This is a genomic window from Ferrovibrio sp., from assembly GCF_046297895.1.
Classification (GTDB): Bacteria; Pseudomonadota; Alphaproteobacteria; order Ferrovibrionales; family Ferrovibrionaceae; genus Ferrovibrio.
In genome coordinates, this window is sequence record NZ_JBKBHC010000002.1 from 219,523 (window position 1) to 274,342 (window position 54,820).

59 protein-coding genes and 1 tRNA gene (2 of these 60 running past the window's edge) are annotated in these 54,820 nt (G+C 66.4%); 38 read left to right on the forward strand and 22 right to left on the reverse strand.

Annotated features, from left to right (window positions below; all coding sequences use genetic code 11):
- The 7 genes from ACK4FK_RS03600 to ACK4FK_RS03630 form a co-directional block, all read left to right on the forward strand.
- On the forward strand, positions 1-267 hold the 3' end of the coding sequence (locus ACK4FK_RS03600) for a carboxylate-amine ligase (protein ID WP_409741215.1). The gene continues 861 nt to the left of window position 1, outside the view; only the last 267 of its 1,128 coding nucleotides appear in the window; its start codon lies beyond the left edge, outside the window; it ends in the stop codon at positions 265-267.
- Positions 268-298: 31 nt separating this feature from the next.
- Positions 299-580 (forward strand): RNA-binding S4 domain-containing protein, encoded by a 282-nt coding sequence (locus ACK4FK_RS03605; RefSeq protein ID WP_409741218.1) that lies wholly within the window; start codon positions 299-301, stop codon positions 578-580.
- A 167-nt stretch (positions 581-747) separates the two neighbouring features.
- Positions 748-1,089 (forward strand): ferredoxin FdxA, encoded by a 342-nt coding sequence (fdxA, locus tag ACK4FK_RS03610; RefSeq protein ID WP_409741221.1) that lies wholly within the window; start codon positions 748-750, stop codon positions 1,087-1,089.
- 343 nt (positions 1,090-1,432) lie between these two features.
- Positions 1,433-2,410: a CarD family transcriptional regulator gene (locus tag ACK4FK_RS03615; protein ID WP_409741224.1), complete on the forward strand. Its 978-nt coding sequence runs from the start codon at positions 1,433-1,435 to the stop codon at positions 2,408-2,410.
- 137 nt (positions 2,411-2,547) lie between these two features.
- Entirely contained in the window at positions 2,548-3,423 is an 876-nt protein-coding gene (locus ACK4FK_RS03620) for a hypothetical protein (protein WP_409741227.1), read from the forward strand.
- A gap of 67 nt (positions 3,424-3,490) precedes the next feature.
- Complete coding sequence (locus ACK4FK_RS03625; RefSeq protein ID WP_409741230.1) at positions 3,491-4,102, forward strand: PAS domain-containing protein; 612 nt, start codon at positions 3,491-3,493, stop codon at positions 4,100-4,102.
- A gap of 73 nt (positions 4,103-4,175) precedes the next feature.
- Positions 4,176-5,081, forward strand: coding sequence for an RNA polymerase factor sigma-32 (locus tag ACK4FK_RS03630; RefSeq protein ID WP_409741232.1), 906 nt, complete (start codon positions 4,176-4,178; stop codon positions 5,079-5,081).
- Between the two features lie 10 nt (positions 5,082-5,091).
- On the opposite strand, the gene ACK4FK_RS03635 is transcribed toward ACK4FK_RS03630, so the two are convergent.
- On the reverse strand, positions 5,092-6,564 hold the full coding sequence (locus ACK4FK_RS03635) for a M48 family metalloprotease (RefSeq protein WP_409741234.1): 1,473 nt from the start codon (positions 6,562-6,564) through the stop codon (positions 5,092-5,094).
- A gap of 5 nt (positions 6,565-6,569) precedes the next feature.
- Positions 6,570-7,379: a crotonase/enoyl-CoA hydratase family protein gene (locus ACK4FK_RS03640; protein ID WP_409741237.1), complete on the reverse strand. Its 810-nt coding sequence runs from the start codon at positions 7,377-7,379 to the stop codon at positions 6,570-6,572.
- 128 nt (positions 7,380-7,507) lie between these two features.
- Here ACK4FK_RS03640 and ACK4FK_RS03645 point away from each other — a divergent pair, with 128 nt between their 5' ends.
- The 3 genes from ACK4FK_RS03645 (at position 7,508) to ACK4FK_RS03655 (ending at position 10,678) form a co-directional block, all read left to right on the forward strand.
- Entirely contained in the window at positions 7,508-8,161 is a 654-nt protein-coding gene (locus ACK4FK_RS03645; RefSeq protein WP_409741239.1) for a ribonuclease HII, read from the forward strand.
- Positions 8,162-8,417: 256 nt separating this feature from the next.
- Positions 8,418-9,446 (forward strand): site-specific DNA-methyltransferase, encoded by a 1,029-nt coding sequence (locus tag ACK4FK_RS03650; RefSeq protein ID WP_409741924.1) that lies wholly within the window; start codon positions 8,418-8,420, stop codon positions 9,444-9,446.
- Positions 9,447-9,565: 119 nt separating this feature from the next.
- A complete protein-coding gene (locus ACK4FK_RS03655; protein WP_409741241.1) occupies positions 9,566-10,678 on the forward strand; it encodes a PAS domain-containing protein in 1,113 nt (370 codons plus the stop codon).
- On the opposite strand, the gene ACK4FK_RS03660 is transcribed toward ACK4FK_RS03655, so the two are convergent.
- The 3 genes from ACK4FK_RS03660 to ACK4FK_RS03670 form a co-directional block, all read right to left on the reverse strand.
- The gene (locus tag ACK4FK_RS03660) at positions 10,665-11,108 is read right to left on the reverse strand and encodes a DUF3237 domain-containing protein (protein WP_409741244.1); all 444 of its coding nucleotides are present in this window, start codon (positions 11,106-11,108) and stop codon (positions 10,665-10,667) included. The genes ACK4FK_RS03655 and ACK4FK_RS03660 overlap by 14 nt on opposite strands.
- 33 nt (positions 11,109-11,141) lie before the next feature.
- On the reverse strand, positions 11,142-11,840 hold the full coding sequence (locus ACK4FK_RS03665; protein ID WP_409741246.1) for a hypothetical protein: 699 nt from the start codon (positions 11,838-11,840) through the stop codon (positions 11,142-11,144).
- A 208-nt stretch (positions 11,841-12,048) separates the two neighbouring features.
- Positions 12,049-12,537: an RT0821/Lpp0805 family surface protein gene (locus tag ACK4FK_RS03670; RefSeq protein ID WP_409741249.1), complete on the reverse strand. Its 489-nt coding sequence runs from the start codon at positions 12,535-12,537 to the stop codon at positions 12,049-12,051.
- Between the two features lie 139 nt (positions 12,538-12,676).
- Between ACK4FK_RS03670 and pdxH the strand changes: the two genes are divergently transcribed.
- From pdxH to ACK4FK_RS03690, 4 genes are all read left to right on the forward strand, one after another.
- Positions 12,677-13,288 (forward strand): pyridoxamine 5'-phosphate oxidase, encoded by a 612-nt coding sequence (pdxH, locus tag ACK4FK_RS03675; RefSeq protein ID WP_409741927.1) that lies wholly within the window; start codon positions 12,677-12,679, stop codon positions 13,286-13,288.
- Complete coding sequence (locus tag ACK4FK_RS03680; protein WP_409741252.1) at positions 13,288-14,241, forward strand: cation diffusion facilitator family transporter; 954 nt, start codon at positions 13,288-13,290, stop codon at positions 14,239-14,241. Before pdxH ends, ACK4FK_RS03680 begins: the two co-directional genes overlap by 1 nt.
- 84 nt (positions 14,242-14,325) lie before the next feature.
- Positions 14,326-15,762 (forward strand): sodium:proton antiporter, encoded by a 1,437-nt coding sequence (locus tag ACK4FK_RS03685; RefSeq protein ID WP_409741255.1) that lies wholly within the window; start codon positions 14,326-14,328, stop codon positions 15,760-15,762.
- A 103-nt stretch (positions 15,763-15,865) separates the two neighbouring features.
- Positions 15,866-17,296, forward strand: coding sequence for a sodium:proton antiporter (locus tag ACK4FK_RS03690; RefSeq protein WP_409741258.1), 1,431 nt, complete (start codon positions 15,866-15,868; stop codon positions 17,294-17,296).
- Positions 17,297-17,413: 117 nt separating this feature from the next.
- Here ACK4FK_RS03690 and ACK4FK_RS03695 read toward each other — a convergent pair whose 3' ends face one another.
- Complete coding sequence (locus ACK4FK_RS03695; RefSeq protein ID WP_409741261.1) at positions 17,414-17,665, reverse strand: hypothetical protein; 252 nt, start codon at positions 17,663-17,665, stop codon at positions 17,414-17,416.
- Here ACK4FK_RS03695 and rsfS point away from each other — a divergent pair.
- The 8 genes from rsfS (at position 17,637) to ACK4FK_RS03735 (ending at position 25,529) form a co-directional block, all read left to right on the forward strand.
- The gene (rsfS, locus tag ACK4FK_RS03700) at positions 17,637-18,086 is read left to right on the forward strand and encodes a ribosome silencing factor (protein ID WP_409741264.1); all 450 of its coding nucleotides are present in this window, start codon (positions 17,637-17,639) and stop codon (positions 18,084-18,086) included. The two genes, ACK4FK_RS03695 and rsfS, sit on opposite strands and share 29 nt — an antisense overlap.
- Before the next feature lie 68 nt (positions 18,087-18,154).
- Positions 18,155-18,625, forward strand: a complete 471-nt coding sequence (locus ACK4FK_RS03705) for a 23S rRNA (pseudouridine(1915)-N(3))-methyltransferase RlmH (protein ID WP_409741267.1) — start codon at positions 18,155-18,157, stop codon at positions 18,623-18,625.
- A gap of 123 nt (positions 18,626-18,748) precedes the next feature.
- Positions 18,749-20,335 carry a 2,3-bisphosphoglycerate-independent phosphoglycerate mutase gene (gene gpmI, locus ACK4FK_RS03710; RefSeq protein WP_409741271.1) on the forward strand — a complete coding sequence of 529 codons (1,587 nt, stop codon included), beginning with the start codon at positions 18,749-18,751 and terminating at the stop codon, positions 20,333-20,335.
- The gene (locus tag ACK4FK_RS03715) at positions 20,328-21,530 is read left to right on the forward strand and encodes a murein hydrolase activator EnvC family protein (RefSeq protein WP_409741273.1); all 1,203 of its coding nucleotides are present in this window, start codon (positions 20,328-20,330) and stop codon (positions 21,528-21,530) included. The genes gpmI and ACK4FK_RS03715 overlap by 8 nt, the downstream gene beginning before the upstream one ends.
- Positions 21,530-22,837 carry a S41 family peptidase gene (locus ACK4FK_RS03720; RefSeq protein WP_409741276.1) on the forward strand — a complete coding sequence of 436 codons (1,308 nt, stop codon included), beginning with the start codon at positions 21,530-21,532 and terminating at the stop codon, positions 22,835-22,837. Before ACK4FK_RS03715 ends, ACK4FK_RS03720 begins: the two co-directional genes overlap by 1 nt.
- A 36-nt stretch (positions 22,838-22,873) precedes the next feature.
- On the forward strand, positions 22,874-24,229 hold the full coding sequence (locus ACK4FK_RS03725) for a divergent polysaccharide deacetylase family protein (RefSeq protein ID WP_409741279.1): 1,356 nt from the start codon (positions 22,874-22,876) through the stop codon (positions 24,227-24,229).
- A 6-nt stretch (positions 24,230-24,235) separates the two neighbouring features.
- On the forward strand, positions 24,236-24,721 hold the full coding sequence (locus ACK4FK_RS03730; RefSeq protein ID WP_409741283.1) for an RNA pyrophosphohydrolase: 486 nt from the start codon (positions 24,236-24,238) through the stop codon (positions 24,719-24,721).
- A gap of 10 nt (positions 24,722-24,731) precedes the next feature.
- Entirely contained in the window at positions 24,732-25,529 is a 798-nt protein-coding gene (locus ACK4FK_RS03735; protein ID WP_409741286.1) for an alpha/beta hydrolase, read from the forward strand.
- A 7-nt stretch (positions 25,530-25,536) separates the two neighbouring features.
- Here the strand turns inward: ACK4FK_RS03735 and ACK4FK_RS03740 are convergent, their stop codons facing one another.
- Both ACK4FK_RS03740 and ACK4FK_RS03745 read right to left on the reverse strand, forming a co-directional pair.
- The gene (locus tag ACK4FK_RS03740) at positions 25,537-26,019 is read right to left on the reverse strand and encodes a PAS domain-containing protein (protein WP_409741289.1); all 483 of its coding nucleotides are present in this window, start codon (positions 26,017-26,019) and stop codon (positions 25,537-25,539) included.
- A 97-nt stretch (positions 26,020-26,116) separates the two neighbouring features.
- The gene (locus ACK4FK_RS03745; protein ID WP_409741292.1) at positions 26,117-26,938 is read right to left on the reverse strand and encodes a ferritin-like domain-containing protein; all 822 of its coding nucleotides are present in this window, start codon (positions 26,936-26,938) and stop codon (positions 26,117-26,119) included.
- A 122-nt stretch (positions 26,939-27,060) separates the two neighbouring features.
- Here ACK4FK_RS03745 and arsC point away from each other — a divergent pair, with 122 nt between their 5' ends.
- A complete protein-coding gene (arsC, locus tag ACK4FK_RS03750; protein WP_409741295.1) occupies positions 27,061-27,402 on the forward strand; it encodes an arsenate reductase (glutaredoxin) in 342 nt (113 codons plus the stop codon).
- Between the two features lie 4 nt (positions 27,403-27,406).
- Here the strand turns inward: arsC and ACK4FK_RS03755 are convergent, their stop codons facing one another.
- On the reverse strand, positions 27,407-28,177 hold the full coding sequence (locus ACK4FK_RS03755; RefSeq protein ID WP_409741298.1) for a hypothetical protein: 771 nt from the start codon (positions 28,175-28,177) through the stop codon (positions 27,407-27,409).
- Between the two features lie 123 nt (positions 28,178-28,300).
- Between ACK4FK_RS03755 and ACK4FK_RS03760 the strand changes: the two genes are divergently transcribed.
- Positions 28,301-29,212, forward strand: a complete 912-nt coding sequence (locus tag ACK4FK_RS03760) for a DMT family transporter (RefSeq protein WP_409741301.1) — start codon at positions 28,301-28,303, stop codon at positions 29,210-29,212.
- On the opposite strand, the gene fdhF is transcribed toward ACK4FK_RS03760, so the two are convergent.
- From fdhF to aroA, 3 genes are read right to left on the reverse strand one after another with little or no spacing between them, the layout of a single operon-like run.
- Positions 29,196-31,946, reverse strand: coding sequence for a formate dehydrogenase subunit alpha (gene fdhF, locus ACK4FK_RS03765; RefSeq protein WP_409741304.1), 2,751 nt, complete (start codon positions 31,944-31,946; stop codon positions 29,196-29,198). The two genes, ACK4FK_RS03760 and fdhF, sit on opposite strands and share 17 nt — an antisense overlap.
- Positions 31,943-33,622 carry an NADH-ubiquinone oxidoreductase-F iron-sulfur binding region domain-containing protein gene (locus tag ACK4FK_RS03770; RefSeq protein WP_409741307.1) on the reverse strand — a complete coding sequence of 560 codons (1,680 nt, stop codon included), beginning with the start codon at positions 33,620-33,622 and terminating at the stop codon, positions 31,943-31,945. Before ACK4FK_RS03770 ends, fdhF begins: the two co-directional genes overlap by 4 nt.
- A 55-nt stretch (positions 33,623-33,677) precedes the next feature.
- Positions 33,678-35,033, reverse strand: a complete 1,356-nt coding sequence (gene aroA, locus ACK4FK_RS03775; RefSeq protein WP_409741310.1) for a 3-phosphoshikimate 1-carboxyvinyltransferase — start codon at positions 35,031-35,033, stop codon at positions 33,678-33,680.
- A 184-nt stretch (positions 35,034-35,217) separates the two neighbouring features.
- On the opposite strand from aroA, the gene ACK4FK_RS03780 reads away from it, so the two are divergent.
- A complete protein-coding gene (locus ACK4FK_RS03780; protein WP_409741313.1) occupies positions 35,218-35,544 on the forward strand; it encodes a TIGR02300 family protein in 327 nt (108 codons plus the stop codon).
- Between the two features lie 119 nt (positions 35,545-35,663).
- Positions 35,664-35,739 (forward strand) — tRNA-Ala (locus tag ACK4FK_RS03785).
- Positions 35,740-35,836: 97 nt separating this feature from the next.
- Here the strand turns inward: ACK4FK_RS03785 and ACK4FK_RS03790 are convergent.
- Positions 35,837-36,037, reverse strand: a complete 201-nt coding sequence (locus tag ACK4FK_RS03790; protein WP_409741316.1) for a hypothetical protein — start codon at positions 36,035-36,037, stop codon at positions 35,837-35,839.
- A gap of 143 nt (positions 36,038-36,180) precedes the next feature.
- On the opposite strand from ACK4FK_RS03790, the gene ACK4FK_RS03795 reads away from it, so the two are divergent.
- The 6 genes from ACK4FK_RS03795 to ACK4FK_RS03820 all read left to right on the forward strand — a co-directional run bounded on the left by ACK4FK_RS03795 (position 36,181) and on the right by ACK4FK_RS03820 (position 41,056).
- On the forward strand, positions 36,181-36,669 hold the full coding sequence (locus tag ACK4FK_RS03795; protein ID WP_409741319.1) for a PAS domain-containing protein: 489 nt from the start codon (positions 36,181-36,183) through the stop codon (positions 36,667-36,669).
- A 70-nt stretch (positions 36,670-36,739) separates the two neighbouring features.
- Positions 36,740-37,720, forward strand: a complete 981-nt coding sequence (locus ACK4FK_RS03800) for a peptidoglycan bridge formation glycyltransferase FemA/FemB family protein (protein ID WP_409741321.1) — start codon at positions 36,740-36,742, stop codon at positions 37,718-37,720.
- Between the two features lie 302 nt (positions 37,721-38,022).
- Positions 38,023-38,460 carry an adenosylmethionine decarboxylase gene (gene speD / locus ACK4FK_RS03805; protein WP_409741324.1) on the forward strand — a complete coding sequence of 146 codons (438 nt, stop codon included), beginning with the start codon at positions 38,023-38,025 and terminating at the stop codon, positions 38,458-38,460.
- On the forward strand, positions 38,457-39,350 hold the full coding sequence (gene speE, locus ACK4FK_RS03810) for a polyamine aminopropyltransferase (protein ID WP_409741327.1): 894 nt from the start codon (positions 38,457-38,459) through the stop codon (positions 39,348-39,350). Before speD ends, speE begins: the two co-directional genes overlap by 4 nt.
- A gap of 154 nt (positions 39,351-39,504) precedes the next feature.
- On the forward strand, positions 39,505-40,017 hold the full coding sequence (locus ACK4FK_RS03815) for a hypothetical protein (RefSeq protein WP_409741330.1): 513 nt from the start codon (positions 39,505-39,507) through the stop codon (positions 40,015-40,017).
- Positions 40,018-40,150: 133 nt separating this feature from the next.
- Entirely contained in the window at positions 40,151-41,056 is a 906-nt protein-coding gene (locus ACK4FK_RS03820) for a DMT family transporter (protein WP_409741333.1), read from the forward strand.
- Here the strand turns inward: ACK4FK_RS03820 and ACK4FK_RS03825 are convergent.
- On the reverse strand, positions 41,027-42,256 hold the full coding sequence (locus ACK4FK_RS03825) for an MFS transporter (protein ID WP_409741337.1): 1,230 nt from the start codon (positions 42,254-42,256) through the stop codon (positions 41,027-41,029). The two genes, ACK4FK_RS03820 and ACK4FK_RS03825, sit on opposite strands and share 30 nt — an antisense overlap.
- 90 nt (positions 42,257-42,346) lie before the next feature.
- Between ACK4FK_RS03825 and ACK4FK_RS03830 the strand changes: the two genes are divergently transcribed.
- Positions 42,347-43,120 (forward strand): AraC family transcriptional regulator, encoded by a 774-nt coding sequence (locus ACK4FK_RS03830; RefSeq protein WP_409741340.1) that lies wholly within the window; start codon positions 42,347-42,349, stop codon positions 43,118-43,120.
- Here the strand turns inward: ACK4FK_RS03830 and ACK4FK_RS03835 are convergent.
- From ACK4FK_RS03835 to rmuC, 4 genes are read right to left on the reverse strand one after another with little or no spacing between them, the layout of a single operon-like run.
- A complete protein-coding gene (locus ACK4FK_RS03835; protein ID WP_409741342.1) occupies positions 43,117-43,608 on the reverse strand; it encodes an N-acetyltransferase family protein in 492 nt (163 codons plus the stop codon). The two genes, ACK4FK_RS03830 and ACK4FK_RS03835, sit on opposite strands and share 4 nt — an antisense overlap.
- A gap of 1 nt (position 43,609) precedes the next feature.
- Entirely contained in the window at positions 43,610-44,029 is a 420-nt protein-coding gene (locus ACK4FK_RS03840) for a cupin domain-containing protein (RefSeq protein WP_409741344.1), read from the reverse strand.
- Positions 44,026-44,667, reverse strand: coding sequence for an exopolysaccharide biosynthesis protein (locus ACK4FK_RS03845; protein ID WP_409741347.1), 642 nt, complete (start codon positions 44,665-44,667; stop codon positions 44,026-44,028). Before ACK4FK_RS03845 ends, ACK4FK_RS03840 begins: the two co-directional genes overlap by 4 nt.
- Positions 44,664-46,001: a DNA recombination protein RmuC gene (rmuC, locus tag ACK4FK_RS03850; protein ID WP_409741351.1), complete on the reverse strand. Its 1,338-nt coding sequence runs from the start codon at positions 45,999-46,001 to the stop codon at positions 44,664-44,666. Before rmuC ends, ACK4FK_RS03845 begins: the two co-directional genes overlap by 4 nt.
- Positions 46,002-46,091: 90 nt before the next feature.
- On the opposite strand from rmuC, the gene def reads away from it, so the two are divergent.
- Genes def through truA form a run of 3 tightly spaced genes read left to right on the forward strand, consistent with a single transcriptional unit; the run spans position 46,092 to position 48,293 of the window.
- The gene (gene def, locus ACK4FK_RS03855; protein WP_409741354.1) at positions 46,092-46,610 is read left to right on the forward strand and encodes a peptide deformylase; all 519 of its coding nucleotides are present in this window, start codon (positions 46,092-46,094) and stop codon (positions 46,608-46,610) included.
- A 13-nt stretch (positions 46,611-46,623) separates the two neighbouring features.
- A complete protein-coding gene (gene fmt, locus ACK4FK_RS03860; protein ID WP_409741357.1) occupies positions 46,624-47,556 on the forward strand; it encodes a methionyl-tRNA formyltransferase in 933 nt (310 codons plus the stop codon).
- A complete protein-coding gene (gene truA / locus ACK4FK_RS03865; RefSeq protein WP_409741360.1) occupies positions 47,556-48,293 on the forward strand; it encodes a tRNA pseudouridine(38-40) synthase TruA in 738 nt (245 codons plus the stop codon). The genes fmt and truA overlap by 1 nt, the downstream gene beginning before the upstream one ends.
- Positions 48,294-48,316: 23 nt before the next feature.
- On the opposite strand, the gene ACK4FK_RS03870 is transcribed toward truA, so the two are convergent.
- From ACK4FK_RS03870 to dapE, 3 genes are all read right to left on the reverse strand, one after another.
- A complete protein-coding gene (locus tag ACK4FK_RS03870) occupies positions 48,317-48,913 on the reverse strand; it encodes a DUF6624 domain-containing protein (RefSeq protein ID WP_409741363.1) in 597 nt (198 codons plus the stop codon).
- Between the two features lie 123 nt (positions 48,914-49,036).
- Positions 49,037-49,612: a hypothetical protein gene (locus ACK4FK_RS03875; RefSeq protein ID WP_409741366.1), complete on the reverse strand. Its 576-nt coding sequence runs from the start codon at positions 49,610-49,612 to the stop codon at positions 49,037-49,039.
- Positions 49,613-49,614: 2 nt separating this feature from the next.
- Positions 49,615-50,850 (reverse strand): succinyl-diaminopimelate desuccinylase, encoded by a 1,236-nt coding sequence (dapE, locus tag ACK4FK_RS03880; protein ID WP_409741369.1) that lies wholly within the window; start codon positions 50,848-50,850, stop codon positions 49,615-49,617.
- Between the two features lie 190 nt (positions 50,851-51,040).
- On the opposite strand from dapE, the gene secA reads away from it, so the two are divergent.
- A complete protein-coding gene (secA, locus tag ACK4FK_RS03885; RefSeq protein WP_409741372.1) occupies positions 51,041-53,752 on the forward strand; it encodes a preprotein translocase subunit SecA in 2,712 nt (903 codons plus the stop codon).
- A gap of 74 nt (positions 53,753-53,826) precedes the next feature.
- Here the strand turns inward: secA and ACK4FK_RS03890 are convergent, their stop codons facing one another.
- Positions 53,827-54,231, reverse strand: coding sequence for a peptidoglycan-binding domain-containing protein (locus tag ACK4FK_RS03890; protein WP_409741375.1), 405 nt, complete (start codon positions 54,229-54,231; stop codon positions 53,827-53,829).
- 192 nt (positions 54,232-54,423) lie between these two features.
- Here ACK4FK_RS03890 and ACK4FK_RS03895 point away from each other — a divergent pair, with 192 nt between their 5' ends.
- Positions 54,424-54,820, forward strand: the 5' end (the start) of a protein-coding gene (locus ACK4FK_RS03895; RefSeq protein WP_409741378.1) for a DUF2891 domain-containing protein. 611 nt of this gene lie beyond the right edge of the window; 397 of the gene's 1,008 nt are visible here — the first part of the coding sequence; its start codon is at positions 54,424-54,426; its stop codon lies beyond the right edge, outside the window.

Here is a 54,820-nt window from a genome sequence, read left to right on the forward strand (position 1 = left end):
GCCGAGGGCCTGATCGATTTCAACGCCCGCCGCGTCGTGCCGTTCACCGAGATCATCGAGGCCATGCTGGACCTGATCGCCGAGGATGCCGAGGCCTTCGGCTGCCGCGCGGAGGTGGCGCATGCCCGCACGATCCTCCAGCGCGGCACCTCGGCGGCGCAGCAGATCGCGCTGTATCGCCGCCTGCGCGACACGGAAGGCGCCAGCCGCATCGAGGCGCTGCGCGCCGTGGTGGGCTGGCTGGCGCAGACGACGGCGGCCGTTTAAGCGCGGCTGCGCATCGCGATATACTGCGGCGATGAACGACGATGGCGATATCGAGCAGGGCGCGTTGCGGCTGGACAAGTGGCTGTGGCTGACCCGTTTCTGCAAGACGCGGGCGATCGGTCAGAAACTGGCCGGCAAGGGCCGCATCCGCATCAACGGCCGCGTGGTGGACAAGCCCCATGCCCTGGTGCGGGTGGGCGATGTGCTGACCCTGCCGCTGCCAGCCGGGGTGAAGGTGATCCGCGTGCTAAGCCTGCCGGCCCGCCGGGGACCGGCCGCGGAAGCGCAGGCGACCTACGACCTCGTGCCCTGAACGTGCCGCCCAGACTGCGCCAGAGTGGCGCGGGGCGCGGAATCCGCTTGATCCAGCACTGTATGTGTACGAATAATTGACCGGGATTTGCCCCTGTGCTACCCCACGCGCCGCTGCCGCCCCATATCAGGCAGTCAACCGAAGCCAGCTTTCCCAGGGTTCCGCCGATGACCTATGTCGTGAGCGAGCAGTGCATCAAGTGCAAGTACATGGATTGCGTCGAAGTCTGTCCGGTCGACTGCTTCTATGTCGGCGAGAACATGCTGGTGATCAATCCGGACGAATGCATCGATTGCGGCGTCTGCGAGCCGGAATGCCCGGCCGAGGCCATCCTGCCCGACACCGACAACCGGGCCGAGGCCTGGGTTGAAATGAACCGCGAATACGCCGCCAAGTGGCCCAACATCACCCGCAAGGGCGAGGCCCCGGCCGATGCCGACAAATGGAAGGGCGTGGCTGACAAGTTCAAGCAGCATTTCAGCCCCAATCCCGGCGAAGGCAGCAAGTAGCCGCCGCCCCGGCATCCGCCGGGACATGACCCCCAAAATTCCACCATGGCGTGCAGGCCGGCCGGTTTGCGCGTCCTCTTCGCTGCTGTCCACCCCGGCCGCGCTGTGGTATATTATGTAACGGAACAATAACCTCACCCGGCGATCATACCGGGTGGTGGGACCGGCTCCTGGACTGCGGAGAGTAATCTGCAGCTTTGGGTTGCGCCCGAGAGATTGGTTTCGACCAGCGCGGCTTCTGCACAGGGTCTATGGACCCTGACCGCCTCGTATTTGGCCGGGCCGGATGTCTCCGTCAGGGTGCGGCAGGCCGGGGTGGATTGACATTCAACGAGGGTGGCCAGTGACCAAAGCCGCGAAGAAAGCCCCTGCGGGCAAGAAAAACCCGGCCGGCAAGAAGCCGGCGGCCAAAACCGCCGCCAGGGCGGCGGCGGCAAAGAAGCCGGCCACGGTGAAGCAGCCGGTGAAGGCGAAAGCCCCGGCCAAGCCGGCGGCAAAACCCGCCGCCAAGCCCGCGCCCGTCAAGGCCAAGCCCGCCGCCAAGGCCGCGCCGGCCAAGCCGGCCCCCAAGGCGCCCGCGGCGAAGGCCCCGGCAGCGAAGCCGACGGCCAAGCCAGCCGCCAAGCCGGCCGCCGCCGCCGCGACGAAGAAAAAGGTCGAGGCCAAACCGGCCGCCAAAGCCCCCGCCGCGCCGGTCCGGCCGTCGAAGCCGATGGCCGTGTCGGCCCCGCCGTCGCGGCCGCTGCCGCAGCCGGTGAAGCCGGCCGCAGCCGAGCCCAAGCCGGTGCAGCAGCAGAAGCCGATCCAGCTCAAACCCGTGCCGGCCAAGGTGAAGGTGGATTTCGCCGCCGGCGACCACGTGGTCTATCCGACCCACGGCGTGGGCAAGATCCTGCGCATCGAGCGGCAGATGATCGCCGGCTTCGAGCTCGACCTGATGGTGGTGGAGTTCGAGCGCGACAAGATGACCGTGCGCGTGCCGCTGTCGAAGGTGAATTCGGTGGGCATCCGCAAGCTCAGCTCGCCGCAGAAGATGCGCACCGCGCTCGACACCCTGAAGGGCCGCGCCCGCATCAAGCGCGCCATGTGGAGCCGCCGCGCCCAGGAATATGAGGCCAAGATCAATTCCGGCGATCCGGTCTCGATCGCGGAAGTCGTGCGCGACCTGCACCGCAATGCCGGCCAGCCCGATCAAAGCTATTCCGAGCGCCAGATCTATGAATCCGCGCTGGACCGCCTGGTGCGCGAACTGGCGGCGGTGGAGCGGATCGACGAGGATTCTGCCACCAAGAAGCTGGAAAAAATCCTCAAAGTCGCATGATCCTTCCGGGCCTGGCCGCTGCGGCATGCATCGCTCCGGGCGCGAAAAAATAACGCGGCTTTTCGCTTCGCATTCTCCAGCGGGTCCGGTAGCATCGGTTGCCGGACCCGCTTTTCATTGGCCGATTCGTTAGGGACTTGTCCGCGCTGCATCCCGCTCCCGCTTCATCCGGCACCCAGGCTGCGTCTTCCCAGCCTGCGTCTTCCCAGGCTGCGTCTGCATCCGAAGCCTTCGCCATCCTGCGTAACAGCCGTCGCGTCTGGGCCGTGGCCGCGGTTCACGCCGAGGTCGACCGCCTGCGCGACGCCCATAACGAGCTGGCGGCCCGCCTGCTGCCCGGCGACCGCCTGGTCTATCTGGGCAACATGATCGGGCAGGGCCAGGCCACCATCGCAACCCTGGACGAACTGCTGGCCTTCCGCCGCGATTTCCTCTGCCTGCCTGGCGCCGAGCCCGAGGACATCGTCTATCTGCGTGGCGCGCAGGAAGAGATGTGGCGCAAGCTGCTGCAGATTCAGTTCGCGCCGGGGCCCGGCGAGGTCTTCGACTGGATGCTGCGCCATGGCCTGGACCCCGTGCTGCGCGGCTACGGCATGGAACCGGCCCAGGCGCGCGGCATCCTGCGCGAGGGCGCGCTGGGCATCAGCCGCTGGACCAATGCGCTGCGCGCCGCCATCCGCAAGCAGCCCGGCCATGACGACCTGTTCGGCTGTTTCCGACGTGCCGCCTACACCGCCGGCGGCGAGTTGCTGTTCGTGCATGCCGGCATCGATCCCTCGGCGCCGCTGGCCGCGCAATCCGATCATCTGTGGTGGGGTTCGCCGGCCTTCCGCGCCATGACCCAGCCCTATGGCGGCTTCCGCCGTGTCATCAGCGGCGGCAATCCGCGCGGCGAAGGCGCGCATCTGGATGCCTTCACCTGCTGCCTGGATGGCGGCGCCGGTTTCGGCGGACCACTCAATGTGGCCTGCTTTTCTCTCGACGGCGCCATCGTCGAGAGTTTTGCCATCTGACATCTACCCGCCTGCCCGCTCACTTCGTCCCTAGATGCAAACCCGGCATCTTGCTATGCCTTAGGGCATGGACGACCGCGCCACACTCGAAACCCTTGCCGAGGCCCTGCTGGCGGATCGGCGCGACGCGCTCGAAGCCTATTTCGCCGCGCGCGGCGCCCGGCTGGAATCGCTGGTATGGTCGCCGAGCAGCACGGTCTGCGCCTGCCCGCAGATCGCCTTTCTGATCAATTACTGGCAAAGCCTGCGCAACGGCGCCGCTCTGCCGGCCGCCGACAGCATCTCGCCTTTCGGCATGAAGCCGGCCCTGGGCCATATCGTGCTGATCGACATGATCGACGATGGCTGGGACGGGGTGTTCCGCCTCTATGGCACCAAGGTGGCCGAAACCTATGGCGCCGACATGACCGGCCGCCGCATTTCCGAGATCGACGGCGGCAATTACGTGTCGCTGTTTTTCCGTGCCCTCTATCGCACCGCCAGCCTGCGGCGGGAATCGCTCTACACCCACCATTTCCCGCCGCCGCATGTGGCCGTGGAATCCTGGCAACGTATCATGTTACCGCTTCAGGACGCCCAGGGCCGCGTGACGCGATTTCTATGCAGTAATGTTGCAGGACCATGGCGACCGCCGCATGCCAGGGCCGGCGCGCCCAGCCCCGCGTTCACGACAGCGTGACAGGCCGCACGCAGGCTTGAGGTGATCCGCAAGGTCAGTTGGGGCGTAGAATTGGCAGACCAGAGAGGCTGCCATGACCCCAGAGCGAACTGCTTCTGTGCGGATTGTATCTTCCTCATCTTCCTCCGAAGCCAGCGACCGCGCCTTCGTCCGCCGGGCCATGCGGCTGCCGCTGCTGTCGCCCGAGGAAGAAGCCGCGCTCGCCCAGGCCTGGCGCGAGACGCAGGACCAGACCGCCCTGCACAAGCTGGTGGCCCCGCATATGCGGCTGGTGATTTCCACCGCAGTGCGTTTCCGCCATTACGGCCTGCCGCTGAACGACCTGATCCAGGAAGGCAACCTTGGCCTGATGCAGGCCGCCGCGCGCTTCGAGCCCGAGCGCGGCGTGCGCTTCGCCACCTATGCCGCCTGGTGGATTCGCGCCGCGATCCAGGATTTCGTGCTGCGTAACTGGTCGATCGTGCGCACCGGCACGACGGCGGCGCATAAATCGCTGTTCTTCAACCTGCGCCGCCTGCGTGCCAAGATCGAGCGCGGCGGCCGCGATGCGCTGACCGTAGAAGGCCGGCGCCAGCTCGCCCGCCAGCTCAATGTCAGCGAGCATGACGTGCTGCACATGGAAAGCCGGCTGGCCGCCAGCGACCGTTCGCTGAACGCCGTGATCGGCGAGGATGGCGAAACCGACTGGCAGGACCTGCTGGTGGACGACCGCCCCAATCCCGAGGAAACCACCATCAGCCAGCGCGACACGCGGCTGCGCCGCCGCTGGCTGGGCGAGGCCGTTGACGCGCTGCCCGAGCGCGAGCGCATGATCGTGCAGGCGCGCTTTTACAGCGAAGGCAACGTGACGCTGGAACGGCTGGGCATCAAGCTCGGCATTTCCAAAGAACGCGTGCGGCAACTGGAGCACCAGGCCCTGAAACGCCTGCGCCGCCACCTGGGCGACGTGCCGGGATTGCAGGACGCGACCGGGCACTGACTCCGGACACTCACTCCACCAGCTTCACCCGCTCGCCGGGCTTCAGGGTTTCGTCCTCGCGCAGTCCGTTCAGCACGCGGAACTGCTCCAGCTTGAAGCGGCTGAAGGGCAGGGCCTCGGCGAATTTCTCCGCCGTGTCGCCCGGCTGCACCGTCACCACCTTCAGCCGCAGCGGCTTGATCGCCCTGGCCTCGGCCTCGGATAGGTGCTTCAGGGTATTGACGCTGCGGATCATGGCCGGCTCGATCTTGGAAAGGCCGCCGGCCGGCGCGATGATCACGAAGCGCAGGATGTCGTCGGTGGGGAACCCCACCGCAACGAAGCGCACGTCGGCCGAACCGCCGCTGCGCTGCTGGATGCGGGCCGAGCCGGTGGCCGCCGGCATGCCGTTCACGGTGATCGCCTCGGCATTGGAAAGCCGCAGGTTTGGCACCCACAGGCGCGTGAGATAATCCAGCGCGTTGCGCGAGGACTGCACCTTGCGCTTGTCGCGCTCCATGTCGAACTGCATCCGGCCGCCGGTGCCGCTGGCGATCACCGCGTCGCTGGAATTGGAGATGCGCCAGCCATCGGGCACCGAGAAGCTGAGGCGCAGGTCGGGATGCGTAAAGGTGCTGCCGCGCACCACGCCTTCCTTCGGATCGTCGCCATAGAGCATGCCGTTGATGCGGTCGAGATACTCGTCGCGGCGATAGACCGGGCTGGCGGGGAATTCATTGGCCGCCGCCATCGCCTCGCGCACGCGCTGCGGCCCGCCGGGATGGGTGGCGAACAGGTCGTTCAGACGGTCGCGCCCGGCCTGGCCGGCCATCCTGGTGGCCAGTTCGCTGTAGTCGCTCAAGCTTTGCAGGAAGGCGGCCTGGGCATCGGGCGCATAGCCGACGCGCGCCAGCAGCTTCACGCCGATGGTGTCGGCCTCCAGCTCGTTCTCGCGGCTGAAGCTGGCCAGATAGGCGCCGCCGGCGACGCTGCCGAACTGGCCGATCAGGTCGCCAGCCCCGGAGCCGAGAAAGATCGAACCCAGGATGGAGCCCAAGCCAACCGCGCCCTGGGTGATGATCGACTTGCCGTGGCGCTGCTCGGAATGCCGCGCGATGACGTGGCCGATTTCGTGCCCCAGCACGCCGGCCGCCTCGGCCTCGTTGTTGGCGATCGCCAGGGTGCCGCGCGTGATGTAGACAAAGCCGCCCGGCAGGGCGAAGGCATTCACCACCGGCGAATTCAGCAATGTGAAAGTGAAGTCGCTGGCCGGCTGGCCCGACTGGCCGGCGATGCGCCCGGCGATGCCGGCGACATAGGCGCCCAGCGCGGGATCGTCATAGGGCCCGCCGAATTCCTTCAGGATCTTCGGATGCTCCTGCGCGCCGAGTCTTTTCGCCTCCTCGGGCGACATGAAGATCTGCGCCTCGGCCCGTTGCGGCGCCGCCATGGGCAGCGCCAGGCCGCAGGCCACAAGGACGGCAGCGAGGAAACGGTGCAGCATCGCTTTCAGCGTCCTTTGAACACGGCGGCGCGCTTCTCCACAAAGCTGGCGACGCCCTCCTTCACATCCTCGCTGGCCATCAGGCGCTGCTGGGTGGGATGGAAATCGGCCACGGCGGCGGCCGGACCATCCGCCACGGCCAGGCGGGCATTGCGCAACGTGGCGCTGACCGCCAGCGGCGCCTGGGCGGCGATGCGATGCGCCATGCGCATGGCCTCGTTGAACTGGCCGCCGGGTTCGGTGACCTCCTGCACGAAGCCGAGGCGCAACGCCGTGGCGACGTCGAATTCGTCGCCGGTGAGCAGATAGCGCATGGCATTGCCCCAGCCCGCGCGCTCCACCATGCGGATGGTGGCGCCGCCGGTGGCCATGATACCGCGCTTCACCTCAAGCTGGCTGAAGCGGCAGTCGCTGGCAGCCACCACGATATCGGCGGCCAGCATCAGCTCGATGCCGATGGTGAAGGTGATGCCCTGCACGGCGGCCACCACCGGCTTGGTGCGGAAAGGCGGCTGGTTGTTGCAGGGATCGATCTGGCCCGGTTCGACCAGTAGGTTCCTGTCGCCCATCAGCGGCGCGACCTTGGGCAGGTCGAGGCCGGCGGTGAAATGCGGGCCTTCGGCATAGAGCACGGCGACGCGTGCCTCGCCATCGGCCTCGAAGGCGGTGTAGGCGGCGGCCAGTTCGCGCAGCATCTTGGGCGTGAAGCCGTTGAGCTTGGCCGGACGGTTCAGGCCGATGACAAACACCACGCCATCGCGGCGGGTGAGAATCTCGCCATCGGGATGATGCTGATACTGGGGCGCCGCGCTCATATACGATTTTCCTTCAGCTTTACGGAACCGACTTTTCCACAGCGGGGCCGATGCGGGCAAGACGGCCGGCCGACTTCCGCGATATAATGCGGTTTCGTGGCAGAAGCAGGGCGGGCGAGACAGCCGGAATGCCGGATTTCGCATGGGAAATCAGACTGGCCGGCGCGGCAGGCAAGCCGGTCTGCGGCGTGGACGAGGCCGGCCGCGGACCGCTGGCCGGGCCGGTGGTGGCGGCTGCGGTGATTCTCGATCGCCGGCACGCGGATCGCGGCCTGCTGGCCGGAATCGACGATTCGAAAAAACTGAGCGAGGAAAAGCGCGGCGCGCTGTTTGCCGCCCTGCGCGCCGAGGCGGCGGCTGGCCATGCGCTGATCGGCATCGGCGGCGCCAGCGTGGCCGAGATCACGCAGCTGAACATCTTTCATGCCACCATGCTGGCGATGCAGCGCGCGGTGACGGCGTTGCGGGTGATCCCGGCGCATGCCCTGATCGACGGCAAGCATTGTCCCAAGCGCCTGCCCTGCCCCGCCACGGCCATCGTGGATGGCGATGCGCTGAGCCTCTCGATCGCCGCCGCCTCCATCATCGCCAAGGTGGTGCGCGACCGCGCGATGGAGAAACTGCACCGCCGTTACCCGGCCTATGGCTGGGACCGCAACAAGGGTTATGGCACCGCCGCGCACCAGGCTGGCCTGAAAAGCGCCGGCGTGTCGCCGCATCATCGACTAGGTTTTGCGCCTGTGCAGCAGCAAATGACTCTAGATATAGAATTAACCAATTAATAAGCTAAAGAATCTAATGACTTGCGGGTCTTTTTAGGGGGATGATCCGCAGATGGCTCCGACACTCACCGACCCGGCCCGCAGGGCGCTTCGCAAAGGCCATCTCAGTCTGGTCAAAACCAGCCCCGATGCCGGCCGCCGTGCCACCCGCGCCAAGCCGCTGGTGGCCAAGGCCCCCAAGGCCGAGATCGCCCAGGCCCTGCCGCATCCCGACCTGCCGCTAGACAAGATCCTGATCGGCGAATGCATCGCCAAGATGAACAGCCTGCCGGCGGAAAGCATCGACTGCATCTTCGCCGATCCGCCCTACAACCTGCAGCTTTCCGGCGAGTTGCGCCGTCCCAACGACAGCGTGGTGGATGCCGTCGACGACGACTGGGACAAGTTCGATTCCTTTTCCGACTACGATGCCTTCTCGAAAGCCTGGCTGCAGGCCGCGCGCCGGCTGCTGAAGCCGAACGGCACGATCTGGGTGATCGGCAGCTACCACAACATCTTCCGCCTGGGCGCGCAGCTGCAGGATCTGGGCTTCTGGATGCTGAACGACGTGGTGTGGCGCAAGACCAACCCGATGCCGAATTTCCGCGGCAAGAGATTCACCAATGCCCATGAAACGCTGATCTGGTGCGCCAAGGACCAGGCGGCGCGCAACTACACCTTCAACTACGACGCCATGAAGGCGCTAAACGATGACCTGCAGATGCGCTCGGACTGGCTGATCCCGATCTGCTCGGGCAACGAGCGCCTGCGCGGCGAGGACGGCGCCAAGGCGCATCCGACGCAGAAGCCGGAAGCCCTGCTGCATCGCGTGATCGTCGCCTCGACCAAGCCGGGCGACGTGATCCTGGATCCCTTCTTCGGATCGGGCACCACCGGCGCCGTGGCCAAGCGCCTGGGCCGGCATTACATCGGCATCGAACGCGAGGCACGATATGCCAAGGCGGCCGAGCGCCGCATCGGCACGGTGCAACCTTCTGCGCCCGACGACGTGGAAGTGACGCGCTCGAAGAAGGACGAGCCGCGCGTGCCGTTCGGCTGGGTGGTGGAACGCGGCCTGCTGGCGCCGGGCACGGTGCTGGTCGATCCCTCGCGCCGCTTCTCGGCCAAGGTGCGCGCCGATGGCAGCCTGGCCACCGGCAACGCCGTGGGTTCGATCCACAAGATCGGCGCCCATGTGATGGGTGCCAGTGCGTGCAACGGCTGGGTGTTCTGGCATATGCAGGTTGAGGGCAAGCTGGTGCCGATCGACATCCTGCGCCAGAAGCTGCGCGCCGAATTGGGCTGAAGCACGCCGAACCGGTTTTTCCACAGCAAAGCCGCGATTCACCGGCCTCCATGCTGGCATCCCGGCCGGCGCGGATGCTAACGTCCGCCGGCCTGAGACGGACGATTGGGGGGCACGGCTTGGACGATCAGCCCGGCATCTCGCCGGCCCTGCTGCAACGCCTACTGGATGACGACGAGTCGCTGCTGGACCAGCGCGACGCGAATGTCGAGGCCTTGCTGATCGAGCGGCTGTACCACAACAGCTTCGCCACCCGTTATCTGCCGATCCCGATGCTGTTCGGCGCCTTCGTCATGTACAAGGAATACCTGACCTGGTGGCATATCGCCGGGCTGACGCTGCTTTATGCCGCCGGCACCTTCTATCTGGACTATCAGCGCGACCGCTACACCAATTCCGCGCCGCTGATCACGGGCGGCGGCGACTGGGGCCTGCGCTTCACCGTCGGCTCGGCGATCACCGGCATCACCTGGGGCCTGCTCGGCTGGTTCTGCTATCCGCCGGGCGATTTCGCGCTGCAGGCCGTGCTGGGCGTGGCCTGGGCCGGATTGCTGATCAGCGCCATGAGCACGCGCGCGGTGCATCTGCCGGCCTATTACGCCTTCATGATCACCATGTCGGTGCCGCCCTACACGCGCGCCCTGCTCGAGCGCGAGCCCAGCGCGATCTACATGTCGTTCTTCGGCATCATCCTGATGATCTCGCTCAGCTTCGTGGCGCAGATGAACAACCGCCGCGAAAGGCTGGCCATCGCGCTGCGCCTGCGCAATGCCAAGCTGATCGGCGATCTGGACCGCGCGCGCGCCGTGGCCGAAAGCAGCCGCGCCGAGATCGAGCATGCCTATCGCGCCATGCTGGGCGAATTCGCCGCGGCCCAGCGCCTGTCGAGCCATGGAAGCTGGAACTGGCAGGCGGCGTCGGAACAGATCGGCTGGTCGGATGAATTCTACCGCCTGCTGGGCCTGGCGCCGCAATCCTGCCCGGCCGCGCTGGCAGCCTGGCTGGAGCGCGTGCATCCGGAAGACCGCGAGACCGTGCGCGGCCATTACCAGCGCCTGCGCGCCGGTGCCGAGCGCGACCAGATCCGTTTCCGCCTGAATGACCGCGACCACCCCGACCGCGCCCTGATCGCCCTGGGCGAAAGCGAGAGCGACGGGAACGGGCAGGTAGCCCGGATCCATGGCATCGTGATCCCGGCGGAAGACCGAACGCCGATGGTCAGTCGAGCGTGAAGACCTTCAGCCGCACCAGATCGGGCCGGCGTTCGCCGATGGAAACGGCCATCCTGTGCACCAGCCATTGCAGGGTCGGCGCGGCGGTTTCGAAGCGCATGGCCGTGCGCATGTAGTAGGCGGCGGGATCAACCGCCTCGCCCGCCGCCAGACGCGCCATCACCTCGGGCGCGCCGATGCGCAGGCCGCGGCTCCACACCTCGATGCGCGCGCCATCATCGGTTTCCAGCATGTAGCGCGCGTCCAGATCGGCCAGGCCGTCGGGCCGCAGCACCTGCCAGTCGGCGCCGCCGGCCAGCACGCGGCCCTGCAGCCGGCCGGAGAAGCGGCCGCCGGTGATCGGCACGCAGCGGCGCTCGCCGCTTTCCGAGCGGCCGGCGCTTTGCGGTGCGGCGAGTTCGACATCGATATCGAGCAGCGGCGTCAGCATGATCCCTCCTAAGCAGCACGGAGGCTAGGCAGATCAGGCCGAAACGTCCACCCCGTGCGTCAAGGCCATGCCGCCTGCCGGACTGGCGGCCACGGCGCGCAGACCGGCCAGTTCGCGCTCGGCCTCGGCGAACATGCGCTCCATCTCGGCGCGCTCCTTCGGCGGAATGCCGGGATGCAGTCCGGTCTCGCGCAGCTTGCGCATGATCTTCCTGAGCTCCTTCAGCAGGCCGAGGGTTTCGCCTTTCAGCCCGGCCAGATCGTCACCGGTCGCCGCCGCCCTGACCTGTGCGCCGGCCGCCTTGGCCGCATCGAGCGATTTTTCGCCGCTGGCCTTTGTCTCTGCGGCGGATGCGGCGGACGCGGCCCCGGCTGCGGCTGCGCCACTCAAAGATGCCGCAGATGAACCGCCGGCGGCGGCCAGTGCGCGGCCGAGCTCGCGCGCGGCGTCGCGGATTTCCTTGGCCACCTTGCGCGCCAGCCTGGCATCGCCGGTGGCAGCCGCCGAGCCGGCGGCCAGCTTCAGGGCCTCGAGCCGCGCCTTGATCTGTTCCAGCTTGCGGCGGGCGGCTTCCTGCGCCGCCTTGCCCTTGCTGCTTTTCAGCTCGTGCAGAATCTCGTCGAGTTTCTGCTCGGCCTCGGTTTTCACGCGTGGGGTTTTCAGGCCGGCCAGCGCCTCGCGCGTGGCCAGCAGGCTTCTGGGAACGGCGTTCCCGGCAATCTCGGCGACCATTCTGGCCTCCTGCTTGCGACATGGACGCTGCGGCTTCTGCCCTGCAGCCCGGCCATTCTAGGCCGGAAGGGTTAACGCGCCACAAAAAAAGACGGCGCATCCGGGAGGATACGCCGTTGAGTCTGGGGGGAAGGGAAATACGCTACGCAGTGGCCCTGACGGGCCGGGAAACCTCTGTGGTCCTGCCGGGCCGGGGAGAAAAACGCATTCAGTTCATGACCTTCCAGCTGCCATCGGGCTGGCGGCAGGCGGTGCCGTAGCCCTGCTGGGTCTGGCCGCCGACCGTGATGGTCTGCTGGAATTCGCGGCAGTATTCGCCGCTCGGCGCCTGATAGGCCGGCTGCGGCACCACGGTGCCGGCATTGCCGCTATCGGGATTGCGCCAGGAAACCTGGGTGCCGGACGGCGTGCTCTCGAAGGCGCGCTGATTGGCACGGTCCATGTAGCTGCGGTCGGCGCGGTCGAGCGACTTGCCGACTTCGGAGCCGAGCAGCGCGCCGATCAGGGTGCCGGCCGCGACGCCGACGAGCTGGCCGGTGCCCTTGCCGAACTGCGCGCCGGCGACCGCGCCGCCAACGCCGCCCAGCACGGTGCCGACATTCTGCTTGGGGCCGCTGTCGGTGGCGCAGGCGGCCAGCAGGCCGGCGATGCCAAGGACGGCGACGAAAGAGGTGAGACGCTTGGATGAAGCGATCATGGATGGTGGAACCCCAAAGACATGCCCATGGCGGGCACGAGGGGAATCTCGGCCCCGATTACGGCGGGATTGCGGCGCAGATTTGGTATTGTTGCGTCATTGCGCTATATCTGCGGCGCCCGCTGCGTCACCATTTAAGATTGATTATCAAAGGCTTGAACCTGACATGGATGCCGTTTCCGATCCGCTCGCCCTGTTCGCCGAATGGCTGGCCGAGGCCGAGAAGAGCGAACCCAACGACGCCAACGCCATGGCGCTGGCCACCGCCGATACCGACGGCCTGCCGAATGTGCGCATGGTGCTGCTGAAGGGCTATGACGCCAGCGGCTTCGTCTTCTACACCAATTTCGAAAGCCAGAAGGGCCGCGAGCTGCTGGCCAACAAGCAAGCCGCGGCGGTGTTCCACTGGAAAAGCCTGCGCCGGCAGGTGCGGCTGCGCGGACAGGTGAGCGTGGTGAGCGACGCGGAGGCCGATGCCTATTTCGCCTCGCGCCCGCGCGACAGCCGGATCGGCGCCTGGGCCTCGCAGCAGTCGCGTCCGCTGGAAGGCCGCTTCGCGCTGGAGGCCGCCGTCGCCAAATATGCCGCCAAATACGCCATCGGCGAGGTGCCGCGCCCGCCCTACTGGTCGGGCTTTCGCATCGCGCCGAGTTATCTGGAATTCTGGGCCGACCGTCCGTTCCGCCTGCATGACCGGCTGGTCTACCGCCGCAGCGGAGAGAACTGGATCACCGAACGGCTGTTTCCCTGATGGCTGGTCCATCCGCCTATGTGCCGGCCGATCCCGCGCTGAAGGCGCGGCTGATGCGGCGCGCCACCTATGCCTCGGTGATTGTCGCCGCGCTGCTGATCGCCGCCAAGCTGGCGGCCTGGCTGGTCACCGGGTCGGTGTCGCTGCTGGCATCCCTGGTCGACAGCCTGCTCGATGCGCTGGCCTCGCTGGTCAACCTGCTGGCGGTGCGCCACGCGCTCACCCCGGCCGACGACGAGCACCGCTTCGGCCATGGCAAGGCCGAGGCGCTGGCCGGCCTGGGCCAGGCCGCGCTGATCGCCGGCTCGGCGCTGTTCCTGGTGATGGAATCCATCGACCGGCTGCTGCGCCCGCAGCCGGTGGAGCAGAGCCTGGCCGGCATCGCCGTGATGGTGTTTTCCATCGTGATGACAGCCGCGCTGGTGCTGTATCAGCGCCATGTGGTGAAGCAGACCGGCTCGCTCGCCGTTTCGGCCGACCGCCTGCATTACGTGGGCGATCTCGCCACCAACCTGGCGGTGATAGCGGCCCTGCTGCTGGCCAGCCGCGGCGCTGATTTTGCCTGGTTCGATCCGGTCTGCGCGCTGGCCATCGCAGCCGTGATCCTGAAAAGTGCCGTCGACATCGTGCGCGGCGCCCTGCACCACCTGATGGACCGCGAGATGGCCGATGCCGACCGCGAGCAGATCCTGGCCGTGGTGCGCGCCCATCCCGAGACCCGCGCCCTGCATGACCTGCGCACGCGGCAGGCGGGCAACCAGGTCTTCATCCAGTTCCACCTGGAACTCGATCCCGAACTGCCCCTGCGCGAGGCGCACCGGATTTCCGACGAGATCGAAACGCGCCTGCTGGAGCTGTTTCCCGGCGCCGAGGTGATCATCCACCAGGACCCCGCCGGGTATGATGAGCCGCAGGCCGATTTCGTGAACCGCGCGGACGGCCCCGGGCATTAACCTCCCCGGCCATTGATCGGGCCGGCAGCCAGCCGGTATGGTGCCGCCCGTCATTTCTGCATTCTGCGTCGTTTCGGGGGAAACATGACCTGTCTGCGTGTTCTGCGCCTGGCCGCGCCGGCCAGTCTGCTTGGCCTGCTGCTTGGCCTTGGCATTCCCCTGCCGGCCGAAGCCGCCACCGCCATCGACGGCAAGGCGCTGAACATCCTGTGGACCCTGCCCTTCGCCGGCATCCTGCTCTCGATCGCGCTGATGCCGCTGTTCACGCCGCATTTCTGGCATCACCATTACGGCAAGGTCGCCGCCTTCTGGGGCCTGTGCGTGGCCGTGCCCTTCGCGCTGCAATTCGGCGTGCTGCCAACCGGCCATGTGCTGCTGGAAGTGGCGCTGCACGAATACATCCCCTTCATCATCCTGCTGTTCGCGCTGTTCACCGTGGCCGGCGGCGTGCGCCTGACCGGCAACCTGCACGGCTCGCCCAGCCTGAACACCGCCATGCTGTTCATCGGCACCGTGCTGGCGAGCTGGATGGGCACCACCGGCGCCTCGATGCTGATGATCCGCCCGCTGATCCGCGCCAACGATAACCGCAAGCACAATGTGCATGTGGTGATCTTCTTCATCTTCCTGGTCTCGAATATCGGCGGCGCGCTGACCCCGCTGGGCGACCCGCCGCTGTTCCTGGGCTTCCTCAAGGGTGTGAATTTCTTCTGGACCACGCAGGCCATGTTCCTGCCGACCCTGGTGGTGGTGGTGCTGCTGCTGGGCGTGTTCTACGCCATCGACAGCTATCTCTACCGCAAGGAGGGCATCGTGAAGGCCGATCCGACGCCGGACAGCCCGATCGGCATCGAGGGCGGCGTCAACCTGATCCTGCTCGGCGCGGTGATCCTGGCCGTGCTGATGTCGGGCACCTGGAAGCCCGGCGTCACGCTGAGCGTCTTCGGCGTCGGCATCGAATTGCAGAATCTGGCGCGCGACCTGCTGCTGCTGGCCATCGCCTTTGCCTCGCTGAAGCTGACCGAGACGCAGACGCGCGCCGATAACGGCTTCACCTGGGGCCCGATCGCGGAAGTGGCCAAGCTGTTCGCCGGCATCTTCATCACCATCATTCCGGCGATTGCCATCCTGCGCGCCGGTACCGACGGCGCGCTGGGCGGGCTGGTCAGCCTGGCCTCGAACCCCGACGGCTCGCCCAACAACGTGATGTATTTCTGGCTGACCGGCATGCTGTCGAGCTTCCTCGACAATGCGCCCACCTATCTGGTGTTCTTCAACATGGCGAGCGGCGATGCCGCCACGCTGATGGGCCCGCTGGCCACCACCCTGCTGGCGATTTCGGCGGGCGCGGTGTTCATGGGCGCCAACTCCTATATCGGCAACGCGCCCAACTTCATGGTGAAGGCCATCGCCGAGGAGATGAACGTGAAGATGCCGAGTTTCTTCGGCTACATGGTATGGAGCAGCGCCATCCTGCTGCCGTGCTTCGTGCTTGTTACCCTGCTGTTCTTCCGGGCCTGACGGCCGCCGTTCCGACCAAAGTGGGGTTGTCATCGGCGGCTGCGATCCCCATATCGGTGCGCGACACACGACGCGAAACAACAACCGAGGGGAGCGCGCCGCGATGCCCGCCATTCCGACCCGCAAGGCCGGGGCTTTTGCCGTTATTGCATTTACTGCCATTGCGACGCTGACACCCAGCTCGCCGGCCCAGGCCGCCGCCATCGACGGCGCCAGCCTGACGCTGCTATGGGGCCTGCCTTTTGCCGGCATCCTGCTGTCGATCGCTCTCTTCCCGCTGCTGGCGCCATCCTTCTGGCACCATCACTACGGCAAGATCGCCGCCTTCTGGGCCCTGGCCTTCCTGGTGCCGTTTGCCCTGCGCGAGGGCGCGGGCAGCGCGGCTCATGTGGTGCTGGAAGTCGCACTGCATGAATACCTGCCCTTCACCATCCTGCTGCTGTCGCTGTTCACCATCGCCGGCGGCGTGCGCATCGTCGGCAACCTGCATGGCTCGCCCAGCCTGAATACCGGCCTTCTGGCCGCCGGCACGGTGCTGGCAAGCTGGATGGGCACCACCGGCGCCGCGATGCTGCTGATCCGGCCGCTGATCCGCGCCAACGACAACCGCAAGCACAACGTTCACGTCATCGTCTTCTTCATCTTCCTGGTCGCCAATGTGGGTGGCGCGCTGACGCCGCTGGGCGATCCGCCGCTGTTTCTGGGCTTCCTCAATGGCGTGCGCTTCTTCTGGACGATGGAAGCGATGTTCGCGCCCACCCTGCTGCTCAGCATGATCCTGCTGGCGCTGTTCTACGTGATCGACCGCTATTACTACGTGAAGGAAGGCGTCACCCGCGACCCGACGCCCGATACCGCGATCCGCGTGGAAGGCGGCCTCAACATCTTCCTGCTGGCCGGCGTGGTCGGCGCGGTGCTGATGTCGGGCACCTGGCAGCCGGGCTGGAGCTTCAACCTGGCCGGCGTGGAGGTGAAGCCGCAGAACCTGGCGCGCGACGCCATCCTGCTGGCGCTGGCCGGCGTTTCGCTGCTGATCACCGCCAAGGCCACGCGCGCAGGCAATGGTTTCAACTGGGAACCGATCCTGGAAGTGGCCAAGCTGTTCGCCGGCATCTTCCTCACCATCGTGCCGGTGATTGCCATCCTGCGCGCCGGCAGCGATGGCCAATTGCGCGACCTGATCGCGCTGGCCACCGGGCCGGACGGCGCGCCGCGCGACGAGATGTATTTCTGGCTCACCGGCATCCTGTCGGCCTTTCTCGACAATGCGCCGACCTATCTGGTGTTCTTCCACATGGCTGGCGGCGATGCCGCCACCCTGATGGGCCCGATGGCCAGCACGCTGCTGGCGATCTCGATGGGCGCGGTCTACATGGGCGCGGTGACCTATATCGGCAACGCGCCGAATTTCATGGTCAAGGCCATTGCCGAGCAGTCGGGCATCCGCATGCCGAGTTTCTTCGGCTACATGCTGTGGTCGGTGCCGCTGCTGATGATCCCGTTCGCCCTGATCACCTGGCTGTGGTTCCTGTGAGGGCATGGCCGGGGATTCACACGACTTTCATTGTCGGGTAACCCGAGTCGCGTTAGACTGAACCCGATTCGCCCGCCAGGCGGGTCGAATCGGGTTCCAGTTTCCGGAGGACTCCAGTCAGGAGGGCCAAGCCATCGCAACCACCACGACGCGCAAACGCGCTGCCGCGACCGCCGGCTCCAAGCCCAAGGCCGCTTCCACCGCCAAGAATTCTGCGGGCAAGAGTTCAGCCGGCAAGAAGCCTGCCGGAAAAGCCAAATCAGCCGCAAAGCCGGTCTCCAAGACCAAGGCATCAGCCAAGAGCGTGGTGCCAGCCAAGAGCGCGGCGAAAAAGAAGACGGTGACCAGCGCCGTCACCAAGGCGGCCAAGGCCGCCTCCAAGCCCAAACCCGCCAAAAAACCGATCGATCCCAAAAAGGCCGAAGCCCGGCGCGCCGCCATTCCGGCCGCGGTGATCAAGCTGCACAAGCTGATCCTGAAGTCGCTGGACGACGACAAGGCGGAAGACATCGTCTCCATCGACCTGACCGGCAAATCCTCGATCGCCGATTTCCTGGTCGTCGCATCGGGCCGGTCCTCGCGCCAGGTGGCCGCCATCGCCGAGCATCTCGTCGAGCGCATCACGCGGGAGACCGGCAAGAAGGTGCGCGCCGAGGGCAAGGCCGTGGGCGACTGGGTGCTGATCGATACGGGCGACATCGTGGTGCATATCTTCCGGCCGGAAGTGCGCAGCTTCTACAATCTGGAAAAGATGTGGGGCGCCGCGATTCCCGAGCCCGCCGCCGCCTGAAAGACTGCATCGCCCCGATCAGGACTCTGGCCAGGGCTGTGGTCGGACCGGGGCGATGAAAACCACCCATGAGAATCACGGTTGCCTGCATCGGCCGCGCCGGCCGGGCCAAGCATGACGCGGCCCAGAGCCTGATCGAGTCCTACCGCGAACGCCTGCCCTGGCCGGTGACCATCCGCGAAGTGGAAGACCGCAAACAGGGCGGCAGCGTGGCGGAGCGCAAGGCGCGCGAGGCCGACCTGCTGCTGGCCGCCGTGCCGAAAGGCGCCGTGCTGGTGGCCCTGGACGAGCGGGGCAAGGGCCTGTCCAGCCGGCAATTTGCCGAAATCCTGGAGAAATGGCGCGATGCCGGCGAGCAGGAGGTGGCCTTCCTGATCGGCGGCGCCGACGGGTTGGACCCAGCACTGACGGCCAGGGCGCGGCTGACGCTCTCGCTCTCGGCCATGACTTGGCCGCATTTGCTGGCCAGGGTGATGCTGCTGGAGCAGCTCTACCGGGCCTGGAGCCTGCAGGCCGGGCATCCCTATCACCGCGACTGACGCCGGGTCATCGGCGGAATCGATCACGGCAATGGGAAGGCCCGGCGTGACGGACCGGCCCGGTTGCGCTATGTAAGGCCTGAATTCCCACCGTTTTTTCCGCCAGACGCCTTGCCGGACACCATGACCGAGACCGCCGAAGCCAAGAAACCCGTCGTATTGTGCATCCTGGACGGCTGGGGCCTGCGCGAGGATCCCACCGACAATGCCCTGGCCCAGGCCCGGCTGCCCAATTACCGCCGGCTGCTGGAGACCCGCCCCTTTGCCCGCATGGGCACCTCGGGCCGCGATGTCGGCCTGCCCGACGGACAGATGGGCAATTCGGAAGTGGGCCACATGAATATCGGGGCCGGCCGCATCGCCGTGCCCGACCTGGGCCGGCTGGACAATGCCGTGGCCGATGGCAGCCTGGCGACCAACCCGGCCGTGACCGGCCTGATCGACAGGCTGAAGCAAAGCGGCGGCGCCCTGCACCTGCTGGGCCTGCTGTCGGATGGCGGCGTGCATTCGCACCAGGACCACATGGCCGCGCTGGCGAAGATCGTCGCCGGGGCCGGCGTGACGGTGCATATCCACATGTTCGCCGATGGCCGCGACACGCCGCCGAAAAGCGCGCTGGGTTTCCTGGCGCAGGTGCGCCAGCAGATCGCGGGCATTCCCGGCATCACGTTCGCCACCGTCTGCGGGCGTTTCTTCGCCATGGACCGCGACAAGCGCTGGGAGCGCGTGGCCCAGGCCTATGACGCATTGGTCGAGGCGAAGGGCAAGGCGGCAGCCAGCGCCGAGGCCGCCATCGAGCAGGGCTATGCCGCCGGCGAGTCCGACGAATTCATCACGCCGACGGCCATCGCCGGCTATGCCGGCATGAAGGATGGCGACGGCGTGCTGATGGCCAATTTCCGCGCCGACCGCGCGCGCGAGATTCTCACGGCCCTGCTTGATCCGCATTTCGACGGCTTCAAGCGCAGCCGCATCGTCCAATTCGCCGGCGCCGTGGGCGTGACCGAATATTCCGCCCAGCTCAACGAATTCCTCGCCACCGCCTATCCGCCGGTGCGCTATCCGCTCACGCTGGGCGAGGTGCTGGCCAAGGCGGGCAAGACGCAGCTGCGCATCGCCGAGACCGAGAAATACGCGCATGTCACCTTCTTCATGAATGGCGGCGAGGAGCAGCCTTTCCCGGGCGAGGACCGCATCCTGGTGCCGTCGCCGAAGGTGAAGACCTACGACCTGCAGCCCGAGATGTCGGCGCCGGAAGTGACCGACAAGCTCACGGCGGCGATCACGTCGGGCAAATACGACCTGATCATCGTCAACTACGCCAACCCCGACATGGTGGGCCATACCGGCTCGATGCCGGCCGCAATCAAGGCCGCCGAGACCGTGGATGCCTGCGTCGGCCGCGTCGAGCAGGCCGTGAAGCAGATGGATGGCGTGCTGCTGATCACCGCCGACCACGGCAACCTGGAAGAGATGCTGGACCGCAGCAGCGGCCAGGCGCATACGCAGCACACCACCAATCCGGTGCCGCTGCTGCTGACCGGCGGCGCACGCACCGACGCCTATGCCTTAAGCGACGGCCGGCTGTGCGACATCGCGCCGACCCTGCTGCATTTCCTCGGCCTGCCGCAACCGGCCGAGATGACCGGGCATTGCCTGGCCAAGCCGGGGGCGGCCGCCAATCAGAATACCGCCCGCCGCCTTGCGTAAATCCGCTCCGTCGCTCGCGCTGCTGACGCTGCTGGTGGCGGGCGGCAGCCTTGCGCAGGGCCAGGCGCCCCAGCAGCAGTTGCAGGACGTGCAGAAGCGGCTGGAGGAAAGCCGCCAGCGCGAACGCGCCCTGGGCCAGGAAGCCGCCAAGCTGGCGCAGAAGCAGCGCGACCTGCAAAGGAAACTGGTGGTTGCGGCCAGAAAGCTGCAGGCCCAGGAAGACCTGGTGTCGCAGAGCGAGGATAAGCTGGCGCGCCTGATCGCCGAAGAGCAGGCCGCCGGCACGGCGCTGGAGGCCCGGCGCGGCGAACTGGCCGAGACGCTGGCGAGCCTGGCTCATCTGAGCCGCCAGCCGCCGGAAGCCATGGTCCTGGCGCCGGGTTCGGCGCTGGACATGGTGCGCGCCAGCCAGCTTATGGCGGCCCTGGTGCCCGAAATCGAGCAGCGTGCCGCCCGCCTGAAGGACGAGTTGACCCGCCTGGGCAAGCTGCGCCAGGGCGTGGCGACCGAGCAGGAGCGGCTGGGCCGCGCCATCGAGCAGCTCGACCGCGAGCGGCGCGACCTGGAATTCCTGCAGGCCGAAACGACCGCGGCAGCCCAGGAAACCGCGGAACAGCGCGATTCCGAACGCGAGAAATCCGCCCAACTGGCCGCCCAGGCAAAAGACCTGCGCGCCCTGGTGGACCGCCTGCTGGAGCAGGAGCGGCGCGAGGCCGAACGCCGCGCCGCCGAGGCGCGCAGCCGCGGCACGGCGCCCAAGGGCAGCGACCGCGACCCGCCGGAGGCCTATGCCGCCCTGGAAGGCAGCGCCGCACTGCCGGCCCGCGGCCGGGTGGTCGGCCGGTTCGGCCAGTCGGATGAAAATGGCGTGCCGCTGCGCGGAATCCGCATCGAGGCCCGCTCCGGCGCCCAGGTGATTGCGCCGGCTGACGGCAAAGTGATGTTCGCCGGACCTTTCCGCGGCTATGGGCAACTCTTGATTATCGCCCATGGCGGTGGATACCATAGCCTATTGGCGGGATTTGGACGGATCGACCGTAGCGTCGGCCAATGGGTTCTCGCCGGCGAGCCGGTTGGCCTGATGGGCAACTCCCCGGGCGAAAAACCCGTCCTATATCTCGAACTGAGGCGCAAGGGCGAAACGGTCAATCCATTGCCCTGGCTGGCCTCGGGCGACAGAAAGGTGAGCGGCTGATGCGCAATTTCCTCCTCGGCGGTGTCTGCGCCTTCGCATTGATGGGATCGGTTGCGCTGTTCGCCGCCCCCAGCAAGGTTGGCGGCCTGCAGGCCAATGAAACCTATCGCCAGCTCAACCTGTTCGGCGAAATCTTCGAACGGGTGCGCAACGACTATTACAAGGAGACCAAGGACGACGAGCTGATGGAGGCGGCTATCAACGGCATGCTCGCCTCGCTCGACCCCTATTCGGTCTATCTGCCGCCGCGCAATTTCCAGGAAGCCCGCGTGCAGACGCGCGGCGAATTCGGCGGCCTGGGCATCGAGGTGACCCAGGAGAACGGCCTGATCAAGGTGGTGTCGCCGATCGACGACACGCCGGCGCAGAAGGCCGGCCTGCTGCCGGGCGACATGATCACCCACCTGGATGGCGAGCCGGTGATGGGCAAATCGCTGCAGGAATCCATCGAGAAGATGCGCGGCGCGCCCAATACCAACATCGTGCTGACCATCCGCCGCGGCAACGACAGCGCGGCCAAGTCCTTCGACGTGAAGATCACCCGCGCGGTGATCAAGACGCGCGTGGTGCGCTCGCGCCGCGAAGGCGAGTTCGCCTACCTGCGCATCTCCTCGTTCAACGAGCACACCACGCAGGATCTGGTGGCCGCCATGGACAAGCTGAAGGCCGAAATGGGGCCGGAGCTGAAGGGCTATATCGTCGATCTGCGCGACAATCCGGGCGGCCTGCTGGATCAGGCCATCGCGGTGTCGGACAGCTTCCTGAACCAGGGCGAGATCGTCTCGACCCGCGCGCTGCGCGCCAGCGCCGACGAGGGCCAGCGCTACAACGCCAAGCGCGGCGATGTGGCCGACGGCAAACCGATGGCGGTGCTGATCAATGGCGGTTCGGCCTCGGCCTCCGAGATCGTCGCCGGTGCGCTGCAGGATCATCACCGCGCCGTGCTGGTGGGCAACACCACCTTCGGCAAGGGCCTGGTGCAGACCATGATCCCGCTCGGCGAGTTCGGCGGCATGAAGCTGACCACGGCGGGCTATTTCACGCCCTCGGGCCGCTCGATCGACAAGGTCGGCATCGTGCCCGACGTGGAAGCCTGGAACGAGCGCGACCGCCAGATCGCCGCCGCCCTGAAGGCGCGCCGCGAGATCACCGACACCCGTCAGACCGATGACGGCGCCAAGCAGCCCGAGCCGGCAGTGACGCCGCCGGCCCAGACGCAGACTCCGGGCCAGGACGGACCCGACCTGGTACTGCAGGCCGCCATCGAGGTGCTGCGCGCGCCGCCCAAGCCTTCCGCCCGCAAGTGAGCGGCATGCGCCACAGATCAGCAGAAGGCTGACCCGATGGCCGATCAGTCCGACCTGCATGCCGATCCCGAGGATCGGGCGCTGCCCGGCCCGGCGGCGAAGCAGGGCTTGCTGAAAAGACTGTTCGGCCGCTTCGGCCGGCGGAAAGCCCAGGCCGTCGAAATGAACGGCCCGGGTGATATGCATGTCCTGCAGGATGACAGCGGGCAGGATGCCGACCTGCTCCAGACCATCACGCGCGCCGACGACGACATGCCGGCGGCGGCGCCGCGCCGCAAGGGCTTCAAGCACAAGCTGGCCGGGCTGTTGCGCATCATCGGGCTGATCCTGTGGCCGCCCTTCCTGCGCGGCGATTTCGGCACCGTGAACCGCCGCCTGCTGCTGACCGCCTGGACCGCCGTGCTGCTGACGCTGGCTGGCGTGGGCGGCTGGCTGGTGACCACCGGCGAAAACCTGACCTCCCTGCCCGGATCGGAAGTGATCATCGGCGTGGCGCGCCTGACCCTGCCGCCGGAAGCGCGCCTGGCGCCGGATCAGAAGCTGGACAAGGCTGCGCCGCCGCCGGTCGTGGGCCGGCTGCCCAGCGGCCTGCTGGTGGCGCCCGACCCGACCCTGAGCGAGACCACACCGCGCGGCCTGATCCCGAAGATCGGCGCCGACGGGCGCCAGCCCTGGAGCGCCTATGCGCGGCCGTTCGACGAACCGGCGACGCGGCCGCGGCTGGCCATCGTGCTGCAGGATATGGGCCTGAACGTGCAGCTCACCGCGCTGGCCGCCGAGCGCCTGCCGCCGGCGATCACCTTCGCCTTCAACCCCTATGCCCCCGATCTGGCGGTGCAGATCGAACGCGCCCGCACCGCCGGCCATGAGGTGCTGCTGGGCATGCCGATGGAGCCGTTCGATTATCCGACCAGCGATCCCGGCCCCTATACGTTGCTGACCAGCTTGAGCGATCAGGAGAATGTGCGCCGGCTGGATTGGCTGCTGGCGCGGGCCAGCGGCTATATCGGCTTCACCAACCTGATGGGCGGCAAATACACATCCTCGCCCGAGCATATGCGCAGCATCGCGCTGAAGCTGAAGGAACGCGGATTGATGTTCGTCGATACCCGCGTGGCGCCGCGCAGCGTAGCGGCGCGCATCATGCGCGAGGCCGGCGGCGTCTATGCCTTCGTCAACCGCCAGGTCGACGCGCTGCCCAATGCGCAGAGCATCGATGCCCGGCTGGACGAACTGGAGCGCACCGCACGGGCAGGCGGCGTCGCCATCGGCAGCGCCATGCCCTATCCGGTGACGCTGGACCGCCTGCTGGCCTGGTCGGCCAAGCTGGATGCCAAGGGCATCGCACTCGCCCCCGTATCGGCCATCGCCAACCGCCAGACCCCGGAGTAAAGCCGCATGAGTTCTGCCGCCGATGCGCGCCCCTACCGCGAAGGCGTCGGGATCGCGCTGCTCAATCGCGACGATCTGGTTTTCGTCGGCCAGCGCATCGACCAGACGGCCGAGGCATGGCAGATGCCGCAGGGCGGCATCGATCCCGGCGAGGATCCGTTGCAGGCCGCGCTGCGGGAAATGGAAGAAGAGATCGGCGTGCCGCGGAAACTGGCCGAGGTGATCGCCGAAAGCCGCGGCTGGCTGGCCTACGACCTGCCCGCCGACCTGGCCGACAAGGTATGGGGCGGCCGTTATCGCGGCCAGCGGCAGAAATGGTATCTCGCACGCTTCAAGGGGCGCGATGCCGACATCAACATCCAGACGCCGCATCCCGAATTCAAGGAATGGCGCTGGCTGCCCTTCCGCCAGTTGCCCGACCTGATCGTGCCGTTCAAGCGACCGATCTACGAGCTGATCGTCGCCGAATTCGCCGACCGTGTGCGCAGCTGAGGCCGCCGGCATGAGCAAGGGCGATATCCTGCTGGTGCACGGAGCCTTCGCTGGCGGCTGGGTGTTCGAGAAGCTGCGCGGCGAACTCAGCCGCCGGGGCTGGAAAACCCATGCGCCGGACCTGCCCTACCATGGCAGCGATTTCGCCGGGCAGGCGCCGCATCCCGACCTGCACCGTCAGGGCGTAGAGGATTACCGGCGCTTCCTGGAGGCAGAGATCGCGCGCCTGATGCAGGGCAGCGGCCGGCCGCCGGTACTGGTGGGCCATTCGCTGGGCGGCCTGCTGACGCAGCAACTGGCCGCACGCAACCTGGCGCGGGCAGCCGTGCTGCTGGCGCCGGTGGCGGCCTGGGGCACGCTGCCCCACAGTATGGCGGAAATCGGCGGCGCCGTCGGTCTGCTGCTGAAGGTCGGCAACCTGCGCGGCAAGGCCCTGCCGCCCGATTATCAGCTCGCCGAGCAGTATTCGATGGACCGCATCCCGCCTGCCCTGCGGCGCGACAGTTTCGCCCGCCTGGTGCCGGAATCGGGCCGCGCGATCTTCGAGACACTCACCTGGTGGCTGGACTGGCATGCCGCCAGCCATGTCAGCGCGCATCGCGTGCAGGTTCCGATGCTGGTGCTGGCCGGCAGCGACGACAAGGTGACGCCGGCACCGACCTGCCGCGCCGTGGCGCGGCAATATCCCGGCCGCGCGGTGTTCCGCGAGATTCCCGAGCTGAGCCACTTCATCTTCGGCGAGCCGAAGGAAGACGAGGTGAACGCCATGGTCGGCGACTGGATCGACACCCACGTTCCGCCGGCGTGAACCGCTGTCAGACGACAGCCACCCGCACGCCGCAACCCAGCACGATATCGACCGTGCTGCCGTCGCTGGACAGCGGCAGCAGCACGGCCTGAAAGCGATGCCGCTGGCTCTCGACCATGTAATCGTAGGATAGCGTGCGCATCTCGCCTCGCTCGGCCACGCTGCGATAGAGCGCCACCAGTTCGTCGCGGAATTCCCGGTTGGCGATCTCGTCCAGCCAGTGACCGGTCAGATCCTGGCCGTGATAGAAGACGAATTCGGTGCCGAACAGGCGATAGCGGAACCGCGGCTGCGCCGCATGATCCCCACGCACGACATCGACCAACAGGATGTGACCGAGCAGGGCCTTGAGTTCCAGCGGGTCGATATCGGCACGGGAGGGATAGCGCCGGCCGCCGCATTTATCGGCCCAGTAGCACAGCAGCCATTGCAACTGCGGATCAAGATCCGCCTCGGCCACCGGCGTGATATGACGATGCGTCCCCGGCATTCCCTGCCCCATGGCGATAACGGTAATCCGCGCGACGGAATGCGCAAGGCGGGAACCGCAAGATGCGGCAAATAGACGGTTGTGGCTGGCTGGTATTCTATGCCGCCGCGATAGCAGCGAGGCGACGCTGACGCCATTGCATCACGCGCCAGACCAGGGCGCCGAACCAGCGGCTGAACCAGCCCTGGGGATCGAGATCGCAGGCCTTCAGCGCCATGCCGAGACCGCGCTGGATATGGCCGAAGCGATAGACCGCGCTGGCGCGCAGTTCATAGGCCGCGCTCTGCTTCGCACGATCGTATTCGCCCTGGCAGCCGTTGCCGCACCAATAGGCCATGGCGAGTTCGTCGTCGCTGGCCTCCTGCATGCGGCCCAATGCCACGCGCAGGCGACTGAGTTTGCCGATCGGCTGGTTGCGCTGGTAGCGCTGCAGATGATCGTAGAACAGCTTGAAATGGCGGAATTCGTCGGCGGCGATCTTGGCCGCGATGGTTTTCAGCAGCGGCTCGTCGGTGGCATCGCGGATCGCGCTGTAGAAGCTGGAGGTGCCGCATTCCACCACGCAGCGCGCGACCAGCTCGCCGTTACGGCTGCCGCGCACGGAGGCCGTGGCCTCCAGCGGCAGGCGGTAATTCTCGGTGAAACGCTTGAGCGCCAGCGCCGGATCGAAAGCGGGATCGGCGATCTGGGCCCAGCGCGCCAGCGCCTGGCCATGCTGGACTTCCTCGACACCCCATTGCCGCACCACGGCGCAGAATGCCGGATCGTCAGCGAAGACATTGCACAGATAGGTCACGTAATCGTCGGCATTATGCTCGACCAGGGCGGCAGCCTTCACGGCACGCAGCAATTCCGGGTCGACCTTTGTGGGGTCGAACCGGTCCCAGGGCAGGTCGTTCAGGGTCCAATGGGCGGCCATGGCTTTCCTATTTATACCCCGGTCATCAAATTGCAACTCTTCCCGGATGCGACTAAGTATCCATCTTCATGGAACTTCTTGGCAGAATGACGACATTGCCGCCCCGAACCGCAGAGCCCGCCATGACCGGACCGACGCTGTATCACAATCCACGCTGCTCCAAGTCGCGCCAGGCCCTGGCCATCCTGCAGGCCAGCGGCATCGAACCGCGGATCGTGGAATACCTGAAGACGCCCCTGGATGAAGCCGCGCTGAAACGCCTGCTTGACCTGCTGCACCTGCCGGCCAGGGCGGTATTGCGCAAGGCCGAGGCCGTAGAGGCCGGCATCGACCCGGCCGCCGACGAGGCGACGCTGATCCGGGGCCTCGCCGCCCATCCGCAGGCGCTGGAGCGGCCGATCTTCGTGCATCAGGGCCGCGCCGTGCTGGCCCGACCGCCGGAGAAGGTGCTGGAAATCCTGTAGCCGGCTACTGCATTGCCGCAGGCCAGTCGAGCCCGTCGCCTTTCTTCAATTTGCCGGCGAGACCGGCTTCCGCCAGTGGACGGCTTTTCTCCGTCCAGTCGACCACTGACTGAACAAAAGCCTTTTTCTTTTCGTCGGCGGCAACATTCGCCACGTTCCAGTCACTGCTGGCCCAGACCGTGTTACTGGGCGCCGGAAAGCCTTTGACGGCGGGATTGAAGTGATAAAGGGCGGAAACGTAATTCGCGCGATCAGACACGACGATGCCGCTGGCGATCGTCACCAGCGGCATGGCAATGCCGCGACTGCGCGCAAACTCCACGCTGTCCTTCCACCATTGTGCTGAATTGGCGCTGACGCTGTATACGATGTGGTTCACATACTGGCAGCTTTTACTCAACTGCACGTCGCGGACGATTTTGGCATGATGGATTTCCGCACGTCTGCAATTCTTGGCATCGGGTGCGGTCCAGCCGTTACTCACGGAACGTTCGTTGTAGACAAAAACCGCGTATCCGCGGAGTGCATTGCCCGCCGGCTGCGCCAGCGCGACAACCATCGAGGCTCCTGGAACCGTGCTGTCGGCCTGCGTCTTGTTGAAGGAGGCCTGAAAGCCCGTAACGACCCATTCCCCTGCCGGCAATGCCATCTGCACGCCGCCGATATCGATATTGCCGCTGTAGGTCTGGCCAACCGCCCATTTCGGCTGTGCCTGGGCCGCCGCGCCCCACAGGACGACAAAGATGAGCAATGCCAATGCCGACATGCTGCGCATATCTACCCCTATAGGTTTAAGTGCTTTTTATTTCTACCTGCATGAGGCGTAGCTAGACAAGTTGATTGCCAGCGGCCTAACGAGGAGTAGATTGTCTGCATACGAACGGAGACGCCTCCCGATATGACCGATACCGCCGCGGTGCACGCCGCCCCGCCGCAGCCCGGCATTTCCGCCTATGCCCTGATCCTGCTCGCGCTGCTGACCCTGTTCTGGGGCATCAACTGGCCGATTATGAAGCTGGCGCTGAACGAGATCCCGGTTTTCACCTTCCGCGCCTTCTGTCTGGGCGGCGGTGCGCTTGGGCTGTTTGCCATCGCCCTCGCCAAGCGCATGCCGCTGGGCATTCCGCGCGGCTATCTGTGGAAGCTGACGGCCATCAGCCTGTTCAACATCGCCGGCTGGAATGTCTTTGTGCTCTATGGCCTCTCCATGCTGCCGGCCGGACGCACGACGATCCTGGCCTTCACCATGCCTTTGTGGCTGGTGCCGATGAGCGTGGTGTGGCTGCACGAGCGCCTGACCGGCTGGAAGCTGGCCGGCCTATGCATCGGCTTCACCGGCCTGATCGTGCTGGTGGGCGGCGAGTGGCAGGCCATGGCGGCCGCGCCGCTGGGCGTGGCGCTGGTGCTGGCGGCCGCGATCTGCTGGGCGATCGGCACGCTGCTGACCAAGCTGTGGCTGGTGCCGATGGCGGCCGTGCCGTTCGTTGGCTGGCAGATGGTGCTGGGCGGCATCCCGATCTTTGTGATGGCGCCGGTGCTGGAAGCCGACCGCTGGGCGCCCTATTCGGCCATCGCCTGGGGCGCGGTGCTCTACAACGCCTCGATCTGCTTCGTCTTCTGCTACTGGGCCTGGAACACGCTGGTGCGCATCCTGCCGGCCGGCATCAGCGGGCTCTCGACCCTGATGATCCCGGTTGTGGGCGTGTTCTCGTCGATGTGGATGCTGGGCGAGCAGCCGCGCTGGCCGGAATTCGCCGCCCTGGCGCTGGTCGCGACCGCCCTGGGCCTGATCCTCAAGCCGGCGCGCTGACCCTTTCCGCAACCGGCTCCACGCGGGCCGCGCAGAACTTGAATTCCGGGATCTTGCCGAAGGGATCGAGCTGCGGATTGGTCAGCAGATTGGCCGCGGCTTCGGCGAAGGCGAAGGGAATGAACACCAGCCCCTCGGCCACGTCGCGATCGGCGCGCGCCTTCAATGTGATCGCCCCGCGCCGGGTGGAGACGCGGATGCGCGCGCCGGCGGCAACGCCCAGCTTTTGCAGATCGCGCGGATGCAGCGCTGCGGTGGCCTCGGGCTCGAGCGCATCGAGATGCGTCGCACGCCGCGTCATCGCGCCGGTATGCCAGTGTTCCAGCAGGCGGCCGGTGGTGAGCACCATGGGATACTCGTCATCGGGCAGTTCGGCCGGCGGCGCGACTTTCGTGGGCACAATGCGGGCACGGCCGTCGCTGGTGGGAAAGCCGTCGCCGAAGATGATCTCGTGGCCGTGCGGATAGGTGGCGGCGCCTTCGGATTCCAGCCGGGCCCAGGTGATGCCGGCCAATGAGGGCATCAGGGCAGCCATTTCGGCATAGATCTCGCGCGGATGCGCATACTGCCAGTTCAGCCCCATGCGCTGGGCGATGGCCTGCACCAGTTCCCAATCCTGCCTGGCATCGCCGGGCGGTTTGAGCGCGGCGCGGCCAAGCTGCACGCGGCGGTCGGTGTTGGTGAAGCTGCCAGTCTTCTCGGCGAAGGCCGAAGCCGGCAGCACCACATCGGCATGGAAGGCTGTCTCGGTGAGGAAGATATCCTGCACCACCAGGTGATCCAGCCCGGCCAGCGCCGCCCGCGCATGGGCGACATCGGGATCCGACATGGCCGGATTCTCACCCATGATATACATGCCGCGGATCTCGCCACGCTGGGCCGCATGCATGATCTCGACCACGGTAAGGCCGCGCCTGGCATCAATGGCTGTACCCCACACGGCCTCGAAAGCCTCGCGCTTTGCGGCATCCTCCACCGACTGGTAATCGGGCAGCACCATGGGGATGAGACCCGCGTCGGAGGCGCCCTGCACGTTGTTCTGCCCGCGCAGGGGATGCAGGCCGGTGCCCGGCCGGCCGACCTGGCCGGTGATCAGGCTGAGCGCAATTAGGCAGCGGGCATTATCCGTGCCATGCACATGCTGCGACACGCCCATGCCCCAGAAGATCAGCGAGGCGTTTGAGGTGGCGTAAAGTCTGGCCACGGCGCGGATGGTGTCCGGCGCGATGCCGCAGAGCGGCGCCATGGCCTCGGGCGTGGCGCCCTTCACCGCCTGTTCCAGATCGGGGAAGCCGTCGACGAAGCGCTGCAGATAGGCGGAGTTGGTCAGGCCCTCGGCGATGATCACGTTGAGCATCGCGTTCAGCAGGGCCACATCCGAGCCGGGCTTGAATTTCAGGTTATAGGTCGCATAGCGCGACAGGGCCTGGCCGCGCGGATCGATCACCACCAGCTTGGCGCCATTCTGCCGCACGGCATTCTTGATGAAGGTGGCGGCGACGGGATGGTTCACCGTGGGATTGGCGCCGATCACCACGATCACCTCGGCATCCATCGCAGCCGCAAAGGGCGCAGTGACGGCGGCCGAGCCGATGCCTTCCATCAGCGCCGCCACCGACGAGGCATGGCAGAGCCGCGTGCAGTGATCGACATTGTTGGTGCCGAAACCGGTGCGCACCAGTTTCTGGAACAGATAGGCTTCCTCGTTAGACCCCTTGGCCGAACCGAAACCGGCCAGCGCCTGCGGACCATGGCTGTCGCGGATTTGCACGAGACCTGAGGCGGCGCGCTCCAGCGCCTCGTCCCAGGTCGCCTCGCGGAAATGCGTCCAGGGATTGGCGGGATCGACAACGCAGTCGCCATGCTTGGGGGTATCGTCGCGGCGGATCAGCGGTCGGGTCAGACGATGCGGATGGCGCACATAGTCCATGCCGAAGCGGCCCTTGACGCAGAGCCGGCCATGATTGGCCGGGCCGTCGCGGCCGGTGACATACTGGATGGCATTATCCTTCACATGCATGGTGAGCTGGCAGCCGACACCACAGAAGGGACAGAGGCTGTCGACCTTTTCCGTCGCCTTCGCCACGCCATGGTTATGCTCATCCACCAGCGTCGCCGGCAGCAGGGCGCCGGTGGGGCAGGCCTGCACGCATTCGCCGCAGGCCACGCAGGTGGAGTCTCCCATCGGATCGGCAAAATCGAACACGATCCCGGAATGATGGCCGCGGAAGGCCATGCCGATCACGTCGTTGCCCTGCACCTCGCGGCAGGCACGCACACAGAGATTGCACTGGATGCAGGCATCCAGATTGACCGCCATCGCCACATGGCTGCGATCCGGCGGCGGGGCATGCTGCCGCGCCGGAAAACGGCTGGTGGTGACATCCAGCTTTTCCGCCCAGTGCCAGAATTTGGATTCCGCGTCATGCGCCGTTTCGCGCGGCGGCTGGTCGGCCAGCAGCAATTCGAAGACCAGCTCGCGGGCGCGTCTTGCCCGTGCGCTCTGGCTGGTCACCTGCATGCCTGCGCTGGGCATGCGCTTGCAGCTCGGCGCCAGCACGCGCTCGCCCGCGATCTCAACCATGCAGGCGCGGCAATTGCCATCGGCGCGATAGCCGGGCTGCGGGCTGTGGCACAGATGCGGGATCTCGGTGCCCAGCCGTTTGGCCACCTGCCAGATGCTTTCGCCGGGCAGCGCCTCGACCTCGCGGCCATCCAGCGTGAAGCGGATCATCGGAATCGCTCCAGCACCGAGAGCAGCGGGTTGGGCGCGGCCTGGCCCAGGCCGCAGATCGAGGCATCGCGCATCACCTGGGCCAGGTCGCGCAGCAAAGGCTCGTCCCAGACCGGCCGCGCCATCAGTTCGACGGCCTTTTCGGTGCCGACGCGGCAGGGCGTGCACTGGCCGCAGGATTCGTGGCGGAAGAATTTCATCAGGTTGAGCGCCGCCGCCTTCACGTCGTCCTGGTCGGACAGCACGATCACCGCGGCCGAGCCGATGAAGCAGCCGTATTTCTCCAGCGTGCCGAAATCGAGCGGAATGTCGGCCATGGCGGCCGGCAGAATGCCGCCCGAGGCGCCGCCGGGCAGATAGGCCGCGAAATTGTGCCCCGGCGCCATGCCGCCGCAATATTCCTCGATCAGTTCACGCGCCGTCAGCCCGGCCGGCGCCAGCTTCACGCCCGGCTGGCGCACGCGGCCCGACACCGAATAACTGCGCAGGCCCTTTGAGCCGTTGCGGCCATGGCTGAGCCACCAGTCGGCGCCCTTGTCGGCAATCGCCGCCACCCAGTAGAGCGTCTCGACATTGTTGATCAGCGTGGGTTTACCGAACAGACCGGACTGCACCGGATAGGGCGGCTTCTGGCGCGGCAGGCCGCGCTTGCCCTCGATGCTTTCCAGCATCGCCGATTCCTCGCCGCAGATATAGGCGCCGGCGCCGCGCCGCAATTCGACATGCAGGCCATCCAGCAGGCCTGCCTGTTCCAGCGCCTGCAGCTCGGCGCGGATAACGTGATGCAACGCGGGATATTCGTCGCGCAGGTAGATATAGGCGGCCCCGGCCTCTATGGCCCAGGTGGCGACCAGCATGCCTTCGAGAAAGCCATGCGGTTCGGTCTCGAGGAAGAAGCGGTCCTTGAGTGTGCCGGGTTCGCCCTCGTCGCCGTTCACGGCCAGGATGCGCGGCTTGGGCTGCTGCAGCATGGCCTGCCATTTGCGCGCGGTGGGAAAGCCGGCGCCGCCCATGCCGCGCAGGCCGGCCTTCTCCAGTTCGGCGATCAAGGCCTCGCGCGTCAGCGCGCCGCTGCGGCATTTGGCCAGCACGCCGTAACCGCCCTCGGCGCGGTAGGCCGCCAGCGTTTTGTAGTGCGGCAGCAGCGGGTGCGCCGCACGCCGCTCATGCGCCGCCGCAAGCTCCTCGGCGCTGGCCGGCGCAAAAACATTCTTGCCATAGGTGGCGCAGGGCGCACGATCGCATTGCCCCATGCAGGGCGCGCGCAGCACCCGCAGATCGCCATCCATTCGCCGCAACTGTTCGGCCAGCGCATCGGCACCGGCCATGACGCAACTCAGGGAGTCGCAGACCCGGATGGTGGCAGCCGGCGGCGGCGTCTCGTCGGCATCGACCACGTCGAAATGGGCATAAAAGGTGGCTGTCTCGTAAATCTCGGCCAGCGGCAGGCGCATCATTTCGGCCAGCGCCACGAGCAGCGTCGTCGGCAGATGGCCTTTCGCATCCTGGATGGCGTGCAGGTATTCCACCAGCAGGTCGCGGCGCAGGTCCCCCTCGGGCAGCAGCCGGCGCAGGGCGGCAAGGTCGGCCTCGCTGGCCTGGCGTCCGCGCGGCAAGGCGCGGCCGGATGTGCGGCCGAAGCGGGATTGCGGGGCGAAGGGGCTGGTCTGATTCACGCGGCGCTTCCTCTGGCCGAGGATTGTAGCGCCGCATTACAAATCCGGCGAGAGCCTAAACCGCCGGCTCTAGGCTGGCACCCAGGCCCTGCATCAGCGGGATGAAGCCCGGGAAGCTGGTATCCATCACACGGGCATCGTCGATCACGATGCCGTCTTTCGCCGCCATGCCCAGCACGAGGAAGGACATGGCGATGCGGTGATCGAGTTCGGTGCTGATGCTGGCGCCGCCGGCAGGCGGCCTGCCTTTGCCGCGGATCACCAGGCCATCATCGAATTCGTCGAGATCGACGCCACAGGCTTTCAGGCCGCGCGCCATCAGGGCCAGACGGTCGCTTTCCTTCACGCGCAGTTCCTTGGCGCCACGCACCACGGTGTCGCCCTGGGCGCAGGCGGCGGCCGCGAACAGGATCGGGTATTCGTCGATCATGCTGGGGGCGCGTTCGGGCGGCACCGTCACGCCTTTCAGCGGCGCATGGCGCACCAGGATATCGGCCACCGCCTCACCGCCTTCGTCGCGACGGTTGGTGATGGTGAAATCGGCGCCCATGTCCTGCAGCGTGTCGAACAGGCCGATGCGCAGCGGATTGAGCCCGACATTCTGCAGCGTGACGGCCGAGCCCGGTACGATGCAGGCCGCCACCATCGGGAAGGCGGCCGACGACGGATCGCCCGGCACGCGGATGCTGGAGGGTTTGAAGTCCGGCTGGCCGGTAAGACGGATGATCCGGCCGCCGGTTTTTGTTTTCTCGACCTCGACCGTGGCGCCGAAATGACGCAGCAGGTTTTCGGTATGGTCGCGGGTCGGCTCGGGCTCGATCACCGTGGTGATGCCCGGCGCGTTCAGGCCGGCCAGCAGCACGGCGGATTTCACCTGCGCCGAAGCGACCGGCAATTCATATTCGATGGGCAGGGGATGCGCGGTGCCGATCACCGCCAGGGGCAGCCGGCCGCCGCGGCGGCCCTCGAAGCGGGCGCCGATGCGGCTCAAGGGTTCGATCACCCGCCCCATCGGGCGGCGGCGCAGCGAGGCGTCGCCGGTGAAAACGGCGGTGAAATCGTGGCTAGCCACCAGGCCCATCACCAGGCGGGCGCCGGTGCCGGCATTGCCCATGTCGAGCACGTCGTCCGGTTCGCTCAGGCCACCCACGCCCACGCCCCAGACCCGCCAGTCGCCATCCTGCAGGCGCTCGACCTCGGCGCCCATGGCCCGCATGGCGGCCGCGGTGCGCAGCACGTCCTCGCCCTCCAGCAGGCCGGTAACGCGGGTCTCGCCGACGCTGAGTGCCCCGAAAATCAACGCCCGGTGCGAGATCGACTTGTCGCCCGGCACCCGCGCGGTGCCGGCCAGGCCCCGGGCTGCTGGGCGGGCGCGAAACGGGCGGGGTTTCTGGTCGGGCGCGGCGGTCATGGAGCGGATCGTCCGGAAGATCGGCAACCGGCTGTGAAAAAAGCCGGATTTACGGGTTGACAGGGCGCGCTTCTTTAACACAATCGCGCCGCCCCGGCCAGCCGGCTGGGGGTGGCGTTCCAGCCCGGCTCCCGCGCCGAGGCCAGGCCGGCCTGGCGGCGCCGATCACATGGAGATTCGCTCAATGGCCAAAGCCGAATGGGGCACCAAGCGTCGCTGTCTGAGTTGCGGCGCCGCGTTCTACGATCTCAACAAGTCGCCGATCCTGTGCCCGAAATGCGGCACCGAGTTCAATCCGGAGGCCCTGGTGAAAAGCTCGCGCCGTCCGGCCAAGGTGGAGGAACCCAAGGCCAAGGCGCCGAAGGCCATCACCCCCGACGCGCTGGACGCCGAGGTGGAGGATACGGATCTGGGCGACGAAATCCTTGAGGATGCCGACGAGTTCGAGGAGGAGGACGTCGCCGAGGAAATCGACGTCGACGCCGAACCCGACGTCGAGGAAGAACGCTGAAAATCCACCCGAAATCGGGCTGACGAAACACTTGCAAAGCAGCGGAGGGCGGCTTATGGTCCGCCCCCGCCGACGGACCCCAGCCTTCCTCAGGGAAGGCACCAAGTCCGTGATTGAATGGGGCCATAGCTCAGCTGGGAGAGCGCCTGCATGGCATGCAGGAGGTCAGCGGTTCGATCCCGCTTGGCTCCACCAAATCATCTTGCTGCAAATCTTCTTACGGCAGCCGAATTTTCAGATGGCAATCCGCCGAAAAGCCCGCCGCGAAGGCGGGCTTTTTCGTTGCCGGGCTCTACTCGAAAAAACACAGGATGCCATAGCAGCTGCCCAGCCAGTCGCGGAACACGAAATAGAGCGCGACATCAAGGGCGAGCAGCAGCAGCAGCGCCGGCGCGACAATGAATTTCAGGAAATAGACCAGGGCCCAGCGCGTGAAACGCGGCGCGGGAATCACGTAGCCATGGATGCGGGTCGCGGAGCGAAACAGGGCCATGCGAAAAGGATTACCTCATGCTCGCCGGCATGTCTTGTCAGCGGGGAAGGACATGTCATAGTAAATTCCACATTCTCAGGCAGGATTATGTGTCGAGTGCCAACAAACTGCGTCCAGCCTAGCCTTCCCCGCCAGGATTACCCGTGCTTGCAACCGCCAACAGTCGCCTGACCTGGGACCCCGGCCCAGCGGATTTCCGTTTTCCGCTGGTGGCTGAAATCCACCGCTATTGGCAGGACCAGCGCCGCGGACGCCGCCTGCCGGCCCGCGCCGACATCGACCCCATGGCGATGCGTGTGGCACTGGGCAACATCGCGCTGATCGAAGTGCATCGCGATCCGCTGCGCTTCCGCATCCGTCTGGCCGGCACCTATCAGGTCGACCGCTTGGGAATGGACCCCACCGGCATGTGGCTGGACGAATTGCCGGCGCCGGAATATCGCGAGCTGCTGATCGGCCGACTGAAGGAAATCGTGGCGCGGCCCGAACCGCTGCTGGCCCATAACCGGCAGATGATGGACGACCACTGGTACGATTACGAGGCGCTGTGGCTGCCGCTGGGCAATGACGGGGAAACCGTCGACATGGTGCTGGCCTGCCAGATCTTCGCTGATGCCCCGCAGGGGGGCTGAGGCGAAATCCCCACAAGAATGCTTGCGCTGGCTGCCAACGGCCGGCATACCCGATCCGATGCAGGATTCCATGGCCCTTGACCCGTGTCGGGATGCCGCCGCTTGGATCGCGGCGCATGACACCATGCGCAGCAGCGTGCTGGAACAGAGCTGGTGTTATGGCGAAGCGGTTGCCACTGCATCGAACGGCAAGGTGCAGCCTGAACGCTGGCTGGTCCGCCTGCGGGGCGATGCGGTTGCCATGGCGCAGGTCTTTACGCGACGCATCGGTCCGCTCGGGCAATATGTCCGCCTGGTGCGCGGTCCGCTTTTCGCGCCCGGACTCGACCGCGCCAGCCGCGACGCCGCACTGGCGCTGATCCGCGCACGGTATCCATGGCGGCGGCGCTGCCTGCTGTGGTGGCTGCCGGAACTGAACGGCGGGTCGGATTCCGAGAACGCCATGGCGCGGCTTGGCATGCGCCCGATGGTGACGGGCTATTCCTCGATCCGCCTGGATCTGACGCCGCCGCTTGAACGCCTGCGCAGCCAGCTCGACGGCAAGTGGCGCAACACGCTTAAAACGGCCGAGAAATCGGCGCTGCTCATGGAGGTGGCGAGCCGCGCCGAGGGCAGCTGGCACGACGATGCCTTCACCGCGCTGATGGGCGAGCATGACGAGCATCGGCTGGACAACCGTTTCCTTGGTCCCGATGCGGTTTTCTACTCGGCCTTCGCCGATGCCGTCGGCGACCGCAGGAGCGCGGACGAGGACGCACTCCTGCTATGGGCGCATGCCGGCCTGCATCTGGGCAAGGTGCGCCCGATTGCCGGCATCCTGGTGCTGCGTCATGGCCGCGGCGCGACCTATGCGATGGGCTGGAGCAACGAGGCCGGCCGTCTGGTCAAGGCGCATTACCGGCTGATCTGGCGCGCGGTGGCCGAACTGAAATCGCGCGGCGTGACGCAGTTCGACCTGGGCGGCGTGGACACCGAGCGCGGCGCCGGCGTGGCGCGCTTCAAACTGGGGCTTGGCGGCGAGGTTTTCACCCTGGCAGGAAGTTTCGTGTAAGGCCCCGTTTCTGTCATAAAAGTCGCCGGATTGCCGCGATTTTCGCGGATAAAATGTGATCCCTGTACCACAGGACAAAAAATTGCCCTTCAGGGGCAGTTTTTTCTTGCATCAGGGGGCCTTTGGCCCCATACCCCCCTCCCAGAGACTGTTTGGAAAGTGGCGCATGGCCGCCGGCAATTTCCGTTACTTGCCGGCCGGAACCACGGGGCTTTCCCAACAGTCTCTCTGCCAATCGGACAACCCTTTTATCGAGCCGCCGCGTTTTCCGTCTCGGCGGCTCCCCCTTGGTGGAGAGTGACATGACCAAGAAGGCAACCAAGCCCGCCCTGTACGAAGTTCCGGCCCTGCCGGAGGCGAATGCGGCGGACGAACACTTCATTTGCAAGGACGGTGTGCGCTACGCCGGCATGCATCTGATCATCGATCTGTGGGGCGGCAAGCACCTCGACAATCTCGCGCTGGTGAAGCAGACGCTGACCGATGCGGTGGCCGAGATCGGCGCCACGCTGCTCAACATCGACCTGCATCACTTCGAGCCCAATGGCGGCATTTCCGGCGTGGCCGTGCTGGCGGAAAGCCACATGTCGATCCACACCTGGCCGGAAAAGGGCTATGCCGCGCTCGACGTCTTCGTATGCGGCGACTGCCAGCCGCAGAAGGCGATTCCCGTTCTGCGCCGCGCTTTCCTGCCCGACAACATCCAGTGCACCGAGATGAAGCGGGGCCTGATCCTGTGACCACGTGGTTCAACGAGACGCTCTATGCCGGCTTCCGGCAGAGCCACGAGATCAAGAAGGTCCTGTTCGAGGGCAAGTCGAAATACCAGAAGGTGAAGGTGTTCGAGAGCGGCCGCTTCGGCCGCATGCTCGCGCTCGACGGCGTCGTGCAATGCACCGAAGGCGATGAATTCGTCTATCACGAGATGCTGACGCATCTGCCGATCCTGGCCCATGGCAAGGTGGAATCGGTTCTGATCGTCGGCGGCGGCGATGGCGGCATCCTGGAAGAGGTGCTCAAGCACAAATCCGTCAAGCGCGTCACCATGGTCGAGATCGACGGCATGGTGATCGAGGTGGCGAAGAAGTATCTGCCGAAAATCTGCGGCAAGGCCTTCAGCGACAAGCGCACCAATCTGATCGTCGGCGACGGTGCGGCCTATGTGGCCAGCACGAAGGACCGCTACGACCTGGTGATCGTCGACCGGCCCGATCCGGTCGGCCCAGCCACCGTGCTGTTCTCCAAAGCCTTCTACGACAATTGCCGCCGGGTGATGAAGCCGGGCGCCATTCTTGTCGCGCAGAACGGCGTGCCGCACATGCAGGGCCCGGAACTGACCGACGCCATCAGGCTGTTCCAGAAGATCTGGGCCCATTCGGGCACCTATCTGGCCGTGGTGCCGACCTATGTCTGCGGCTTCATGTCGCTGACCTGGGCCTGCGACCGCGACATCACCGACGTGGATCCGCGCGACATCTTCGCCCGCTTCGACAGGGCCAAGCTGCCCGCCCTGCGCTACTACAATCCGGAAATCCATTTCGGCGCCTTTGCGCTGCCCAACTTCGTCGCCCGGTTGCTGCCGGCGCCCAAGGCGACGAAGACGGTCGCGGCTAAGCAGAAAAAGCGCTGAACCGGCATTTTCCGGGAAAAGCCAACGCCATCCCCGCGCCCACCGGTCGATCCGGTGGGTGTCTTGTTTTGCGGTCGGCGCGGGACGGCAGCCTTGCTTGAAACGGGCGGGATTGGTCGTATATTATAACGCGATCTCGTCGTGAGGCCCGACCATGCTGCGTCGTCAATTCCTGTCCCGCTTTTCGGTTTCCGCCGCTGCCGGCCTGGCCGGAACGGGCTTCATCTGCGCCGCCGGCGACGCGGCCGCCATTTCCATTCAGCCCGCCGAGGGCGGCGCCCTGACCCATCTGCGCCAGCCTGCCCCGGGCGTGGATGGTGCTCTGGACTGGGATCTGCTGGCCCAGGCCGGCGAGAGCAAATTCCAGGACGGCACGATCAGCCGTTTCCCCGCCGCCCTGCGGGCGCTGGACGGCCAGGACGTGACGGTGAGCGGCTACATGATGCCGTTCCGCGACGGCAAGACGCATGTCGAATTCCTGCTCGGCGCGCTGCAGTTCCATTGCGCAAGCTGCATGGTGGGCGATCTCGCCCGGCTGGTGGCGGTGAAGGCCGCCGAGCCGGTGGCCTATGCCGAACGGCCGGTGCTGGTGCGCGGCACCCTGCGGCTGCTGGAAAGCGAGCAATCGCCGCTATTCTACCGCCTGGATGCAGCCCGGTCGGCGTGATCGGCCGACTTGATCTAGCCGGCGGTTTTCCCTAAAAATCGGCCTCCCGGTAGCGGCCTTCAATCGAATCGTTCCTTGCGCGATGCGCCACGCATCGTCGCGCCCTGTCCCGCCATTCCGGATTTTCCTCGTCATGACCGCAACCGCTTCCCATGCACCTGCCGCGCGCCTGCGCGCCACCCTGATCGGCACCATCGCCATCTGGCTGTGGGCCTCATTGGCCCTGTTCACCACGCTGACCCCCAGCGTACCGGCCCTGCAGCTCACCGCCATGACCTTCACCCTCTCGGCGGTTGCCGCCATCGTGCTGTGGCTGCTGCGCGGCGACGGCATCAAAGGCGTGGCACGGCATTTCAGCCTGAGCCCGGCCGCCTGGGCGCTCGGCGTCTTTGGCCTGTTCGGCTATCACGCGCTGTATTTCCTGGCGCTCAAGCTGGCACCGCCGCTGGAGGCCAGCCTGATCAACTATCTGTGGCCGCTGCTGATCGTGCTGTTCTCGGCGTTGCTGCCGGGCGAGAAGCTGCGCTGGTTCCATCTGGCCGGCGCCGCCTTGGGCCTGGGCGGCACTGTGATCCTGATCGCCGGCAAGGGCGAGCTGGGTTTCGACTGGCGTTATGCGGCCGGCTATGCCGCCGCTTTCGCCTGCGCCTTCACCTGGTCCAGCTATTCCGTGCTGAGCCGCCGCTTCGCCGCCGTGCCGACCGATGCCGTCGGCGCCTTCTGCGCCGCCACGGCGCTGCTGTCCTGGCTGGGGCATTTCGCCTTCGAGACCACCGGCCTGCCAGCCTCGACGGGCGAATGGGCGGCAATCATCGCGCTGGGCCTTGGCCCCGTGGGCCTCGCCTTCTTCTGCTGGGACCACGGCATGAAGCGCGGCGATGTGCGCGCCCTTGGCACCATGGCCTATGCTGCGCCGCTGCTGTCCACCCTGTTGCTGATCGCGTTCGGCCAGGGTGCGCTCACGCTGCCGGTGCTGCTGGCCTGCGCGCTGATCGTCGGCGGCGCCGTGCTAGGCTCGGGCGACCTGCGGCGGCGCTGAGCCGGCATCCTCGCGGCCGCCATTCTCGCCCGCATAATTGGGGAAGGCGAGCGCCGCAAGGAAGATGCTGAGGCCCAGCGCGGCCAGAATGGCAAACAGCATGGCAAAGCCGCCGCCGCGATCGTGCACCAGCGCGATCAGCGGCACGGCGGTGGCGCTGGCGCCGAAGGACAGCAGGTAGCGCAGGGAATAAGCCCGTGCCCGCCATGCGTCGGAGGTGTATTTCGCCACCATGGCATCGTTGATCGTCACCTGGCCGAAGATGGCGAACATGATGCCCAGGCAGGGCAGCAGCAGCCAGGCATTCTCCAGCCAGCCAGCCAGCAGCAGGCAGGGCGCCTGCAGGAAGGCGACCGGCACGAAGATCTGCTTCAGCGTGAAACGGTCGACCAGGCGGCCGATGATCAACTGCGCCAGTGCGCCGGCCAGATAGACCAGGCTGACCACCAGGCTGATGCCGACCGGCGAGGCGATCAGATCCGGCAGGCGTTCGTCAAACAGCTTGGGCAGCGCGATGGTGGCGGCATTGAATACCACGCCGCCGCTGACCCCAACCACGGCCAGCACGGCAAAAGCCCTGACCGCCACGGCGCGCGGCACATGCGGTTGCGGCTGGCCGCCCTTGCGCGGCGGCGAGGCATGCTCGGGCACCAGCGCCAGATAGGCAATGCCGATGATGATCGCAGCAATGCCGGGCAGGATGAAGGCCGCGCGCCAGCCGGCGAATTGCGCGATCGCGCCGGTGGCCAGTGCGGCAATCGCCACGCCGAGATTGCCCCATACGCCATTCAGTCCGATTTCGCGCCCCATGGTCTGCGGCCCCAGGGCCGCGGCGTGGGCGGTGAGCATCGCCGTTCCGACCGGATGATAGATCGCCGCGAACAGCCCGATCAGCGTGAGCGCAGAAGCCAGGAACCACAGCGACTGGCTGAACCCGGCCAGGATGGCGCTGGCCCCGATGCCGAGGAAAAAAACGCCCAGCATGTGCCGGCGGCTCCAGCGGTCGCCCAGCCAGCCGGCCGGGATCGACCCCGCCCCGAAGGCGATGAACCCGCCCAGCGACAGGGCCAGCAATTCGCCGTAGGAGCGGCCGAAATCCGCCTCCATCGCCAGCACGGCGGTGGGGAAGATCAGCATGAACTTGTGATCGACCAGATGGGCGAGATTGACGAAGCCGATGACGCGGCGGGAGATGGACATGGCGGGAAGCCCCAGAGGAAAACGGTTGCGGCGGACAGGATAGCCCTGTCTGATAGAAATCGTCTTGCCTATTTCTATCGAGATTCGGACATGGCCCGCAGCACCAACGCCGAGGATTATCAGCGCATCGCCCCGCCGGTCGCGGCGATGCCCAAGGATTTTCCCGCCGGCCACCACATCCCGCCGCACCGGCACGAGCGCGGCCAACTGGTCTATGCCGTGCGCGGGGTGATGCGGGTCGGCACCGCCCAGGGAACATGGGTGGTGCCGCCGCAGCGCGCATTGTGGATCCCGCCGCAGATCGAGCACGAGATCCGCATGGGCGGCGCCGTGGCCATGCGCACCCTCTACATCGCGCCGCGGGCCGCCCGGCATCTGCCGCAAGACTGCCAGGTGATCGAGGTCTCGCCGCTGCTGCGCGCACTGGTCCTCGCCGCCATGGAGGGGCCCGTGGACTACCCGCGCGGCAGCCGCGGCGAAGCCATCGCAAAATTGCTGCTGCATGAACTGCGCGCCGTGCCGGCCCTGCCGCTGCACCTGCCGATGCCGCAGGAACCCCGGCTGCATGCGGTGTGCAACCGCATTCTGCAAAGCCTGGGCCGCGATGCCGGCATCGAAAGCTTCGCCGCCGAAGCCGGCCTGAGCAGCCGCAGCCTGGCGCGGCTGTTCCAGCGCGAGACCGGCATGGGGTTTACGGCCTGGCGCCAGCAGGCGCGGCTGGCCGAGGCGCTGGCACGGCTGAGCGCCGGCAGACCGGTCGCACTGGTAGCGGCCGAGCTGGGTTATGCCTCGGCAGCCGCCTTCACGGCGATGTTCCGAAAAAGCCTCGGCACCACGCCCGGCCGGTATTTCAGGAAGGTTTAAACCGCCTTCTGCGGCAGCGGTTTTTCCATCAGCAGGATCGCCGTTCCGTCTTCCACCGTTTCGTCGACGATGCTGAAGCCCTGCCGCATATAGAAGGCCACCGCCCTGATGTTGCGCTTCTCCACCGAAAGGCAGAGTTTATCCGCTGCCGGATGCAGGGCGATCAGCCTGTCGAGGAAGCGATTGCCGATGCCCTGGCGCTGCCAGCCCGGCCTGACATACAGCCGGGCGATGTTCAGGACCGGCAAATTCCAGGCCTGCGCGAAAGCATGCCCCGCGATCTCACCATCCGCCTCGGCAACCAGGAAACAGGTGCCGCGCTGCCGCAACTGCTGCTGCAGCACCGACGGCGCATGCCAGAGCCGCGTGATGTCATCGACCTTGTCCCGCCCCAGCAGCGCATCGTAGGTATCGTGCCAGGTCTCAACCAGCAATGTGCTGACGGCTGGAATGTCCGCGGCGACGGCATTCCGGATCAGCACAGCCATGTCAGGGACTCCAGTCCGACGGGGCGAGTTCGAAACCGGCGAAATCGAAGCCGGGCGCAACGGTGCAGCCGACCAGCGTCCAGTCACCCAGCGATTCCGCCGCCTGCCAGTGATGCGGCGGCACGATGCCCTGGGGCCGGTGGCCTTCGGTCACGCCATGGCCCAGGGTGATCTGCTGCACCGGCGCACCGGCCGTTTCCGCGATGCTCAAAAGCAGCGGTGCGCCGGCATGGAAATGCCAGATCTCGACGGCATCCACACGATGCCAGTGCGACCGCTCGCCGGCGCGTAGCAGGAAGTAGATCGCGGTCGAACGGCTGCGGCCATCGGGCCCGGGCGCGTCGCGGAAGGTTTCGACGTAATGCCCGCCTTCGGGATGCGGGCGCAGCTTCAGCGCCGCAATGATCTCGTCTGCCGTCATCCGAACAACCATTGCAGCACCGAAATGCTGGTATCGACCAGGAACCAGACCCAGCCGGTGGCGACCACGCTGGCGGCCAGGCTGGCGATCACCAGCACGCCGTCGCGCTCGACCTGGCCAAAAGCGGCCAGGATGATGGCCCAGGCCGGCAGCAGGTTGCCGAAGGGAATCGGCAGCGACAGCAGGAAGGCATTCCACAATACGATGCCGCCAATCAGCCGGCGCCCGCGACGGCCGGTGAGATGGACATAGCGCGGCTTCACATAGCGCTCGATGCGCTCCAGCACGGGAATGGCCGGCCGCAGCAGTCTGGCCACATCTGCACGCCGATAGCTGCGCTCGCCCCAGCTTTTCGGGAACCAGGGATGGTCGAGACCGACCAGCAGCTGCGCCGCCAGCAGCAGCAGCGGCGCGCCCAGCACGGCCGACAGGCCCGGTGCGATCGGCGCCGGAATGCCGTTGGGCAACGCAAAAACCAGGATGGCGAGGCCGAAGGCGCGCAGGCCGAAGGCATGGATCAGATCGTGCAGCGTGATGCGATCCTCCGGATCGCCCGCGCAAAGGGCGGCGATGATCTCGCTGACCTTGTGTGCCGCCTCGCCGTTGCCGTTATCGCCATTCAACGGGGCGTCGGTCATGATCTGTCGTTTCCGTTATTCAGGCCGGGCAACTGCGGCGTGACATCCTCGGCATCGGCCTCGATCACGTCGTTGCGCTGCACGCTGACCTGAAAGCTGGGCAGTGCCGCGGGCGTTTTCGACGAACGGATGCCAAGCTGGCTCAGGCGCCGGATGCGCGGCAGCAGGCGGGCATTGACCGAACGGCTGAACGTCTCAAACTGTTCGGTGGCCTGCTGCAGGCCGCGGCCCACCTTGTCGGCGAGCGTGAGGGCCGTGGCCGTCGATTCGATCAGCTGGCCGACGGCTTCCATGATTTTTTCCGAATTCTCCAGTTGCCGGCCGCTGTCGATCTGCAGGCGCGACACCGCGATGATCGCAGCCAGCGCCGATGGACCCGCCACCACGATATCGACCTCGGCGGCGCGCCGCTCGAAATCGGGATCGGCGCGGCGCAGTTTCTCCACAGCAGCATCGTTGGGCAGCATCATGGCGATCATGCTGCGCTTCAGGCTGCCGCCGCGCTTCAGATCCCTATACGTGGCCAGCACGGCATTGCCATAATCCTTGGCGCTGAGCGCACGCAGATGCAGTGCCATGCGCTGGGCCAGCTGGGCCAGCGCGGTCGCCTCGGCCGCCTCATCCTCGGCCTCGGCATGGTCGAGCAGCAGCTTCGTTGCCTTGGAGTCGATCACCAGGACGGCATCGCCGGGCAGGAACACCACTGCATCGGGCCGCAGATTGCCGCGCTCGCCGTCGCCGGCGGCATGATACTGGATGATGAAATCCAGCCCCGGCTGCAGGCCGAAGGCCCGCAGCACATTCTCCAGCCCGATCTCGGCAAGGCGGCCGGCGCCGCCGGGATGCGACAGGGCGCGATAGACCGTGTCGATGGCTTTGCGGCTGTCGCCGATCTGCTGGTTCAGGCGCGTCACCGTCTCGGCCACGGTCAGGAACTGCTGGGTCAGTCCCTCGGTGGCCTGCTTGATGCGCTTCTCGCCCTCTTCCTTCTGGGCCTCGGCCTCGCGCTTGTGATCGGCCAGCAGCTTGTTGGAGAGCTGGGCGGCGGATTCCACGGCCGCCGCGCGGGCGGCCTGGGTGGCGGTTTCCGCCAGTTTCTCGAAAGCCTGGGTCTTCACGGCCAATTCACTGCGCAGCGCCGCGGCCTGGCGCTCGGCGTCCAGCCGGGCGGCCTGGGCGCTGGCAGCCTCGTCGCGGGCCTGGTCGAGCTGATCGCGCAGTTCGGCCACCAGGGCCGCCTGATCGCCTGCGCCGCCCCCCCGGCGCAGCAGAAGAACCAGCAGAATCAGCACGATCGCCAGCCCGGCGATGCTGGCGATTCCGAGAATCGGCATTATATCCATGGCCATGGGTGTTACATAACAGCGGGCTTGACGGAGAGCCAGCCCGCGCCTATGACGCCCCGAATATTACGGAACCGATTTATGGCCCTTCTGCCGATCATCACCGCCCCGGACCCCCGGCTGGAGACCGTCTCGACCCCCGTCGAGGCGGTGACGGACGAGGTGCGCCGCCAGCTCGACGACATGCTGGAGACCATGTATGCCGCGCCGGGCATCGGCCTGGCCGCCATCCAGGTGGGCATCGCCAAGCGCATGCTGGTGATCGACGTCTCGCGCGAGGGCGAGGAAAAGCAGCCGCTGTATATCGTCAATCCAGAATTCACCTGGCTGTCGGACGAGGACAAGGTCTACGAGGAAGGCTGCCTGTCGCTGCCCGAGCAATATGCCGAGGTGGCCCGCCCGGCCGAGGTGAAGATCGAATACCTGGGCTATAACGGCGAGAAGAAGGAACTGCATGCCGATGGCCTGCTGGCCGTATGCCTGCAGCACGAGATCGACCATCTGGACGGCATCCTGTTCGTCGACCATATCTCGGCGCTGAAGCGCAACATGATCCTGCGCAAACTGCTGAAGCAGAAGCGCCTTGCCGCTGCCGGCTGAGCCGGTTCGTCCCATGCCACTCCGCCTGGTTTTCATGGGCACGCCGGACTTCGCCGTGCCGGTGCTGGAAGCCTTCATCGCGAACGGCGACGAGATCGCCGCGGTCTACAGCCAGCCGCCGCGCCCGGCCGGGCGCGGGCAGAAACTGACCCCCTCGCCCGTGCAGGCCTGCGCCGAAAAGCACGGCCTGCCCGTGCGCCATCCGGCAAGCCTGAAGACGCCTGAGGCGCAGGCGGAATTCGCCGCATGGCAGGCCGATGCCGCCGTGGTGGTGGCCTATGGCCTGCTGCTGCCCAGGCCGGTGTTGGATGCGCCGAAACTGGGCTGCTTCAACCTGCATGCCTCGCTGCTGCCGCGCTGGCGCGGCGCGGCGCCGATCCAGCGTGCGATCATGGCCGGCGACACCGAAACCGGCGTCTGCGCCATGCAGATGGATGTCGGCCTCGATACCGGCCCGGTGCTGGCCTGCGAGCGCGTCGCCATCGGCCCGCGCATGACCATTGCCGAACTGCATGACGAACTGGCGCGCGTGGGCGCGCCGCTGATGGTGCGCGCGCTGCATGACCTGGCTGAAGGAAAGATCACGCCGCAACCGCAGTCGCAGGATGGCGTGACCTATGCCGCCAAGCTGGCCAAAGACGAAGGCCGCATCGACTGGACGAAATCCGCCGCCGAGATCGACCGCATGGTGCGTGCGCTGAATCCCGGACCGGGCACCTTTTTCGAATTGAACGGCGAGCGCATCAAGGTGCTGGCGGCCGAACCCGTGGCGGGCCGCGGCGTGGCCGGCACGACCCTGGACGATGCCGGCATTGTGGCCTGCGGCCCGGATCACACCCCGGGCGCCTTGAAGCTGCTGAAGCTGCAGCGGCCGGGCAAGAGCGCCGTCGGGATCGGCGATTTCCTGCGTGGCTTTGCCTTGCCGCGCGGCACGGTTCTGGGCTGATGCCGCGCTTCCGCCTCACCATCGAATATAACGGCGGCGCCTATGTCGGCTGGCAGCGGCAGCAGGAAAACCGCGCCGTGCAGCAGGCGCTGGAAGAGGCCATCCAGGCCATGAGCGGCCAGAGCGTGGAAACCGTGGCGGCGGGGCGCACCGATGCCGGCGTGCATGCCCGCGGCCAAGTGGTGCATTTCGACCTGGAGCGCGACTTCACCGCCGACCGTATCCGCGACGGCCTGAATTTTCATCTGCGGCTGGAGCCGGTGAAGGTGCTGGATGCCGCCATCGTCGGACCGGAATTCCACGCCCGTCTTTCCGCCACCGGGCGGCAGTATCTCTACCGCATCCTCAACCGCCGCCCGCCGCCGGCGCTGGAGGCCGGGTTCGTGTGGCATGTGCCCGTGCCGCTGGATGTGGCCGCGATGCATGAAGCCGCACAATGCCTGGTCGGCCATCACGACTTCACCAGCTTCCGCGCCGCCGAATGCCAGGCGAAATCACCGGAGAAGACGCTGGCGCATCTGGCCGTCAGCCGGGCCGGCGAGGAAATCCATGTCACGGCCAAGGCACGCAGTTTCCTGCATCACCAGGTGCGCAACATGGTGGGCACGCTGAAGCTGGTGGGCGAAGGCCGCTGGACGGCTGCCGACGTGCTGGCGGCACTGGAAAAGCGCGACCGTTCCGCCGCCGGGCCGACGGCACCGGCGGAAGGCCTGACCCTGATGCAGGTGGATTACTGATTCGGGTGGATCACCGAGGCGGATCAGCCGCGCCAGCCGATCGCTTTCGCCCAGTCCTCGAATTCCTGCCGGCGCGCCACCGGGTTGCCCGGCGGGTACTCGCCATTCTGCGCCGCTTCATGCCGGCGCTGGGTGATGCCCTCGGCCAGCGGCTTGAGGTCGGCCAGGGCGCGCAGGGCATCGACCCTCGACTCGTCCTCGATCGGTACCGGACTGAGCTGGCCCTTGTCGTCCCAGTCGAACTGGGTGCCATAGACCTGCTTGCGGCCCTCCAGCCAGCGGATACGGTCAGTCAGCAGCGCCATCTGCCAGCGGGGCACCTCGCCCCTGGCGACCTCTGACTCGATGATTTCGAGACAGGCCCGCATGAACCGGGGCAGGCCGATTGCCTGTTGCGCGATCATCCAGGCCGCCGCCGCGCCATCCTCGCCAACCTTGGACCTGCCCGGCCAGCCCTGCTCATCGACCAGATCGGCCAGGAACTTGGCCTGGCTGTTATGAAGATTGCGCAGCTTTTCGTTATAGCCCTGGAACAGGCTGCCATCGATGCTGAGCGTGGCGCGGACCCGCTTGGCCTCTTCGGTCATGGCGATCAGCTTCTGGCGCAAATTCTGGTCCATCGCGGCCCCCGCTCTCGATCTTGACCCACCCGATTCGGCAGGGCGGGCCGGAAATCCCTGATTTCGTTACCCTGACTCGGGGCAGCGCACAAGTCCAGCCGGCCAGGGGCAACCGCCTGCCAGTCAGAACACGGCCCCCATCAGCCGATGCATGAGCAGGCTGACAGCCAGATCGAGGAAGGCGGCGGCGAGGGCCAGCGACAGGCCGGCACCCAGGCCAAGCCGGCAGGCCTGCGCGACGATATAGAGCCAGAGCAGCAATATGCCCGTGCTCCAGCCGGTCAGTGTGCCGGCCGGCAGCAACCCGGCCAGGCTGACAGCCAGCACGGGCAGGCTGGCCCCGGTGACGATCGCCTGGCCCCAGTTGTAGAGCACGACGAAAACGGCATAACGATGCCCGAGACCGAAGCTGCGACTGGCCACCGCCATGGCCACCAGAAAGCCCGCCCAGGCCAGCAGGTATTCCGTGGCCTGCGCCAGCACGAAGCCAATCCGGTTGTCGCCCCAGGCCTCGGCCTGCGCGGCCGTCATCGGCTGCAGGATCAGATAGCAGACCAGGCAAAACAGTGGCAGCCGGAAGGAGCGCCAGAAACCGTCCAGGCTGAGATCGTAGTATTGCAGGGCGCGCTGGTCGCCGCGCAGCAGCAGCGCCAGCCCTTTCACGGCAGCAGCGATCTCGGCGCGGGATGGCAGGGCCATGATCAGGATGCCGCGAAGAACCGCCGCAGCATGCCCTCATAGACCTGGCTGAGCGCCACGATGTCGGCCACGGCGGCGCGCTCGTCCACCTTGTGCATGGTCTGGCCGATCAGGCCGAATTCGACCACCGGGCAGTAGGCCTGGATGAATCGCGCATCCGATGTGCCACCGGTGGTGCTGAGTTCCGGATCCTGCCCGGTGCCCTCGCGCACGGCATCGGCCATGGCGGCCACGAAGGGGCCGGGCTGGGTCAGGAACGGCATCGCACCGTCTTCCAGCACCAGTTCGAAGCGCGTGCCCTGCAGGGCACGATTGGAGCCCTGGCCGCCGCAGATCGCCTCGCAGGTGCGGGTGATCCAGCTTTTCAGGCCGTCCGATGTCTGCTCGGTGTTGTAGCGGATGTTCAGCACCGCATGGGCGCTGGCCGGAATCACGTTGTTGGCCGGGTTGCCGACATCGATGGTGGTGATTTCCAGATTCGAGGGCTCGAAATGCGCGTTGCCGGTATCGAGGCGACGGCTTTTCAGGGCCGCGAGGATATCGAGTAGTTTCGGGATCGGATTGTCGGCCAGATGCGGATAGCCGACATGGCCCTGGATTCCGTGAACCGTGATGCGGGCCGTGAGCGAGCCACGCCGGCCGATCTTCATCATCTGCCCCAGCCGGAGCGGATTGGTCGGCTCGCCCACCACGCAGACCGAAAGCTTTTCGCCCTTCTGTGCTAGCCATTGCAGCACTTTCGTCGTGCCGTTGATCGCAGGCCCCTCCTCGTCGCCGGTGATCAGCAGGCTGATGCCGCCCTTGAGCCGGCCGTCGCGGCCCTGCAGGAAGCGGGCGGCAGCGGCCACGAAGGCCGCAATCGCGGATTTCATGTCGGCGGCGCCGCGGCCATAAAGCTGGCCGTCGATGATCTCGGCGCCAAAGGGCGGCACCGTCCAGGCCTTCTCGTCGCCCACCGGCACCACGTCGGTATGGCCGGCGAAGCAGAAATTCGGCCCTTCATTCTGCCCGATCGGGCCCGCACCCCACCGGGCATAGAGGTTCTCGACGTCCGGCGTGCCCGGCGCCGAGAATTTCAGCCGCTCGCAGCGGAAGCCGAGGCCGCCCAGGACCTGCTCCAGGACAGCCAGGGCGCCCTGGTCAGCCGGGGTTACGCTGGGACAGCGGATCAGGGCCTGGGCCAGATTGACGGGATCGGGCGGGCCGGCCTGGGCCGGCGTGGAGGGGGAAGCGGACACTGGCGACGCCTTTCTGTGACAGGGCGATGTAACCCCTTGAATCAATGCGGGTCAATGCGGGGCTGCCGGCCCGAAAAGCCGGCCCCTTCGTTGACATGGGGGGAGGCAATGCATATCTAATGCGCGGTTTCCGTCGCCCGGTTCTCGTGTTGCGACGCGGATTTAGCGGATTTCCCAGGGGTACGGCATAATGTTCGGCGCGATCGCCAAGAAGCTGTTCGGTTCGGCCAACGACCGCGCCGTGAAGGGATATTTCAAGACCGTCGAGGCGATCAACGCCCTGGAGCCAGAGATCGCCAAGCTCGACGACGCCGCGCTGCAGGCCAAGACGGCGGAATTCCGCCAGCGCCTGGAAAAGGGCGAGGACCTGGATGCTTTGCTGCCCGAAGCCTTCGCAGTGGTGCGCGAGGCGGCCAAGCGGGTTCTTGGCCAGCGCCATTACGATGTGCAGCTGATCGGCGGCATGGTGCTGCATGACGGCCGCATCGCCGAGATGAAGACCGGCGAAGGCAAGACCCTGGTGGCCACGCTGGCGGTCTATCTCAACGCCCTGCCCGGCAAGGGCGTGCATGTCGTGACCGTCAACGACTACCTGGCCAAGCGCGACTGCGAATGGATGGGCCGGGTCTACCGCTTCCTGGGCCTGAGCACCGGCGTGATCGTGCATGGCCTGACCGACGAGGAACGCCGCGCGGCCTATGCCGCCGACGTCACCTACGGCACCAACAACGAATACGGCTTCGACTATCTGCGCGACAACATGAAATTCCGTCGCGAGGAGATGGTGCAGCGCCCGTTCAGCTTCGCCATCGTCGACGAAGTTGACTCGATCCTGATCGACGAGGCACGCACGCCGCTGATCATCTCAGGCCCGTCGGAAGACACCTCCGACCTCTATGTGAAGGTGAATGCCCTCATCCCGTCGCTGCTGGATTCCGATTTCGAGAAGGACGAAAAGCAGCGCACGGTGAGCTTCACCGAAGCAGGCACCGAGCATATCGAACAGCTGCTGCGCCAGGCCGGCCTGCTGAAATCGGATTCGCTGTACGATATCGACAACATCGCCGCCGTACACCATTCCAATCAGGCGCTGCGCGCCCACAAGCTGTTCACCCGCGACGTCGATTACATTGTGAAGGACGGCAAGGTCGTCATCATCGACGAATTCACCGGTCGCATGATGGAAGGCCGCCGCTATTCCGACGGCCTGCATCAGGCGCTGGAAGCCAAGGAAGGCGTCGAGGTGCAGACCGAGAACCAGACCCTGGCCTCGATCACCTTCCAGAATTATTTCCGCATGTATCCCAAGCTGGCCGGCATGACCGGCACGGCTTCGACGGAAGCCTCGGAATTCGCCGACATCTACCGCCTCGAAGTGATCGAGATTCCGACCAACCTGCCGGTCGCCCGCATCGATTCCGACGACGAGGTCTATCGCACCGCGCGTGAGAAATACGAAGCCATCGTCAAGCTGATCGCCGAATGCAGCGCCAAAGGCCAGCCGGTGCTGGTCGGCACGGTGTCAATCGAGAAATCCGAACTGCTGTCGAATTTCCTCAAGCAGCGCGGCATCGCCCATAACGTGCTGAACGCACGCCACCACGACAAGGAAGCCTTCATCGTCGCCCAGGCCGGTCGCCTGAATGCCGTGACCATCGCCACCAACATGGCGGGACGCGGCACCGACATTCAGCTCGGCGGCAATGCCGACATGCGGATCCTGCAGGAAACGCAGGGCATGGACGGCGAGGTTCAGGAAAAGCTGGCGGCGCAGATCCGCGCCGAGGTGGAAGCGGAGAAGCAGCGGGTGCGCGAGGCCGGCGGCCTGTATGTGATCGGCACCGAACGCCATGAAAGCCGCCGCATCGACAACCAGCTGCGCGGCCGGTCGGGCCGTCAGGGCGATCCCGGCGCGTCGAAATTCTTCCTCAGCCTGGAAGACGACCTGCTGCGCATCTTCGGCTCCGAGCGCATGGATGCCATGCTGCAGCGCCTGGGCCTGCAGGAAGGCGAGGCGATCATCCATCCATGGATCAACAAGGCGCTGGAAAAGGCGCAGCAGAAGGTTGAGGCGCGCAACTACGAGATCCGCAAGAACCTGCTGAAATACGACGATGTGATGAACGACCAGCGCAAGGTGGTCTATGAGCAGCGCATCGAAATCATGCAGGCCGAGGACGTGGCCGACACGATCAGCGACATGCGCGCGGAAATCATCGATGAGATGGTGAACCGCCACATCCCGGAAAAGGCCTATGCCGAGCAATGGGACGCGGAGGGCCTGCAGCAGGAAGTGCAGCGCGTGTTTGGCCTAGACCTGCCGATCGTCGACTGGGCCAAGGAAGAAGGCATCGCCGACCAGCAGATCCGCGAGCGCCTGCACGATATCGTCGACCGCCGCATGGCCGAGAAGGCAGCCAATTTCGGCCCCGAGGTGATGCGCATGGTGGAGCGCAGCCTGCTGCTGCAGGTGTTGGACCAGACATGGAAGGAACACCTGCACCATCTGGACTATCTGCGCCAGGCCATCGGCCTGCGTGCCTATGCGCAGAAGGATCCGCTGAACGAATACAAGCGCGAGGCCTTTGCGCTGTTCCAGCAGATGCTGGTGCGCCTGCGCGAGCAGGTGACCTCGATCCTCGCCCGCGTCGAGATCCGCGCCGAGGAGCCGCCGCAGGACCTGTTCAGCCGGCCAAGCCAGCCGATGCATGAAAGCCGCGGCGAATTGCTGGAAGCCGAGGGCGGCGTGCCGGCCGAGGGTGGTCTGCCGGCACGCCCGGTCACGCAGTCGCGCAGCAATCTGGTCGATCCGAACGACCCGGCGACCTGGAAGAACGCGCCCCGCAACGGCCCCTGCCCCTGCGGCTCGGGCAAGAAGTACAAATACTGCCACGGCAAGTGAGCGCCCCAAGCCCTAGCTTGCAGCACTGATTTGCGGCGCCGGCTTGTCATGGGCCGCTCACCGCCGCTTTCGGTTCAGTGTTTCGGGGCGTAAAGCCCGCGCAGCAGCGCGATGGTCTGGCCATCGGGCGCCGCAATGCCATCGACCGTCAGGCCATGGCGCCGCTGGAAGGCGCGCAGGGCGGCATCCTCGCGTTTGCTCCAGTAACCCGTCGGGCCGCCGCTGGCGAAGAGATCAAGATCGCCCTCCCGATGCAGCAGCGCCTGCAGCTTGGCCACATCGGCGCGGCGGTTGGCCTCGCCTTCGCCAACCCCTTCCAGCAGGTCGAAGACCAGATCGCCAAACAGCTGGCGCAATGATGCACCGTTCATCCAGGCGCAGGCCGCGATCCAGACCGGATCGGCCGGCGCCGCAGCCGCCCGGGGGGACAGATGGCGGCTGCGGAGCGACTTGTCGACGGAAAACGGACGCATGAACATGACGGCTGCCTTTCCAGTGGAGTGGGTGGTCGGTGTCTGAACGATATGAGAACATTGCCATGGAACAATGAGAACGTCCAGAGAATATTTCGCTATTTGTTCTCAACACATTCTTAATGTTTTCACCTTTGCCGCCCGGCGGACTTACCGGCGGACATTGACGCCGGCGCCGCCAGCGGGCCAGATCAGCCCATGACCGAAGCCGCATCCCGCCTTTCCACCGCGCAGGCCGCCCGTTTCGCCGCCCTGCCTTTGCGCAACCTCGCCACGGAATATCCCAACAGCCTGGCGCATTTCCTGATCGGACCGGCGGATGTGCAGCCGCCCCGGCGCCTGCACCCGGTATTCTACGGTTCGTATGACTGGCATTCGGCCGTGCATGGCTGGTGGCTGCTGGCGCGCTGCCTGCGGCGGCATCCCGGATTGCCCGGCACCGACAAGGCGCTGGCGCTGTTCGCATCGCATTTCACGCCCGAGGGCGGCGCGGCCGAAGCCGCCTACATGCAGCAACCCGGGCGCGGCACCTGGGAACGGCCTTATGGCTGGGGCTGGCTGCTGGCGCTGGCCGCCGAACTCCATCTCTGGCCGC

Bases quoted from the DNA above. Each gene is read 5' to 3' on its own strand.
- ACK4FK_RS03605 (WP_409741218.1), top strand. From the start codon at position 299: ATGAACGACGATGGCGATATCGAGCAGGGCGCGTTGCGGCTGGACAAG.
- fdxA (WP_409741221.1), top strand. From the start codon at position 748: ATGACCTATGTCGTGAGCGAGCAGTGCATCAAGTGCAAGTACATGGAT.
- ACK4FK_RS03625 (WP_409741230.1), top strand. From the start codon at position 3,491: ATGGACGACCGCGCCACACTCGAAACCCTTGCCGAGGCCCTGCTGGCG.
- ACK4FK_RS03630 (WP_409741232.1), top strand. From the start codon at position 4,176: ATGACCCCAGAGCGAACTGCTTCTGTGCGGATTGTATCTTCCTCATCT.
- ACK4FK_RS03635 (WP_409741234.1), bottom strand. From the start codon at position 6,564: ATGCTGCACCGTTTCCTCGCTGCCGTCCTTGTGGCCTGCGGCCTGGCG.
- ACK4FK_RS03640 (WP_409741237.1), bottom strand. From the start codon at position 7,379: ATGAGCGCGGCGCCCCAGTATCAGCATCATCCCGATGGCGAGATTCTC.
- ACK4FK_RS03645 (WP_409741239.1), top strand. From the start codon at position 7,508: ATGCCGGATTTCGCATGGGAAATCAGACTGGCCGGCGCGGCAGGCAAG.
- ACK4FK_RS03650 (WP_409741924.1), top strand. From the start codon at position 8,418: ATGAACAGCCTGCCGGCGGAAAGCATCGACTGCATCTTCGCCGATCCG.
- ACK4FK_RS03660 (WP_409741244.1), bottom strand. From the start codon at position 11,108: ATGCTGACGCCGCTGCTCGATATCGATGTCGAACTCGCCGCACCGCAA.
- ACK4FK_RS03665 (WP_409741246.1), bottom strand. From the start codon at position 11,840: ATGGTCGCCGAGATTGCCGGGAACGCCGTTCCCAGAAGCCTGCTGGCC.
- ACK4FK_RS03670 (WP_409741249.1), bottom strand. From the start codon at position 12,537: ATGATCGCTTCATCCAAGCGTCTCACCTCTTTCGTCGCCGTCCTTGGC.
- ACK4FK_RS03680 (WP_409741252.1), top strand. From the start codon at position 13,288: ATGGCTGGTCCATCCGCCTATGTGCCGGCCGATCCCGCGCTGAAGGCG.
- ACK4FK_RS03685 (WP_409741255.1), top strand. From the start codon at position 14,326: ATGACCTGTCTGCGTGTTCTGCGCCTGGCCGCGCCGGCCAGTCTGCTT.
- ACK4FK_RS03690 (WP_409741258.1), top strand. From the start codon at position 15,866: ATGCCCGCCATTCCGACCCGCAAGGCCGGGGCTTTTGCCGTTATTGCA.
- ACK4FK_RS03705 (WP_409741267.1), top strand. From the start codon at position 18,155: ATGAGAATCACGGTTGCCTGCATCGGCCGCGCCGGCCGGGCCAAGCAT.
- gpmI (WP_409741271.1), top strand. From the start codon at position 18,749: ATGACCGAGACCGCCGAAGCCAAGAAACCCGTCGTATTGTGCATCCTG.
- ACK4FK_RS03720 (WP_409741276.1), top strand. From the start codon at position 21,530: ATGCGCAATTTCCTCCTCGGCGGTGTCTGCGCCTTCGCATTGATGGGA.
- ACK4FK_RS03725 (WP_409741279.1), top strand. From the start codon at position 22,874: ATGGCCGATCAGTCCGACCTGCATGCCGATCCCGAGGATCGGGCGCTG.
- ACK4FK_RS03730 (WP_409741283.1), top strand. From the start codon at position 24,236: ATGAGTTCTGCCGCCGATGCGCGCCCCTACCGCGAAGGCGTCGGGATC.
- ACK4FK_RS03735 (WP_409741286.1), top strand. From the start codon at position 24,732: ATGAGCAAGGGCGATATCCTGCTGGTGCACGGAGCCTTCGCTGGCGGC.
- ACK4FK_RS03740 (WP_409741289.1), bottom strand. From the start codon at position 26,019: ATGCCGGGGACGCATCGTCATATCACGCCGGTGGCCGAGGCGGATCTT.
- ACK4FK_RS03745 (WP_409741292.1), bottom strand. From the start codon at position 26,938: ATGGCCGCCCATTGGACCCTGAACGACCTGCCCTGGGACCGGTTCGAC.
- arsC (WP_409741295.1), top strand. From the start codon at position 27,061: ATGACCGGACCGACGCTGTATCACAATCCACGCTGCTCCAAGTCGCGC.
- ACK4FK_RS03755 (WP_409741298.1), bottom strand. From the start codon at position 28,177: ATGCGCAGCATGTCGGCATTGGCATTGCTCATCTTTGTCGTCCTGTGG.
- ACK4FK_RS03760 (WP_409741301.1), top strand. From the start codon at position 28,301: ATGACCGATACCGCCGCGGTGCACGCCGCCCCGCCGCAGCCCGGCATT.
- fdhF (WP_409741304.1), bottom strand. From the start codon at position 31,946: ATGATCCGCTTCACGCTGGATGGCCGCGAGGTCGAGGCGCTGCCCGGC.
- aroA (WP_409741310.1), bottom strand. From the start codon at position 35,033: ATGACCGCCGCGCCCGACCAGAAACCCCGCCCGTTTCGCGCCCGCCCA.
- ACK4FK_RS03780 (WP_409741313.1), top strand. From the start codon at position 35,218: ATGGCCAAAGCCGAATGGGGCACCAAGCGTCGCTGTCTGAGTTGCGGC.
- ACK4FK_RS03790 (WP_409741316.1), bottom strand. From the start codon at position 36,037: ATGGCCCTGTTTCGCTCCGCGACCCGCATCCATGGCTACGTGATTCCC.
- ACK4FK_RS03800 (WP_409741321.1), top strand. From the start codon at position 36,740: ATGGCCCTTGACCCGTGTCGGGATGCCGCCGCTTGGATCGCGGCGCAT.
- speD (WP_409741324.1), top strand. From the start codon at position 38,023: ATGACCAAGAAGGCAACCAAGCCCGCCCTGTACGAAGTTCCGGCCCTG.
- ACK4FK_RS03815 (WP_409741330.1), top strand. From the start codon at position 39,505: ATGCTGCGTCGTCAATTCCTGTCCCGCTTTTCGGTTTCCGCCGCTGCC.
- ACK4FK_RS03820 (WP_409741333.1), top strand. From the start codon at position 40,151: ATGACCGCAACCGCTTCCCATGCACCTGCCGCGCGCCTGCGCGCCACC.
- ACK4FK_RS03825 (WP_409741337.1), bottom strand. From the start codon at position 42,256: ATGTCCATCTCCCGCCGCGTCATCGGCTTCGTCAATCTCGCCCATCTG.
- ACK4FK_RS03830 (WP_409741340.1), top strand. From the start codon at position 42,347: ATGGCCCGCAGCACCAACGCCGAGGATTATCAGCGCATCGCCCCGCCG.
- ACK4FK_RS03835 (WP_409741342.1), bottom strand. From the start codon at position 43,608: ATGGCTGTGCTGATCCGGAATGCCGTCGCCGCGGACATTCCAGCCGTC.
- ACK4FK_RS03840 (WP_409741344.1), bottom strand. From the start codon at position 44,029: ATGACGGCAGACGAGATCATTGCGGCGCTGAAGCTGCGCCCGCATCCC.
- ACK4FK_RS03845 (WP_409741347.1), bottom strand. From the start codon at position 44,667: ATGACCGACGCCCCGTTGAATGGCGATAACGGCAACGGCGAGGCGGCA.
- rmuC (WP_409741351.1), bottom strand. From the start codon at position 46,001: ATGCCGATTCTCGGAATCGCCAGCATCGCCGGGCTGGCGATCGTGCTG.
- def (WP_409741354.1), top strand. From the start codon at position 46,092: ATGGCCCTTCTGCCGATCATCACCGCCCCGGACCCCCGGCTGGAGACC.
- fmt (WP_409741357.1), top strand. From the start codon at position 46,624: ATGCCACTCCGCCTGGTTTTCATGGGCACGCCGGACTTCGCCGTGCCG.
- truA (WP_409741360.1), top strand. From the start codon at position 47,556: ATGCCGCGCTTCCGCCTCACCATCGAATATAACGGCGGCGCCTATGTC.
- ACK4FK_RS03870 (WP_409741363.1), bottom strand. From the start codon at position 48,913: ATGGACCAGAATTTGCGCCAGAAGCTGATCGCCATGACCGAAGAGGCC.
- ACK4FK_RS03875 (WP_409741366.1), bottom strand. From the start codon at position 49,612: ATGGCCCTGCCATCCCGCGCCGAGATCGCTGCTGCCGTGAAAGGGCTG.
- secA (WP_409741372.1), top strand. From the start codon at position 51,041: ATGTTCGGCGCGATCGCCAAGAAGCTGTTCGGTTCGGCCAACGACCGC.
- ACK4FK_RS03890 (WP_409741375.1), bottom strand. From the start codon at position 54,231: ATGTTCATGCGTCCGTTTTCCGTCGACAAGTCGCTCCGCAGCCGCCAT.